Source organism: Paenibacillus sp. ISL-20 (genome assembly GCF_018613005.1).
In the GTDB taxonomy this organism is placed as follows: Bacteria; Bacillota; Bacilli; order Paenibacillales; family Paenibacillaceae; genus Paenibacillus_AQ.
Genome location: NZ_JAGGRD010000012.1, coordinates 1 through 57,671 on the forward strand (window position 1 = coordinate 1; position 57,671 = coordinate 57,671).

Genomic DNA, 57,671 nt, shown 5'->3' on the forward strand with positions numbered 1-57,671 from the left:
CACTACAGATATCAATGGAACATAAAGAAGATGACCCCCATTCAATACAGGGATCATCTTCTCAGGGCAGCGTAGCCTTTTTTACATTTGTCCTTTACAAAGGGTACAGTTTACTCTTTAATAGGCTTTCTTTAATATATAACGAATCCATAAATCATGCGCACGGTGCGCGGTCCGGGCATGCTTGGATGCTATCGACCATATGCCGATGATTCACCATGAGGCTACCAGCCCAGATCCAGGGTCTCCCCCGTCTCCGCATAAGACTTCAGAATGCTCATGACCATCCACCAGCTGTCCGCAGCCTTGGCGCGGGACGGATGATCCGGCGTGTACTGATCATTGACGAGCGTCAGCTTGGTACAATTCCCTACCGGCTCGAGGGTGAACGTAATCCGAGACTCCAGCTCCTCATGATTCGCGTAATACGACGGACCCGGATGTTCGGACAGACTCAGCCTCTTCTGCGGCTCATAAGCCAGAACCTTCCCATAGACATGAACCGTCTCCTCTCCGTCATTCCCCGGACCCACATAAGCGTAAGGCTCCCCGATTTCAAATGAAGATCTCAGCTCGCTCCCGAAAAAGGTGGCCCGAGTTCCCTCCGGCAAAGTTAAGACATCCCATACCTTCTCCGGCGAAGCACCGATATAAAACTCATAATGTAACGGCTCCATTGTAGTTTCCTCCTACCATCCATGAAATACGCAGTAAGACCGGCTTGTCCTCCTGTGATATGATGATGTTATCAAGCAGCTGCGATCCAAGTATTGTAAAAATGCGACAGGCTGCAACCTGTAGAATCACTTCAGGCTCTAGTCCTGTGTGAGGGCCAGTGGTCCATCGATCCAGGCCTGTAACGGATTATCGGAGGTGTTTATGTGTCCATGATTCAGCATCCTCATCAGTCCAGCCTCGGCATTTTGAACATGAAAAGAGCCGGAGAGAAGTTCCAGCTCCTGCGAGTTCCCCCATCCAGGGACCTTTCCTATTTCATCAAGCATTACTGGATCATTCATTGGGATTTAACCGATCAGGAGCCTCATCTGCAGGATGTTGTTCCTAATCCCTGCGCCAACTTGGTTGTTCAGCCCCATCGAACCGCTTTTTACGGCGTATCCAGTACCAGGCATTCCCACCATCTGGAGGGCAGGGGGCAAGTATTCGGGATCAAGTTCAGACCCGGCGGGTTCTATCCGTTCGTAAACACGTCCATGGACCGTCTGACGGATTCTTCCATAGGGATCATGGAGATTCTCCAAGTCGAGCCCCATACGCTGGAGCAGCAGCTATTGACCGCAGAGGAACCGGAGCAAAAGGTTAGGTACATGGAGGAGCTTATTCGCCGCGTTCTTCCCGAAGAAGACGAACAGATCGAACGGATTCATACCATCATTGATCGGATTCATCACAACCGGGACATCATTCGGGTCGAGCAGGTTTGCGAATGGTTCCAGATGAGCCCAAGATCACTTCAGCGCCTGTTCAAGCAATACGTCGGGGTAAGCCCTAAATGGGTGATTCGCCTGTACCGGCTGCAGAATGTCGCCGAGATGCTTGAAGGCCTTGATCATCAGGATGTGCTAGAGCTAGCCATGGACATGGGTTATTACGACCAGTCGCATTTTATCCGGGATTTTAAAGCGGTGATCGGTAAAACGCCGGAAGTTTATATGAAGGAACGATAAACCTGAGGGAGGTAAGTGCATGTATACGATACAGGCAATCGGAACGATCCATAACGAAAGAAAGGCCATTCAAGATGATTACTGGGGGGATATCATCTCGGAGATCAAGCTGGGCGAAGAATGGGATGAAAGCTCCCTGGATGGGATTGAAACATTCAGCCACCTTGAAATCATCTATGTATTCCATCTCGTCCAGGACGACAGCATCCAATACGCGGCGAGACATCCGCGAAATAATCCGAGCTTTCCCAAGGTCGGTATCTTCGCCCAGCGCGGTAAGAACCGCCCCAACAAGTTAGGAGCCACCATAGTGGAGTTGGTAAGCAGAGAGGGCAGGTCTGTTTTCGTTAAAGGGCTGGATGCCATTGACGGGACTCCCGTCGTTGATATCAAACCTGTCATGGAGGAATTTTTGCCGAAGACGAAGACCAAGCAGCCCGAATGGGCTACGGACATCATGTCCCGTTACTGGGAATAATGATTAAGTACTCCATCATACAACAAACAGCGCTGACGCACCCTGTCCTTGAGTTCTAAGGACTGGGGCGTACACAGCGCTGTTTCTGTTGATCCGCATAATTCTGCATAACCTTAATCGTTAATCAGCTTAACTGGACGGGCTCTGACTCGAGATCGGCAGACTTATTTCGACTGATGTTCCCCGCTCTTCCTCGCTCCGGATGACAATCCGGCCATTGTGGCTCTCCATGATCCGGTGGACGATCATAATACCAAGGCCATTGCCGTCCGGCTTGGTCGTATGAAAAGGCTCCCCAATCCGCTGAAGCACATCATCCGTCATGCCGGAACCGTTATCCGTAAAAATGACGCGTTGATATCCTTCCTGCACATCCAGATGAACGTGAATGTTCCCGCCATGCGGCAAGGCTTCCATCGCATTCTTCAGAATATTAAGAAATACCTGCTTAATCTGATTCCGGTCACATAGAATCGTTGCATGCTGCCCGATGCATTGGGTCATGTCGATCCCGCTAAGCTCCGCCTGAATGGCAAACAAGTGGAGCACCTCTGTCAGAATTTCACCGCAGTCCTCTAGCTTAAAAACCGCAGCCTGGGGCTTGCCCAGAATCATAAATTCCCCTACCATCAGATTAGCCCGCTCCAGCTCGGACATAATCAGGTCATAGTGCCGAAGGCAGGCGTCCTTATTCGCTAACTGGAGCATTCCCTTCACCGTGGTGAGAGGATTGCGCACTTCATGAGCGATGCTTACGGCAACCTGACCGGCAAACACCAGCTTTTCCGTATTCCGCAGCACTTCCTCCGTACGCTTCATCTCTGTAATATCCCGAAGAAAACCTACCACCCGCATGAGCTGTCCCTCACGGTCATAAGCAGGCTGAACATCAAGTATATAGTGATTCATGTTTCCGGAAATCTCAAGCGAAAGCTCTTCTCCGATGCAGATTTGCTGCCGGTGTATCACTCGCTCATAATACTCGCCAATCGGCTTAATTCCGAATACTGATCGACCCACATACTGGGTTCGGTTTCGGTCGCTGCCGTCCGGGCACAGCAGGCTTAAGCTGGTTTCGTTCATCTCCAGAATCTGACCCTTTGCATCGGTAATGATTACGCCATAATGATTCGTTCCGAGGAGCACCTGATTCAAGGTTTGCAGCTGCGTGTTCTGTTTGCGGGTAACCATCTCCCGTTCCAGGGAATCGGCCATCGTGCACAGCAAGGCATGCAAATGCGGGTGAACAAACTCTCTGTGCGTCATTAAAGAGATCGTTCCTATGATCACCTTCCCATCCTCGCCATGAAAGGGAGCTGAATAACATGCCATGCGGTGAAGAATGTGATGAAAATGGTCCTCTCCTATCAACGTAAACGGCCGCTCGTACCGGAGACACAGATCAATTGAGCTTGGACCGTCTTCTTGGGAATAGCCGTTGCCCTCGGTAATACCCAAATACCGGGCTGTTTCTATAATGGTCGGGTCCCCTTCCATATCAAGAATGAATCCCTCATTATCCGTAATTGTAATCACAACAGGGTTTCCTGATCCGGAGGAAAGGAACTTACTTACGAAAACTTGTATCACTTCAATGTACTCTTTATATTTTGCACGCCTTGCGGTCAATACCTCATCATTCAATCGATTCGTATGTGTTGGAACAAGCTCCGGGTCCATCCCCTTGTCTATACACTGCTGCTTAGTTTGCTGAATGATCTCCTGATCAGTTATTTCACCACATTGATTATCCAAAATCACATACCCCTTTTTATCATACTGCCACTTTAATGTAACCTAACGTTTATTCTATCACTTTTATCGGCAGATGGAGCCTGCCGGTAAACTTAATAGAATGTGAACATGGCAGCGTTCATCTTAACATTTATGAATATATACGGGATAAGCAGAACTTTGGAAACATATTCTTTTATTCTTCTCCTGTTTATGTAACTCTTTACAGGAAATATTCGTTTAGGATGTAAAGGAGATGAGAATCCATGTTCAAACCCAATATTGCTTACCTGTTCCTCATGGCCGTTCTATTTCTTGTAACAGCCTGCTCGAGCAATCAAGCTGAAGCGCCGACTTCATCATCCGAACCTGCGACAACTGCAGTGATTGACTACAACAGTACGGCGGAGAGCGTATTTTCATTATATAAAGGGGAGGACATGAGTACCGAGGATAAAGTCACGAACATGCTCGATCAATTGGAAGGCATAGACTGGACAGAATATAACCGCCTGAGTAATGGCCAAACATTGGCGACTCTTGAACTGCTGTATACCCACCGCTCCCTTATCAAACCCGAGCATTACAGAAGCCTGTTCCTGGCAACAACAAATCTCGACGGCGCCTCTGCCGAGCAATATGCCGCCATCGCAGGAGAATTGTTTACCCAAGACACGGAAGGCGTGGTTCATGCACTTGCTGATTTGAGTGACGATGCTAACAGGCAAAGCGTCATTTCCAGTATTGCTTACCATCTTGGTTACCAGGATGTTTCACAGGTGAAACAAGAGCTCGAACAATGGCAAACGAATAAGGGGCTGGGGGATCCCGAGAAGAACGTCATCACCTCCCTTATAGCCGCACTTAACAATCCATAATACCAATCATATCCTTGCCCCTGCTGGTATATCTTCACACCGGACTCAAACGGTTTCACAAGCCTTATCTATTGTCAACAACCGGAGATAACCGACAGCGAAAAAAAGCCGACCAAGATCTACATCTTAGTCGGCTCTTCGTATCGATATAACAAGGGTACACCTTATTGGTTCAGCAGGAACTCTTCTCCGGCAATGCCTGGGGATGTCATATGATAAGGGTCCAGGATGACCTGGATCTGTTCCTCTGTCAAAAGACCTTGCTCCAGAATAATCTCCCTGATGCTTTGTCCTGTCTTCTGCGCTTCCTTCACGAGTCTGGAGGCAACGTCATAACCCAGATGCGGGTTCAATGCCGTAATAATGCCGTAGCTGTTATCCACGAAGTACTTGCATCGTTCCTTATTCGCTGTAAGATCGACCATCAGATTCTTGTAGAACACATCCATGCCGTTCTTCAGGATTTTGAGGGAATGCATCAAGTTGTTCGCTGCGACCGGAACCATGACGTTAAGCTCGAATTGCCCGGCTTCGCATGCCAAACTGATCGTATGGTCATTGCCGATAACTTGAAACGACACCTGGTTCATGACCTCGGCCATCACCGGATTGACCTTACCCGGCATAATCGAAGAGCCCGGTTGTCTTGCCGGCACGTTTAATTCGTTCAAGCCTGCTCTCGGACCGGAAGCCATCAAGCGGATATCGTTGCACATTTTCGAGAAGTTTACGGCACACACTTTGAGCGCAGCCGACAATTCCATATACGCGTCGGTGTTCTGGGTCGCATCGACCAAATCTTCGGCTTGTTTCAAGGAGAAGCCTGTCTGCTCAATCAAATGCTGAACGACGCTGTGCATATAGTCCGGGGTTGCATTAAGCCCCGTACCTACCGCGGTCGCCCCCATATTAACGACTAACAAGCCTTGAGCTGCCCGCTCGATCCGGTTGATGTCACGCGTCAGAACATTAGCATAAGCCCCGAACTCTTGTCCGAGTCGAATCGGTACCGCATCCTGCAGATGCGTGCGCCCCATCTTGATGACATCATCAAACTCCTTGGCCTTCTCCTGAATGCCGGCAACCAAGGTCCGGAATACTCCAAGCAGGTCCTGCGTCAGACGGTAAGACGCGATGCGGATCGCCGTCGGGATAGCATCGTTCGTGGACTGCGACATATTGACATGATTATTAGGATTGCAGTAGAAATACTCGGCCTTCTGTTTTCCCAAAATTTCCAGCGCTCGGTTTGCCAATACCTCATTCATATTCATATTGATCGAAGTTCCTGCTCCGCCCTGGATGGAATCGACAATGAATTCGGAACGGAGATTGCCCGCGATGATCTCGTCTGCCGCCTCTATAATGGCACTGCCTATCTTTTTCGGAAGCAGGCCAAGCTCCATGTTCGCCAGGGCTGCGGCTTTCTTAACTTCGCCCAGTGCAGATATCAATTCTGCATGGATGGGTACTCCGCTGATCGGAAAGTTCTCTACCGCCCTAACCGTATTAATGCCGTAATAGGCTTCCACAGGAAGCTGTTTTTCCCCCAGAAAATCTTTTTCAATTCGATACTGCATATCCATGGACAACATCACCATCGCCTTTTGATTATTTTGTATCATGCCTGTCACCTGTTATCATCCAGCTTGCCCGGATATATACAGAATTCTGCCTTCCCACTTAAAATCCTCTATAGCTTACGCGTTTTGTTAGAGAATATTGAACGATATGTGCGAATACGCAAAAAAAGAGACTCTATTTAAGTATAAATACCCAAAAAAGTCCCTCTTACCCCATCGTGAGATTTCATTCGTGAATATTGATTGGGGCCCACACATGAACTAGACCGTGGTGGTCTTCCTATACGGAGGGAATCCTACCGATATGACGGCCCCTCCATCTGTACGATTCCCTGCCGTAATCAGACCTCCGCAGCGTTCCACAATGGCGCGGGCAATAGCCAGACCCAGGCCGGACTCCCCGTTCTTGCCCTTCACAAACCGGTGGAACAAATACGGAAGCAGTTCTTCGGATATGCCTTCGCCATCATCGGAAACGGTGAGCAATACCCGGCCCTTTTGGATACCGGCTTGAATGTATATATGCTTGCTCGCATGCCTTGCTCCGTTGGAAACGATGTTCAGGAGCGCCTGCAGCAGCTTATCCCGGTCGGCATACACCATTAACGATTCGTTATCGCCGTAGGAAGGATGCACGAACAATCCTTTTTTCACCAAGACCGGATTGACTCTTTCGATCGTTTCCTCCAAGAGCTCCTTCAAATTGACCGCCGTTGCCTTAAATATATCATCCTCGCTGTCCAGCTTCGCGAGCAGCGTCATCTCGGTTACGATATTCTTCATGCGGCTGCTCTCACTCATAATGATATCCAGCCCTTTGCGGATATCCTCCCCTTCGAATACGCCGTCCCGAATTCCCTCCGCATAGCCGGATATGGACATGAGCGGCGACTTTAGCTCGTGGGAGGCATTCTGGAAAAATTGCTTCTGCACATGGTTGTACCGCTCCAGCTCACCCGCCATTTCGTAGACGGACTCTGCAACTGCGCCGATCTCCCCGCTTGCGGACACACGCCGGACTTCGGAGAACTGGCGCTCCTTCACCTTCTTCAATTCTTCGCGCAGATGCATGAGCGGCTTAATCAGCCTCTTGGTAATGAACAGGCTTAAGATCACCATGATCACGGCCCCTACGCCAAATACGAGCATCAAGCGCCCCAGCAGCGCCTGCTCAATGGCCTTGATCTTGCTGACCGGCGTAATCAGCGTTACTGTTCCTTGGGGAACTGCCGTGATCTCTGTGAGATACGTATCATTCGTGATGGCGGATTGAAAGGTTGTCATCGGATAGTCTGGCAAGACCTGCGCAACCTCACTATACGGATAAGAAGGAACAGCTGACATCGGAGCTACCACATTTCCTTGTGCATCTTGAATAATGACTTCCACATCCGCAATCCGCGAAGAAGTATAACCACTGACGGCAATCGGCGTACTATCGATTGGAAGACTCTGTGCGGCGGCCGTCTCCAGCTTTGCCGATAGTTCGGCACCGATGGACTGCATGTCCTTGCGCTGCGTACCGATAAAGTGATCCAGCAGCACGTAATGAATGACGACGGCCGTAACGGAAAGCACGAGTATTAACGATAAGGCAAAAGCAAGATTGATCTGATGCACCAGCTTCATATCGATGATTCCTCCCCATCCGCTCTCATTCGGTATCCATGTCCCCAAATCGCCTCAATCGGCAGCTCCTCCACCTTCTTGCGGAGACGTTTAATCAGATGGTCCACCGCCCGGTCGCTACCGAAATAGTCGTCACCCCACACGGAGGTCAACAGCTCATCTCTTGTAAACGCACGGTTAGGATGCTCGGCAAACACTTTCAGCATCTCGAATTCTTTGTTGGTCATTTCCACTTCTTGCCCGTTCCAGAACACACGTCTCTCCTCCAGCATCAACTGAAGCCTGCCGTTGCTAAGCTCCGGGGACGCTGCCGTAAGCCTGGGAATGCTCTCTGCTTGATTGAATTTATACCACCGGTTTAGCTGTCGTTTGATTCGGGCTATCAGCTCACGGGGGCTGAACGGTTTGACCATATAGTCATCGCTGCCCAGCTCAAGCCCCAGTATTTTATCCACTTCACTATCCTTGGCAGAGATCATAATGATGGGTACCTCGGCTTCCGCGCGTATCCGCCTGCACAATTCGAAACCGTCCATGCCTGGCAGCATGATATCCAGCACCCACATATCCGGCGGGTCCCTTCTCCACATCTCCCAGCCTTCCTCTGCTGTTCCAAGCCCTACGGTCCGGTAACCTTCCTTGCGCAAATAAGCTTCCACCAAATTCCGTATATGCTGATCATCGTCGACCACGGCGATGAGATAATTTTGGTTCATGTATAGTACCTCCGAGCTTAATCTCCTCTCAGTATACCAAGCGGCGTGCAGCGAATGGGGAATGCCATTATTTTTCCACAAATACACCAATGTTCTGCCAATGCTGACTCGTACACTGGGTACTGTAAGACAAACCAACTCGATAAGGAGTGTTATACGATGAAACACAAACTGTTTGGTAAACTTGCCCTATCCGCTGCCCTGCTGGGATCAGCCGCCCTGCCCGTACATGCCTCTGGTGCTGATACCCCAAGTGACGTACCGAATCAAACAGGCAAAAGCGCGCCTCTTAAAACTACTGCAACCATCTCCATTCTGCCGAATCCGCTGGAATTGGCTGAGAAATACGCGCCGGAAACGGTACAGGATTGGAAGGAGACGCTTGAGAAGTACAGCAAGCTTGCCGGAGCTGAGGGAACATTCTTTTTCTCCGACGCTACAACTGCCGTTGCCGGAGAGATGAAGCCGGTTGTGGCTGAAGGCGAATTCGAGGTTTCCGTTGCTATGAAGACTTCTCCGGCAAAAGATATCCAGGAATTAATAGACAGCGGGGACATCAAGGAATTCAAAGCAACCCAGATTAAGGACGTTATCACGCCGCTTGAAGGCATAACGCTGGAAAGGGCCGAAATGGTTAATGCAGAGTCCGGTGAAGTGAAATACGACGTGATCCAAGGCGAGGCAGCAAGTTTCGCGGCAGTGAAGATCAGTGATGCAGCAAGTTTGGAAGTGAAGATCAACGATGAGGATCTGGCGTTCATCCATGCCAGAATCGATCTCTTCAAAGCGGTGGATTCCAAGGACTCCGACTCTATCAAAAAAGCGCTGACGAAATTGCTGGACCAATACAAGGAACAGATCGCCAAGCTGGAAGCTGAAGCGAAGTAAGGTTATACGGAGCAGCATATGTCGGCGCAAGCCGATCCTACTTAAAGCACAAACAACCCTTGCCGGTGCCGCGGCAGGGGTTGTTCTTCTGTATAGGCCTATATCACGATTTTTTCGTCATGACCTTCATCAGTTTAACGGCAGAGCGCACACGGGGACGCTTCAAGTGCTCCTCTACATAACGGTAATCCGTTAATATCACCTTCGCATCCCGAAGTCCGTAAGCAAAATCGTCATCGAACAGCAGCCGGTACTCCCATACCCGCTTCTCCCAATTCGGAATATTCGCCAGCATCCATTCATCCTCGGCTCCCGGGTGGACATAGGTTTCACTGACCCCTTCAGGCAGTCTATACAGCTTATCGATCAGCGATTGCTTGAAGCTCTCGTAGGTCTCTCCCTTGACAACAGGAAACGGATGCGAGAGCAGATAATCCGGAATCGGCACGCCAAACGTATCAGCAAGGCCTGAGGCGAGCGCAACCGGACGCTCGATATTCGGCAGCGAGCTGAGCAGCGGATCCTCCGGGTAGATATAGCGGAACAGTCGTGCGGGGAGGCGCCAACGCGAAGTCTTCCACAGCATCTGCGGAATGAGGCTTCGTCCCGTTTCCATCCCGTACAGGCTGCCCATATGATTATCCACATGGCTGATACGGATGCCGGCCTTACTCGCCAGCCGGTACTGCGCCTCCAGCTCTTTTAACACAGCACCTGTCTCTGCCCCCCGTTCAAACTCCGGAACGGTCCGATATTGATGACCGCTGGCGTCATGAAGGGAGGAATGCCCCGTCAAGCTGCGCCATCGCAGAGCCTCAAATTCGCTCGTCAAGGTCAGATGCAGCCCCACATTCGGTTGACGTCCGCGTGCCACCCAGGAGGCCGCTTCTTCAAAGCCTGGAGCCACGGTCATGATGGTTGCCGAGGAGACTTTATTCTCCTCCAGCAGATGGCGGATCGCCTCATTCATGGCCTTGCTTTGGCCGAAATCGTCACAGTTGATGATCAGTCTTCGCTCCATGTTCATGCCCGCCTCCTATGGTTTTTGAGAATTCGATTTTGGTTACAAACGATAACAGGAAGGAAATAGCCAGCAAGCACAAAGGCACGACACTGATCAAATACCTGAAGGTCGATTCCGGGTCGCTCCCTGGATTATCACCGCTTTCATACCCGAATATCATGCCTACCACAAAAAATGCCAGGGCAGAGATCAATCCGCTGGAACGCGTAATAAACCCGCTGACAGCCGTATAGATCCCCTCTCTGCGCAGCCCCGTCCGCTCCGCATCCTCGTCGATGATGTTGCCGCTAACCATGGCCGGCGTTACCAGAAATCCCGCCAGACCGAACCCAACCCCGATGCCTGCCAAAATCCCGCTGATCAGATCGTAACCAAACCAGAGCGGAATGACCGAAAGACCATACACGCCGAGCGACAACCGCCATGCTCTCACACCATCCATTCTTCGGATCATCCAATACCAGACGAATACCAGCGGAATGACCGATACAAACACGACTGCCAGCAGAATCGATACTTGATTGTCCGGGATGTTGAGCACGTACTTTGCATAAAAAGGGATCGTCGAGCTTATCAGTCCGTTCACCGTCTGGGCAAATGAGTTGGAGATGTTAAACACCCAAAACTTCTTATTGCGCAAGGTTTCGCGGAATGCTTGGACGAGCTTGAGCGGCTCGCTTGCGCTGTACGCCTCTTGCTCCCGGACGCTCATCATGCAGAGGAACATGAACACGCCGAACAGCAGTGCGTACAGAATCGCCATATTCGAAAATCCCATGGCGTCATAAATAATCGGGGTCAGCGCGGTACCGATCAATAGCGCCACGACCTGGTAGCCCTGCTGAATGGCTGAGGCTTTCGCCCGGATGCGGTCTCCGCGGAACAGCTCGGGGAACAGCGCTCCATAATTGACCCATAATACGGTTGCTACCGCTTCATACAGGATAAGGGCAACCAAGAACCACATGAACAGTCCGTTCTCAGACAATCCTTCCGGGGGCGAGAACACCAGCACGAAGGTCAGCATGAACAGCGGAATGGCGCCGAACACCCACGGCCTGCGCCGTCCCAGCCGGGTCTTGGTTCGATCGGACCAATACCCCATAAGCGGATTGTTAACCGCATCCCAGATCAGAAATACGGTTCGTGCCAGGGATGCGAGACCTATGCCTAGACCCAATGTATCCACGTAGAAAAAGATGTAAAAGGAGCTGAACGCCTGGCTCGGGACCATCATGGCAAACATGCCAAGCGAAAATGAATACGGCGAATTCACCCAACTGCGCTTCATCCGTTTCCCTCCATCCGTCATGGACGATTTTGTTGTACAGTATTCTGCGGATGGCACGAATATACCTGCTCATGCGGAGCTAAGGAGACCTCGCGCCTAGATTAGCGTAAAAGCCACCGCCTGTCTTTGTAATTGGATGAACATACATATTTTTCTTGGTAACTGCCAACCCTTCTAATTAAGACCGCAAAATCTTCAGAAAGGGTCTGTGCCATGGAGCTCCTCAAAGATCTTCTGTTAGTGCTTGGGAGAATTTATACCATCTACCCGCTGCTCTTGGGCGTTACCTTATTCATGGGCCGCCGCTCCATCGGCGAGCTTCCCGTTTTTGACTACATCATCATCCTTTCGCTCGGTTCCGTGATCGGAGCAGACATTGCAGATCCAAAAATCGAACATATCCATACCGCCTTCGCGATCATCGCCATCGGCGTGTTACAAAAGATAGCCTCTGTCCTTCATGTGAAGAGCCGGCGTATCGGCAAGTGGATTACGTTCGAACCGATGATTGTCGTTAAAGACGGGCAGTTCATTTATCCGAATTTGAAAAAAGCCCGATACTCCATCGATAACATTTTGCAAATGCTGCGCGAGGATCAGATATTTGACATAGCGGAAGTTGATATGGCGGTACTGGAGCCGAGTGGCGTCTTATCCATACTGAAAAAGATGGAGAAGACCGCCGTCACGCTGGAGGACCTGAAGTTAAAACGGCCGAATTCCGGGCTGTCTTACGCCGTCGTCAAAGAAGGACGCATTCAGACGATCACCCTCCAAAAATTAAACCTTACCGGGAAATGGCTGGAGACTCAGCTGGATGAGCGGGGAATCTCGCTCGATCAGGTGTTCTTCGCTTCACTCGATGAACAGAAGCGTTTAAACATCACCGTCTACGATAAGGAGATCCCGATCCCTCCCCTGTATCATTAATGATCCAAAAAAAGCCTGGCGCTGCCGCCAGGCTTGTTGTGTTCGTGACTTATTGAAGAACGATTTTAATGGCATTACCGATTGGAGGCAGGCTCTTGGTCAGCACGGGGCTGTAATAACCGATAATCTCCGCATCACCAGTCAATTCGCTGGATTTCAAGGTTTTACCGTCTTTATTCACGATAACCGTCTCAGGCGTCAGATTCAGGATCACTTCATTCGGCGATTGTTCCGTTAGTCCTTTTCCCTTGATCGTAACACGCAGGTTACCGCCATCGGCGTTGATATCCGTAATGGCACCAGCTGTAGCGAGCTGCTCCGTCTCTTCCTTGTCCGATTTCACGCTGATCTCATAAGCATAGGTCTGAGGAGGTAGGCTCATGGTCATCGCCATGCTGTGAACGGCTTCAATCTTCATGTCTTTTGCAAGATCCTTAAGCTCGATCTTATTGCCTTCCGCATCACGGATGACGGTGTTCTCATCCACGTTGAGTACGATCCCTTCGGTACCCGTGCCGTTAATGTGAACGGCTTTGCGATCCTCATGATTGATAACTTCCGTGATGGTTCCCACGACGGTTTCTTTCTTAACCTCTTCTTCGGACGTGATGTTTACTTTCGTTCCATCAACCGATACGTTAGCCTGGAGCACTTCGCTGAAGAAGTTAGCCGGAACATAAAGCGTGCCCTTCACATTCACCGGCGCAGCGCCGAGGGACTTGTACATTTTGTTAACCGTATACTGGTCCTTACCCGTTTGCAAGAGGGTCCAGATCGGGGATCCCGGTTTGGTCAGCTCCGCAGAGCGGTCCTGTTGATTCCAGTCCAGTTCAAATCCGAGCGTCTCGGATACGCTCCGCAGCGGGATCATGACCTGCTTCGCGTCGGCGTTCATACACTTCCTTACCGTTAACCAGAACTCCATAATCAATCACAGCCGATATTACGACCGGTTTCTGTTCCTGGCTACCTCCAGCCTGGGGTGCTGCATAAGCCGCTGCGCCACCAGAGACAGCAATGGCCGCAACCATCAATGTCGCTGCTTGCTTCTTCCATTGTTTGTTCATGCTCATCATCCTTTCTAGGTGCCTTAAATTATCATGTACAACTATACTGACGGAGTGATTTGCCAAATGTTGCACTGAAATTAAAAGTGAATGTACCGATAGCACGCAGAAAAGCCATTCCGGATAGACTTATCAAGTCTTCCGAAACGGCCTCTTTATCTGACTTAGCGATGGATAAATAGCGGGTCAACAAAGCTTCTGCAATATTCCTCCGCAATCTGCTCCGCGCTGTATCCCATATCACGCATGTACAGAATGATATCCGCGCGCGGCAGAGATGCGAGCATCACAGAGGTAAACTGAGGGTCAAGCGGCATCAGTACTCCCTGCTCCGCCGCACGCTCCAGCAGGCGCTTGATCTGAAACCGCAAAAACGTGAAGGGCGGGTTCTCGCACATAATGTTCTTGGTTTCCTCCAGACGGTCAGAGGTCAGCATCACCCTTAGCCACTCCAAATCTTCATTGAAATGCAGAATGACCTTTGTCATCACCGTCCGCAGCCGATGAGCCACCGGTTCACCTTCGCTGCTCTGAAGGTAAACGTCCAGCCCCTCCATAAACCGATCGATCTTGGCTTCCATCAACGTGAAGCAAATCTTGCTCTTGCTGGGGTAACGGCGGTACAAGGTGCCTTGCCCGATCCCGGCCGTTTTCGCCACTTGATGCATGGAGACGTCCTCGACTCCGTATTTATTAAATAAAGCCTGAGCCGTATCCAAAATCTTTTGACCCAACTCGTCATTCTCTTTCGGCAATGCACGCATCCCTTTCTAATTTGAACACACGGGAACCTTATGCAGCAGACTGTTCTTCTTCAACGGGTGAAGTTGTACGTTTAACAAATAAGCCCAGTACTAAAGCGATGATTGCAAGAACAAGTCCGATTACAAAAGCATTATGAAGACCGGCAACCATGCTCTCTACCGGATTGAGATCCCCGGTTGTTTCAACGTAATTTTTAGCACCTGCTGTCATGATGCTGATAAAGAGCGCCATACCTACGGCTCCTGCTACCTGCTGCAGTGTATTCATGATGGCTGTTCCATGCGGATACAGCAAGCGCGGCAGCTGATTCAAGGCTGTAGTCTGGGCCGGCATCATAACCATCGAAATCCCTATCATCATCATAACATGAAGGAAGATGACATAACCACCGGTCCATGAAGAGTCGATGCCCGAGAACAGGAAGATAGCGACGCTCAAGAGAGCAAGACCTGGGATAATCAGAACTCTCGGTCCGAATTTATCGAACAGCTTTCCTGTAATCGGCGCCATCAATCCGTTGATGATACCGCCCGGCATCATGACCAAGCCTGCTGCAAGCGCAGTTAAGCCCAGTGCGTTCTGCAGGAACAATGGCAGCATGATCATGGTGGAGAACATGCTCATCATCAGCACCAGCATCAGCACGGTCACGAGCGAGAACATCGGAAATTTGAAGGTCCGCAGATCCAGCATCGGTTCCTTCATTTTCAGTTGGCGCCATACGAAGAGCAGCAAGCTGATAGCCCCTGCCGTAATGCACCATACTACCTTCGGATCAGACCAAGTGCCTTCTCCGGCACTGCTGAATCCATATACGATGCCCCCAAAACCGATAGTAGACAGAATAATCGAGATATAATCGACCTTCGGCTTGGTCAGGATCGATACGTTCTTAAGGAAAACCGCTGCAAATGCAATGGAGAACGCAGCAAGCGGAATGACCAGATAGAACAACCAGCGCCAGTTCAGCGCGTCCACGATCAAGCCGGACAGCGTCGGTCCGATCGCCGGGGCAGTCATGATGACAAGACCGATCATCCCCATGGCGGCTCCGCGATTCTGAGGCGGATAAATACTAAGTATCGTGTTCATCAGTACCGGCAGCATAAGCCCCGTTCCGACCGCTTGCAGGATACGCCCTACCAGCAGCACCCCAAATACCGGTGAAAAGCCGCAAATAATCGTACCTATAAGAAATAGCGTCATGGCGCCTATAAACATCTGTCTTGTCGTGAACCACAGCTGCAGCAGCGCCGTGACGGGCACCAGAATACCGACAACCAGCATATAGGATGTTGAAAGCCACTGCACCGTAGACTCTCCAATACCAAACTGCACCATCAAGCTTGGGAAAGCGATGTTCAGCAGTGTCTCATTCAAGATGGAAACGAACGCGCCAATAATCAGTGCGGCAACAATCGGCCCTCTCTTTATTTTGCTTAAATCAATCTTGGCCGAACTTGGCCCCACTCCCATATCCAAGAGCTTATCCTCCCTTATCTCTGTATACACGGACAATTGTCCGGCAATGCGTTTTTTATTGTAACGGACAATTGTCCGCAGGTCAACTGAAAATTTTCATTGAATTTTCAATAATAGAAAAATGGATGCCGTCCATGGTACGAATCCGCTGGGTCATGCAGTGGACACACATAGAATTACGGGCTGTTATCTTCTTCACAAAAAAAGGATCCGCCCTGCGCCGCAACTTAGGACAGATCCTTCGATTTTAGTATTCACGCACGTCGGCTCCGTGAGCCGTTACGCGTTCAGCGCAATCTTCTCCTTGTATACTCTGGCCCAGCCCTCCAGATTGTTGGTAACGATCAAGAGCTCAGGGTATTGGGCAAGAGATGCCAGTACAGCCTCATCATCCGGCGTCCAGACAATGAGCTGAACCCCCCGCTTACGCGCTTCCTCCATAAATGAAGGGGTCACATACACATATTTAACGGACACATAACGAGCGCCGATCTCCTCCAGATAAGGGAATACCGATGGCGTAGCTCCATATATCACCAGGCCCAGCTCGATGTCAGGGTCCAGGGAACGTGCTCGTTCAATGGAATAATGATCGAAGGAGGTGAGGAATACCTGCTTCTCCATGCCCGTTTCCTTGATCACGTCAATGACCTTCTGTTCCAGGCCGGGGTAGGTATCCCCCATCTGCTTCAGCTCAATGTCAACGATCATCCGATCCTTGGCAAAGCGCAGAGCTTCCTCCAGCGTGGGAATGACTTCTCCTGAACCTGCATCCAGCTTCCGTATTTCCTCCAGCGTGAAGGCATTGATTGCCCCTGTTCCGTTGGTCGTCCGGTTTACCGTTGGATCATGGATCACAACGGGTACGCCGTCCTTCGTCAGCTGGACATCCAGTTCCAGGTGTGAGAAGCCAAGTTCCAACGCTTTCCGAAAGCCCAGCATCGTGTTCTCCGGGTATTTCAGCGGATATCCTCTATGAGCCAATCCCCGTACTTCCATGTGCCATTCCCTCCATATTTAAGTTGATTGATGGCCTCGATCACGGCCAGTACCGTACGTTAACGGACTGAGTTACGTAATCGGGATACCATTTGAAGCTCTATAGGACTGTTCGCCATGAGCTTTCCGATCCCTGCTGTCTGCAGCAGATCATAACCTTCGGGAGAAAACAGAGAGACGGCATGCGGTGTATGCTTACCCACCATATCCATACCGTCTAGAATACCTACAACATCCGGTTATGCGATTATTTAAACGTCGAATTCGCCATCGCTGCCACGATATGCTTCTGCATGACCGTAAAGACCAGCACGATCGGGATAATCGCCATAACGCTGGACGCCATAATGACATTGAAGAACATGGCTTCATTTCCAGCGATGGAGTCCCTCAGCATCGCAATACCTACCGTTAGCACGCGCATGTCGTTGTTATTAGTCATGATTAGCGGCCAGAAATACGAGTTCCAGGACGAGATGAAGATCAACACGCCCATGGTAACGATCGTCGGCATCGCCATCGGGAATAAAAGCTTGTACAGTATGGAGAAACGACCGGCTCCATCCACGCGCGCCGCTTCCAGCACGTCGTTGTTAATCGATTTGAACGCCTGCCTGAGCAGGAATATCGCGTAGGCGGAAGCCCCGTGGGGCACGATGAGCGCCCAGAACGTATTCAGCCAATCCAGCTTGGACATCATGACGTATACCGGAACGAAAATAACCTGCTCCGGCACGATCAATGCGGCGAGAACGAGCAAGAATAGAACGTCCCGTCCCCAGAACTTCCCCTTCGCAAATGCATATGCCGCCATAAGCGCCACGTTCAGCTGCAGAATAATCGTTCCGACCGCCATAAGCAGCGTATTGCCGAAAAATCGCGCATATGGGATAACCCGGAAGGCTTCGGCAAAGTTCTGCCAGGCAAAGGTTCCCGGCCAGAATGTAGGTACGGCCATCCGCATCTCAGACTGCGTCTTGAGCGCACTGATCAGGAGCCAATATACCGGAAAAAACATGACGAGTGTCACGATCACAGCTCCGATGATACGGAGCGCCATCATGGTCTTTCGGTACTTGGCGGACCCAGCCATATAATTATCCTTCATAGTGCACCTTCTTCCTGCTGACCACCCATTGTACCAATGTTAACAGCAATATGATTACGAACAGAATCATGACAAGGGCCGAGGCTCTTCCTGTTTTGAATTCATCAAAGGCCATCGTATAGATCCAGTACACAATCGCGTTTGTTGCCTTGAGCGGGCCGCCGTCCGTCATGACGTCGATCGACTGGAACACCTGCATGGAGGAGATAAAGCTCGTAATGACAAGAAACAGTGTCATAGGCGACAAGAGCGGCAGCGTAATGTTGCGGAACTGCCGGAACTTGCTGGCTCCATCAATCGAAGCCGCCTCATAATACTCGGCCGGAATCCCGCGCATGCCCGCAATAAAGAGAATCATCGCAAAGCCGACGCCCTTCCAGACCGAAACGGCAACCAGCGCCGGCAATGCCGTCGAAGGGTTGGTCAGCCATTCGACCGGTTCCATGCCGAACCAGGAGACAATGGAATTCAGCAGCCCATATTGCCCGTTGTAAATCCAGGTAAATACCATGGCGGCGACAACCATCGAAACATAATACGGCATGAAGATAACGCCGCGCATGAAACCGAACAATCGTGAGGATGACACGTTGAGCAGAAGCGCCAACAGCAGCCCGATGACAAGCGTGAACACAACGTCCATGACGGTGTACAAGAACGTAACCTTCAAGGAATGATAGAAATCCGGGTTCGACAGCAAGCGCGTATAGTTATCGACGCCCACGAACTTCTTCATGGGCCGCGTCATATTCCAGTTCGTAAAGCTGATGTACACGGAATAACCCAGAGGATAATACAGGAACACGCCCATGAATAACAACGCGGGGACCGCGAACGAAAAGTCCTTCCACTTCTCAATCAACGTATGGGAGATCCGTTTAGAGACCGAAGCGGTCGCCCGATTGGACGCCGCCTTTGTCATTGGTTTATTGGTCTCCATAGGCATCACTCATAGTCAGCCAGAATATCGTTGATCTTCTTGGCTGCATCCTGCATAAGTGGTGTCGGATCTTTTTTGTTCAGCACCATTTCCCCTACAACTTCTTTGTAAACTTCGCTGAATTCAGGGTAAGCCGGGTGCTGCATGCGCGGTGTCACTTCGTCAAAGTGCTCGTATACCGCTCTGTATTGCGGCCATCTTTCGAAATATTGATCGCCTTCCTCAGACTCAATGGCGGATTTTCTTGTCGGCAGGTATCCAACGGATTCAGCCCACTTAATATTTTGCTCCGCCGAAGTCATGAACTCGATGAATTTCCAAGCCGCTTCCTTCTCCAGATCCTCAGCACCGTCCATCATGACGATCCCCGCGCCGCCGATGTTGGAGGTCCGTACTTTATCACCAGGGATGAAGGATACGCCAACCTCGAAGTTCGCATTCTCGCGGTACATTTTCAGCATCGCGGAAGTATGCTGTACCATCGCGATTTCACCGTTCAGGAACATTTGACGCATATTATCGGAGGCCCCTTTACCGAAGCCCATATGCATGCTGCCGTCATTTTGCCACTTGTAGAAATTCTGAAGGTAACGGAGAGAATCCTCATTCTCGACAGCCGAGGCACTCAGGTCCTCCGTCAGAATTTGTCCACCGCCGTTAATGTTCCACGGGTCATAGTACCATGTGTCCCAGCCTGGAACAGAGAAAGCATAACGCGTCGTTTTGTCACCTTCCTTTTTCGTTACCTTCGCATTGAAATCCTCGATCTCATCCCATTTCGCAGGAGGCTCTACGCCCAGCTCATCCAGCATTGTTTTGTTGTAGACGAATACGCTGGTGCTGACGATCAGAGGGAATCCGAATTGTTTCCCGTTGTATGCATAAGCGTTCAGCATACCTTGAGCGAAATCGTCCATCTTCACTTCGTCGCGCTTAATCCACGGACCCAGATCGGCAAAAACGCCGCTGTCCGCAAAGTTAGCGAGTGAAGATACCTCAACATTAGTAACGGCCGGAACATCGTTCGCTGCTACTGCAGCCGATAATTTTTTGTGAAGATCAGGATAGCCGCCTTGGAACACCGGCTCTACCGTAATATGTGGGTACTTCTTCTGGAACTCTGCGATCATGTAGTTCAAACCTTCCAGTTGAGCATCCGCATGGGCATGCCAGTACTGGATTGTGACAGGCGTTGTATCATTCTTCATATCCATCGAAGCAGCTTCCACATCGTCGAGCGAAACCTCTCCTCCGGCACTTTCACTTCCACCGCCGCCTCCGCAAGCCGTGGTAATAACCATAAATATGGTCAGTAACATTAACAACCATGATTTCTTTTTCATAGATGATCTGTTGTCCCCTCTCGAATCTATTCATCATTCATCTTCGTCACTGCTGTCTACCCAATTCATCAAATGGCCGGTTCAACGGCACGCGGATCCTAAAATGAGGGAATTTTCCCATCCAATCAACCCGTCTACCCCTTAAAAAGCGCACAAAAATAGAGACGTCAAAAGAGCGCAACCTAAGAGCCACCACCTCCTATAAAAGCTAAAGTAGCTGCTACTCGGGTTATCTCATCGTCTCCACCCCTAGCAAATATGTAATTATAGTTAATCCATCAACCATACAGGGAACCTTACGTCCAAAAACGCGTATCTCCTGTAGATACGAGGTCTGCACCATTTGCCAGCGCCTCATCGATTTCTTCCTCGCTTCGTAAAAAACCTCCCACAATAAGCGGACAGTGAATCTCCTTCTTCAGGTCGCGGATCACGCGGGGTATGAGTCCCGGCATTAATTCCACCTCATCCGGACGGGCTTGTCCGATCATTTTCACTGCGGTTCTTAAAGCTGTCGTATCAATGGCAAACACTCGCTGTATCGAGCTAATGCCCGCTTGGCGCGAAGCCAATACCGTATTCGTCTTCGTCGTAATAATCCCGTCGATCTTGTACGAATCCGCCAAATACTGCACAGCCGAATTATCTCGGCCAATGCCGCTTACCATCTCCAGATGAACAAACACTTTTTTGCCTGAGGAGTGAAGTCGATTAACGATATCCCTGAGTTTTATGATATCGCCTGTCATCAGGTTCACACGCTCCACCGTGCTGTTCACAGCTGCATCGATCTGTTCCAGCTTGGTAATCGAAGCGATTACGGGAAGACGCCGTGTCCTTTGATCTGCCATAAGTGAGTGTCCCCCTTTTACCGAACACTCTTATGATAAAGCGATAAGATCATGACAGTATTAACAATATGTAAAGTCTTTGTTAACGGCACTCACCAAGGCTTCGAGATATCATGTATACGCTTACTATTCAGTTAACAACAGATTCTGCTATATCCCTGGTTTGGTGGATTCCCCCTAGACTTAGGATCATTCGGTTCAGCGAAGAGGTTAGGATAGCGCTTTCAGAATAGCTCGCCAAACTATTTAATATCTATCATAGAGGAATGATTTAGCCATAGTCTATAGCGAAATTTGTATTATTTTGTCGAATTCAAAAGAATATCAACTCAATGTAACAAATATCATGGCGCGAACGCCGATACTATGACACCGCTACACCCCATAGAGCATGCTCTTGTTGGGGATTTACGAGAGGAAAAAGGTGTGGTAATGTTTCACCCCGTCCGCAGTTACGGTGCATCTAGAAAAAGGTCTCCTGCAGCACAAGCTAAGATAGAACATGGAACAGGCCGCCCGAAAAGTTCGGACGGCCTGCGGTTCCATGCTTCAAATGCACGATTCGGGTCTGCTCTGCACTTAGCTTAGCTGCTTGTTCTGCAAGCCGCGCTGATCTTGCTTCACAGCTGGAGTATTAAGGATTCACATTAATCGTAAACGTCGATGTGTTATTCTTGATCGGCGTTACGGTATCGGTGATCTTCAGGTTATTAAAGGTCACGCTGCCCACGGCCGGACCTTGGTTCGGTTCCGGCATTTCGTTAGCCCAGATCCCTACGCCTGATTTCGCGTCAAATGCGTCGCCTCTCTTTTTGGCCCCGGAGATCGTAATGTTCGTAAAGATCGTATCCTTGACCGGATTCTGCGGCTGCCCGCCAACATAATTGGTCTGGAACATGATGCCGTGGTAAGTCGGATCGATAATGTCCACGTCCGTTACCCGAATGCCTTGAAACACCTTCGAGGCTGAGAACAGCCACATCGCCGGGAAGGTCTGCTGCCCCCAGAAATGGCCGCCCGCACGGACAATCGAGATATTCTCGAATTGGGTCGGCGGCGATGCTCCGAAGCCGTTCATCGGGTATCCGAAATCCAGCGAGCTGATCGTGACGCCGGAATAACAGAGCGTATCCGCAATGTAGATATTACGGAACGTATTGCCGTAACCTCCATATACCGCAAGGCCCGCCGCACGCCAGGTCAGCAGCGAAGTCAGATTCTCGTAGACGTTATCCTTCTCGTCTGCCCCTCCCGCATCAATCGCGGAGAACAGAGCAAAGCTGTCATCACCCGTTGCCCGTGCCTCAATGTTGCTTACGAGATTGTTTGTGCTGCCATTGGTCATGTTGATCCCGTCAGCAAACACGTTGCGGATCCGGGAGTTGGTAATTTTCATGTAATCCGTGTTGGCTCCCCAATACATGCACACTTGGTGCTCCACCCAGATGTTATCGATCGTAATGTTCGCGACATTCGAGAAATCGAACACTTTACCCGGTCCGTCGATCCGCGAGGTGTAATTGCCAAAGTATGCAAAGTTCGCGAAGGTAGAGCCGTTCGCCGTTGAATTGATGGAAAATCCGATATCGGTATTGTTCTGTGACGATGGGGCGGTAAAACGCGTAAACCATGGGCCCGCACCGACGATCTTCACGGGCTTGCCGTAAACCTGGAACTTATTCGAAGTCTGATAGGTTCCAGCCGGGAGATAGACGCCGACCAAATTCCCCGTTGTATCCATGCGGAATTTATCCAAAGCGTTTTGCACGTCCTGATGCGTAAAACCTGCCGGAACGACATATTTAGTCGTGTCCGGATTCGGCATTAACGTCACCTGTTCCAGGTTGATAAAATCAATGGCGTACTGGCTTGTGTTGGCTGCATCCTTCTGCAGGCGGATTTTGCTTCCCTTCGGGATGGTGGTGTCAAACATGATGTTGGCTTCGTCATATATATGACGAGGTGCTCCCTCAGATGGGCTATTTCTTGGATCGGCCTCATCGCCATACAGCCATGCATATTTGGATGTGAGATTGATTGCCTTCGTAAAGACGCCATTCACATAGATGTTCAGCGTGGCATCGATCCCTCCGCCGCCAGGCGCATCCGGAATCGAGAAGCGCGTAACCAGACTATTCGTGCTGGCTTTCGTCGTGAACTCTACGAAGCTGCCTGTTGAATTGAGTGTGACCGCCTTCCGGCCAGATGCTTCTCCGGCAATATCCCCGATGTTGCGGTTTGGCCCGACAACAGCCGCTCCGCCGCCAACGACGGCATCCTCAGCCTCATACATGTCGTACGGCATGTTCGCGCCCCGTCCGATAAAGAGCGGGCTTGTTGAGATGTTGTTACCTTGCTTCACCGGCAGCTCATTGGCATCCACGGCCACCTCAGTCTTCACGTTATACTTGCCGTTGGCAGCCGTCCAGCTGCCGATGTTCACCGGCTGAGCCGAAGCCCCGCTGGCGATGGCGCCATTCACCGTGCCTGTAAAGGTCTGAATGATATTGTTCGTATTCGCATCGCTCAAGGTCATCTTAATGTTGTGGGCTCCTCCAGCGGATGCGGCCGTACCCTGGTTCTTCACCATAACGGTGAAATTCACGCTGTTTCCGGCGGCTGGATTGCCCGGTGACCAGCTTGTCGTTGCCACCAGGTCGGAGCTTTGAACAGGGCTGATGACCATGGATGTCGGATGCATGTAGCTGTTGTTGGCTTCGTTCTGCTCAATGACGGCATTGTTCTCATCCACCTTGGTTGTGAGCTGATACGTACCAGCCTCCTTGGCACCGAGATTCAATGTCACATTAGCCGAAGCACCAGCTGCCAATCCTGCCACATTCGAAGTACCGAGCTTGGTATTGCCGTGGTAGAAATTGACGGTTGTCGCCCCGGAAGACAAGGTCCCGACATTCTTCACTACTGCCGTTAATACAATGCTGTCGGTTTCCACCGGGTTCACCGGTGACCAAGACATTCCCGTAATCGTCAAATCCGGATTGGAAGCAGGCATGCCGATGACCTGAAATTCGGCAATTTGCCCTCCGGACGAACCGGTATTTGCGGTGATTCTCAGCTGTACGGCGTTAACCTTCGCAGCAACCGGAATGGTCACGGTATTTCCCGAAGCCGGGTTAAAGGTATACTGCGCAGCGGATACCAGATTCGTGAAGGTGGTACTGTTCTGATCATGACCCAGCACCTGAATAGTCTGTGTCCGCGTTCCCCACTGGCTATCCGGATTCAGTTTCAGTACGACCGAGGAGATGTCCGAATTTGAGCCTAAATCGACGGTCAGCGTATGCGGATAGCTGTTTGCCCCGCCTTCCCAATACGTGCTCAAGCTGCCATCATTGGCATTGGAAGCGGCATAAATGTACTCGTTCGATGAAACTGTGATCGGTTTGTTCAGTGCGAGATTGGTTCCGGTGCCTCCGCTGCCACCGCCCGTGCGGGTCACCGTGTTGCTAGCGGCAGATACATTACCGGCAGCATCTTTGGCCTTCACATAGTAACTGACAGTGGCAGCAGCAGGCTGATTATCCGTATACGTCAGCACATTGCCGGCTACACTTGCCCTCACCGCATGATCGGCATAAACTTCGTACCCCGATACACCGACATTGTCGGCTGATGCCGACCAAGTCAGCTTAATCTGACCAGAAGCAGGCTCAGTATAAGCGAGGTTACCCGGGGCAGTCGGAGCCTCTGTATCCCCGGTTGGAGCCTGGCCGTATACTTCGAACTCGGAAATCTGACCGGCAGGCCATGCCGTATTGGCCGTGAAGAGCAGCCGCACATATCGCGCCGATTGTGCCGTCAGATTGATCGTAACCTTATTACCGTCTGCCGGATTAAATGCATAGGCAGCGGATGAAGCCAGGTTGGTGAACGTCGAGCCGTTGCTGCTGCCCTGTACGGTCAAGGTCTGGGATCTCGTCTCCCACTCGCTCGCGGGCAGCTTCAATATCACTTTGTTGACATTGTAGGAGCCACCCAGATCAACCTGAAGCCACTGTGGAAAGGCATTGTTGTTGCTTTCCCAGTAGGTGGCCTGGTTAGAGTCATTGGCATTCCCGGCAACATAAGTCTGGTTATAGGAGCTGGCTGTCATATTCTTGCCCGCCGCCAGATTGCCAGGCTCCACCGCGATTACGGCATCCCCGGATGCAGGAGCTTTACCTTCTCTGGATCCACTGCCGGGAGTGCCTTCATTACCTGAGCCATCTCCAGGCACCTCCTCATGACCTGAACCAGGCTGGCCTGTGTCCGGATTATCACCAACGGGTTCCCCCGTCGCCGGATCGCCATCCATTTGCTGCCAATCTCCAATCTGAGTGGCTGGGTGCGAATCGGTATGGGATTGTTCCGCAAAGCCCGGGTCAGGCATGATAATCAGCTGTGTCCATATCAGCATCCATGCGAGTAAGCTCATTACAGCAGGCTTGATTCTATTCATCAACCTTCTGGATTTCATTATCCAACCTCCTGATATCAAATGCTTTCCTTCTGTACATTGCATACATAATCTCGCCTTCTTGGCCGCATGTTGAAAGAAAAAAGTATGCGCTTACATATATGTTCCGTTCGTGCCGATCACCTCCCTCGAACTCCTATGTGCCCTGTGTCGGTCAACCGTCGCCGCAGCACTCCATGTCACGCCGCAAACACGAATAACCCTGTTGGTTAGCCCTAACATAGGTGAAATCTTGCGTACTGGCATTGTTTGTAGTGAATCATGCGGAAAATATAATGAATGGGTATGCTGGTTCAGGCGCTGCTGCAAAGATGAGAAACACGATATTGCCGTGAGTAAATCTGCGGGGGCTTAACGGTGGATGACAAGCACATTCCATGCTGTGTCATTACTATAAAGGACTACCAGAAGAATTGACGATGCGCGATTGTATGTTTTTTATGTGAATTTCTATGCGAGGAAAGGAAAGAGCTTTCAAATGCTGAAAAAAAGCCGGCCAAGAATGAATCCTTGTCCGGCCAGGGCTGATATCCTCCACGCAATTGCTATTCGAATAACGGTACCTTCGGATCCTTCCCGTTACAGTGAACCAGCATCGCATGCAGTTGTCCTCTGTGGTGATACACATGCGCCACGATTTCGAGCAGCCATTCGTACCTCGAATAGGTGACACTCCAGTAGGACGTCATCTCCTGATGGAGCTCTTTTTCCGTCATCTCTCTAAACGCCTGCTCCAGATAAGAATAGTTGCTTAATAATTCAGCCTGTAAATCCTTCAGGTTATTTAACGATACACCTGCATAATAGGTGCTCATCTCCTCTTGCGTGGCTCCTCCGGATATGTGGAAATCGGCCCGGCAGATGACGGCGATATGCTTAAGCAGTTCCCCGACAGAATATTTACCCTCTGTCGGTTTAACGAGCAAATCCGCTTCATCGAGCTTGTCGATAATCGCAACAATGGAAACGACAGCAACCTCAATCTGATGTAATGCATATGTACAATAGGAATTCATATGTTCTCTCCAATCAGGTATGTATACAATAATCTGTTCGAACTCACACACTATTATAGAACATACGTTCCTGAAATTTCAACAAAAAACAACCTGCCCCTTAAACACGCTAAGAGTCAGGTTGTTCCGCCATACATCTTATGACCGATCAGCCAACGAGATTAAATTCGGTTGTATTCTCAAGCACTTCCACGCGGAACGTGCTGCCGTCAGCTTCACGCACGACGCTGACGGACAGATGACCGCTTCCGATCATAATCCGTTCGGCCTTCAGTTCATTCATCCCTTCCGGAAGGAACGGGGATAACGCGATTTCCTTCTTCGCCGCGTTCGGATACAATCCGAGCATCGCCTGCAGGAAGACAATCGAGGTTCCTGCCGCCCAAGCCTGCGGTGAACAGGTTGTCGGGTACGGAACCGGATAGCCCAGCTTCGCATCATGTCCGCAGAACAGCTCCGGCAGACGCTGGTACTCAAAATGCGTTGATGCCTGCAGCAGGCCGGAAATAACCTTGCCTGCCTCCTCCTTGAACCCCTGCTTGCCGAGTCCCAGCAGGATCATCGCATTGTCATGCGGCCATACGCTGCCGTTATGATAACTCATCGGATAATATCCGGTGGAGTCTGTGCTCATCGTACGGATACCGTATCCGTTAAACATATCGTTTCGGAGCATCCGCTCGGACTGGGCTTTCGCCCGGCTCTCTTCCGGCAGTCCGCTCATGAGCAGATGCCCCGGGTTCGAGGTGACGCTTCGGACCTGACGCAGGTCCTTATCCAAAGCGATGGCATAACACTGCTCATCCTCCATCCAGAAGGCCGCTTCGAAACGGGCGCGAAGCTCCTCGGCTTCCGTCTCCAGCTTGCGGGCCAGATCCGGCTCGCCCAGCTCTGCGAAGACGGGTGCCAGCGATTTCTTCGCTTGATACACGTAACCCTGAACCTCCGACAGCGCGATCGGAGATTCCGCGTACTCGCCGTTCTCATGAATGATCGAGTTGGCGGAATCCTTCCAGCCCTGGTTCGGAAAGCCTTTCTCCGCTTCCTGTTTGTAGGCCATGAAGCCGGAGCCCGCTTCAAGCGCGGCATCGATGTAATCCAATGCCCGCAGCATGTTTGGCTTAAGCTCCTCCGCCAAGGAAAGATCGCCTGTCCAGCGGTAATATTCGCCGATCAGCGCCAGAAACAGCGGCGTGGAGTCGATGGTGCCGTAGTACGGCGAGAACGGGGATTGGTTCGTCGTGACCAGCTCACCATAGCGAATCTCATGCATGATTTTGCCCGGCTGCTCATCCCGCCAAGGATCGGTCTTCTCACCTTGATAAGCTGCGAGCGTTCTCAGGGTCCCCTTGGCATGGAGCGGATTCACCGGAAGCATGAACAGGGCCGTGATCAAGCTGTCTCTGCCGAATGGAACCGCGAACCACGGCAGTCCCGCGACCGTTGTATCACCGGAGCCTACATCGGTCGTCAGCATGCGCAGATCCTGCAGTCCTCTCTGGTACAAGCCGCTGAACAGCGCGGAATCCGACTGGACCTGCGAACTGTTCGCGTACCAAGCTTCATAGGAGGCTTCGAGCTTCTTCAGCCCCTCTTCGTAGGTCAACGGCTCCGCTGCGGAATGCTGCTCCGTCATCGGCGAAACAAAGAACGTAATAACCTTCTGCTCTTTGGCTTTCAGGGACAAAGGGAACGAAACATTCCCGGATTCATCCGCTTGGCCGCCATCCACATCCCAAGTAATGCGTGTCTGCCTTCTCAGGTTGTCGGCGCCGACATAGGTCAGCGTCATATCTTGATCGCCTGTCCGTATACCCTCCATCTTGCCAACTTCCCCGGTACGATATTTACGCACCAGGAACATATCCTGAAAATCGGCATCAAAGGAAACCGTGAACTCGATATTCGAATCCGTCACAAAATAATTGGTCAAGGTGCAGCGCTCGTACAGGATGCCATTATAGATAAAACGCTCCCGAAGCACTTCAATCGCCCCTACATCCTTTGTATCCTTCATTAGGCGGAAAGATGCCACATAACTCTTGTCGCCCATAGAGGACAAGAGCGAAGGCTTCTCGCCGTCGATGAACAGCTCCATGCGGCTCAGGAAACGCGTATCCTTCGTATATAACCCATGGCCTTGATCATCCCCGAGGACGATATCTCCATTAAGCCCGGTCAGAAAAAATACGTCTCCTTCTTTAATTACGCGGTAGTCCATGCATAAATCCCCCTTTGATTCCGGTTTATTCAACAACCACAAGCTCAGCCTGCAATCCTTCTTCCGAATGCGGGCCGACCCAGACATGGAACTTCCCGGGCTCGACCGTAAACGCAAACCTCTCATCCAAGAGCCCCAGCTCTTCACGCCCCAGCGTAAAATGCACCGTCCGCTTCTCGCCCGGCTGCAGCTGTACCTTGCGGAATCCCTTCAACTCTTTGATCGGCCGGGTAGAGCTTGCCACCAAGTCGCGGATATACAGCTGCGCGGTTTCCTCGCCGGCTCTGGATCCGGTATTCGTTATGCTCACGGATACAAGTACGGTCTCGTCCCGGCCGATTTGATGCCGATCCAGCTGCAAATCCGTATATTCGAACGTTGTATAACTGAGGCCATACCCGAACGGATACAGCGGAGAATCATCGCAATCGATATAATCTTCGTACAAATGAGGGCGTCCGGTATTCTTCCGGTTGTAATACATCGGAATTTGGCCCGTCGCACGCGGAACGGTAACCGGCAGGCGACCACTCGGATTGTAAGCGCCGGTCAGCACGTCCACAAGCGCATGACCTGTGGTGGTTCCCAAATGCCACGCTTCAACCACAGCATCCGCATGTTCATGCAGCCATGGAGTGGCAAGCGGACGTCCGTTCATCAGGACGACGACGATCGGCGTGTCAGTCTGACGTTTCAGCTCCTGAATCAGGCGCTCCTGGCAGGATGGAAGCGTAATGGAGGTTACGTTGTAATGCTCGCCCGTCATCGCTTCGGATTCGCCCACAACGACCACGGCGGCATCACACTGTCTGGCGAGCTCCACAGCCCGTTCTACTCCCCCATCCAGTTCCTCCAGAATGCCGCTGCCCTGCTCATAGAATACCTCGGCTTTAGGTGCGATTTCCGATTGAAAAGCATCCCATACCGTGACGACGTCCTCATCGCGGCCTTTCCAAGCCCAGCAGCCCATCGAATTGTGGCGGTCATCCGCCAGCGGCCCAATCAGTGCCAGCCTCTTGTGCTTACCGGTATCCAACGGCAAAATCCCGCCGTTATTCTGCAGCAGCACGATCGATCTCCGGGCGCTGTCCCTGGCCTGAGCCAGATGATCCGCTGGAATGGCTTGCCCTTTCAGCGGATCTCCGGCGCCTTCAGCGTCTTCGCTCACATACGGATTCTCGAACAATCCAAGGCGAATTTTTACCTGTAATATGCGGAGAACCGCATCGTCCAATAGCTTAAGCAGCTCAGGGTATTCCTGGACCAGCGTTTCCAGATGATCGAGATAGACTCCGGCGTGCATGTCCATGTCGACGCCGGCGTTCAATCCCTTCAACGCGGAATCCTTCCGGTCTTCCGCATAGCCATGGTGGATCAGCTCTTCAATCGACTCCCAATCGCTGACCACCATGCCGTCAAAGCCCCATTCCTGCTTCAATATATCCCGCAGCAGATACCGACTGCCGGAAGCCGGAACGCCGTTCAGTTCGCTGAAGGCACTCATCACGGACAGAGTCCCGGCCTGAATCCCGTGATAGAACGGGGGAAGCACGGTTTCCCGCAAGGTCCGCTCCGACATGTCTGTCGTATCATAGTCCCGGCCGCCTTCAATCCAGCCATAACCGGCAAAATGCTTCACGCATGCCGCTACCGTTGGGTAGCCATCCTCATTCGGACTTTGAAATCCTCGGACCTTCGCGGCAGCGGCCAGGGAGGACAGATAGGCGTCCTCCCCCGTGCTTTCCGCGATGCGGCCCCAACGAGGATCCCGCGTGATGTCGACCATCGGGGCAAAGGTCCAGCGGATGCCTTCCGCGGCCGCCTCTACTGCCGCAATGCGGGCGTTCTTCTCCATCCCTTCGGGATCCCAGCTGGCGGCTTCGCCAAGCGGAATCGGAAAGATGGTACGAAAACCGTGAATGACATCATCCCCGATGAGAAGGGGAATCCCCAGCCGCGTTTCCTCCACGGCCAGCCGCTGGAGCTCGTTGATTTTTTTCGAACCATGCACATTCAGCAAGGACCCAATCTTGCCTTCGGCAACCAGCTTCAGCTCCTGCTCCTCGCACCGGCCGTACTGCACCGTCTGACCAACCTTCTCGGTCAAGGTCATCTGCGCGAGAAGATCCTTCGCACGCTGTTCCACGTTATCCATATCTAATCCCTCCCAAGGCTTTATATCAACCTTTCACGCCGGCGTTCGAAATCCCCTCAATATATTGGCGCTGGAACAGGAAGAAGAACAGGATGATCGGCAGCGTGGACAGCACAACCCCTGCCATAATCATCGGCGTATTCTCAAAGAACATATCCTTCACGCTGTTCAGACCCACAACCAGCACATACATTTCCGGTGTATTCGCAAGCGTACTCGGAACAAGGTAACTGTTCCAGGTTCCGGCAAAAGCAAGAATCGACATCGTAATCAGCGATGAACGGGCCAGCGGGTACACGATCCGCCAGAAAGCGCCCATCTTCGTCAGGCCATCCATCCGGGCAGCTTCCAGAAACTCATTCGGAACCGAGATGAAGAACTGGCGGAGCATGAAGATGTACAGACCTTGATATAGGAACGGTACCGTTAACCCCCAGAATGTGTTCAGCCAACCGAGCTGTGCCACATTCACATATACCGGGATCAGGATCATATGGTACGGCACCATCATGGTAGCCACGACAATCCAGTAAATCAGCCCTTTCCCCTTAAAATTCAGCTTGGCCAGCGCAAAGCCGGCCATCGGGTTAATGATCAGGTTCCCGATGACAACGACGCCGGTCATGATCACGGTGTTCAAAAACCATCTCGGCACGTTGTAGGCATCATTCGTGAAGAAGATTTTGAAGTTCTCGAACGTCCAGTTGGCCGGCGACGTCAGCGTATTGACATGGCGCATCGGGATGATGGACGTATAGAGGGTATAGAGAAAAGGAAGGGCAAATAAGAGCCCAAGGATGATCGTGCCGATATACAGAAACAGCCGACCGTTATTCGTACGGGTCAACATTACCCTCACTCCTTCTCATCCAAGAATTTTTTTTGCAGGTACGTAATCAACATGATGATCATGAAGAACAGCACCACCGCCGCACTTCCGTATCCAATGTTCATGTAACGGATCCCGTGCTGGTAGAAATACGTAACCACCGTACTGGTAGCGCCTGCTGGCGAACCGAGTGCGCCATAACGGGAAATCGCCGCAATCTGGTCGTAGATCTGGAAGCCGGCGATCGTCGATACCGACACGATGAAAAACGTGATCGGCTTCAGGAACGGCACCGTGATGTAGCGGAATTTGTTCCATTTGGATGCTCCGTCAATCTCGCCCGCTTCATACAGATCCTTCGGAATTTCCTGCAGGCCTGACAAGTACACAATCATGGTGAAGCCGGCTTGCTGGAAGATAAACAGAATACATACGAATAAGAGCGCATAGTTGGTATCTGCAAACCATGTTACATTCCCGAAGCCTAAAGCTCCGAAAAATTCCGTTAGGAAGGTGCCCTGCTTAAACAGCATCATGAACACGGTTGTGATCGCGATTTGCGAGGTGATATACGGAATGAAGAATACCGTCCGGAATATCCCCTTGCCTTTCAGCTTCTGATTGACCAGGATGGCCAAGAGCAAACCGAGGACAGTCTGAATCGGAATCGAGATGACCACGATTTCCAGGGAATGAAGCAGCGCCCGGAAGAATTCTTTATCTTGAAGAATGGTGACATAGTTTTCGAGGCCGATGAATTTCGCCTGGTCCAAGGCAGCGAAATTCGCATCTTGAAAACTTCTTACGAAAGACTGGATAAATGGATAGAGAAACCACCACGCCCACAATATCAAAAAGGGCAGTGAAAACAACCAGCCCAGTGTCTTGTCGGAGTCTGCCAGCGAACGGAACCAGGATTGCCTAATCTTGTTCCCTTTCATATCAGCGTGTTTGCTGCTGTAATCGGACATAATTTATCCCCCGCTTCCATGGCTTAAATTGGTTGGATCATGAAAATACCCCCACAAAGTGGAGCCTATGCTACGATGCTTATTCCAAATACTTTGCGGGGACCCCAAAAAACTTATACATTCTAATATGTGAAAGGCTCCCGCTCCCCTGAGAACAAGGAGCGGGAGCGGGTGTTGCCTTTTTCTTATTTGAATTGGCCCTGAATATCGTCGAGAATTTGCTGAGCCGTTTTACCGGAGCCGCCAAGAATCAAACCTTCCAATTCTTTAACGAGTTCATCCGTGAAACGCTTGGTATCCGTCGGATAACCATAGTCCGTGCTGTACTCCAGCGCAGGCTGCAGCGCCTTGAATTCAGGGTTTTTCTCGAAATACTGCTCGGACAATGAGGCTACCGCCGGATTAAACCCAAGCTCCATGAATGCGGTTTGCGTATCGTCATTGGTCATGTAATAAGCAGCTTTGAGCGCAGCTTCTTTGTTCTTCGCGTCTTTCAGTACCATGTAAGCGTCAGAGCTCATGGTGCTTCCGTTGGTTGTTCCTTTTGGTACCGGAATAGCTACCATTTTGAGGTCCGGATTTGCATCCTTCAGGTAACCTTTGTACCAGTAACCACCTGTACTCATAGCGCCCTGCTCGTTGCTGAATACTTCGCCGTCCCAGCCAAAGCCGAGTGATTTAGGAGTTACAGCAAGTCCTTGGTCATACATATCGATGATCATTTCCAGCGCTTTGACGTTCTCTGGAGAGTTGATGGTCTCACCGTTACCCCAGCCGCCGCCAAAGCTCTTCACGTAGTTCGTGATATGGAAGGCATCCAGATTCACAATAATGCCTTTCACATTGCCTTTGTTCAGCACTTTCGCTGCTTCGATCACTTCATCCCAAGTGGTTGGGTACTCGCCGAGGCCAGCATCTTTCCACATCTGCTCGTTGATGAAGAACATCGCCGGCATATCACTGTTCGGCACGCCGTATTGTTTTCCATCCACGTTCCAGATGTTCTTCGATGTATCCGGGAAACGGTTCATGTCAACGCCCGTTGCTTGAACCAGGTCATCAATCGGCGAGAATAATCCTTTGTTGATGTACTCGTAAGCACCTTCGTTGGACATCTTAATGAAATCAGGTGCAACGCCGGCAGCGATTTCACCCGGAAGCGTGTTCCAGAATTGCTCACTGCTTGGATATTGTTTGATTTTTAGTTCAAGCTCCGGATATTGCTCGGAGATGGTATCCGCTGCTTTCTGATAGATCTCCAAATCCTGTGCCGTACCCCAGAATCCGAAATTCACGGTCACTTTTTCCGCATCTGCGGCTCCATTATCTTTATTGTCAGCGCTTTTATTGCCGCCGCAAGCGGTTAAACCAACAACAAGAGCCAGGCACAACACCAGCATGGCCGAAAACTTCTTGTTCACTTTACCCATGATGCTACCCCCTACATTTCTTTTCGTTTTACCTTGCACCTTAATGATAAAGAGCGGAAGCAATAAAAAAAATTAATCAAATGATGATTAATTTTTTAAAATTGACTATTTTTTTATAAATATATTGCACTGCAAGATCGTTTTTATGAAAAATCACACTTTCTTTTCGAATATCACACTTCTTCTTTCCTATATTGTTTAGGAGAAAAGCCCGTGTATTTCTGAAATACAATCGCAAAATGGGCCTGATTATTAAACCCTACCATCTCGGCAACGTCATAAATTTTGTAGCGGTAGTCCTTAAGGAGTATCTTCGCCTTTTCGATCCGGAGCTCATTAATATAATCGAACAGGCCTTGACCGACCTCTTGCTTAAACAGACGACTGACATAATTCGGGCTGACATGAAATAGGTCCCCGAACAATTTTAACGAGAGGCTCTCCGGGTAGTGCTCTTCTGTATACTCCATAATATTGCGCGTGAGCTGGCTGTATCCCTTCATCTCCAGATGGTTGCGGTTCTTAAACCGCTCCTCGAATCTGGCCCGGTACGCAGCCGACAGCTGCTGGAAATTATGGATCTCTTCAAAAGCCGTTACATCCTCTTGAACGGTCCCGCCGGGCGTTCCCCTGCTCTCCCCGATCATAAACAGCAGACCTTCGTATACCTTGCGGACATCCTTCTCTTCCATGCATTCCTCTTGCGCCAGAAACTTCTCCCACTGGGACAGCAACTCCATAAATCGGTCGTTCGCTTCTTCCTTGAGCGCAGACTTCATCTGGCTTAAATAAGCATCCGCCTGTTTATAGACACTCTCACTCTTCTGCTTCAGATGCTGATAATAGAATATCGACGTATCCGGGTGGTAAAATTGATGGGCTAACGCGGTTCCTGCTTGCTCATAGCCCTTCTTAATGCCATCGAAATCAGCAAACCAGTCGCTGATACCCAGCACGATGTCGATGTTCACAAAGCGCTTGAGCGCGGAGCTGATCATCTGCACCATTTTATTTACACGCGTCAACGAAGCCAGCAGGCTTTTCAGCTCGCTGTTGCTGATGAATACGACGCTGCACTGCTCGTCCAGTTGAAGATATTCAACTTCCTTCTCCGTGGACAGAATCTCGCTGACTACGTTCTGAACCGTATTCGGCAGGATCGACTCGGTTTCTTTGGTATACCTTTGGATGACGGTGTGATAATTTTTGATTTTGAAAAGGACGACGTACATATTGCCCTCTTTGAGTCCAGTTTCGTTCAGGTCATGAACGCGGCCATGGAGAGCGTCATATAACATCTGCTCCTTCCGGTTGCCCGCTGCACTCGGCCCTACTTGAGCGGGAACCCCCCGGCTTCCAAACTGCTCCCGGACGCTCTTCAGCATCGCGGTCAGCTCGCGTTCATTCATGTCGGGTTTGTGAAAATAATCGAACGCCCCCAGCTTCAAAGCTTCCTTCACATACGTAATATCATCGAAACTGCTCAGCACAATGGCCTGCACAGGAAGCTGCCGGTCCTTAACCGCCCGGAGTACCTCGATCCCGTCCATCTTCGGCATTTTGATATCCAGCAGCACCACGTCAGGCGCGGTTTCCGTTATCATGCGCAGCGCTTCTTCGCCGTCGCCAGCCTCACCCACAATGTCCACGCCCTGGGCCTCCCAGTCAATCGCTGATTTGATCCCGATCCGAACGAGGGGCTCGTCATCTACTATAAGTATTCGCACTTGCTTATCACCCTGTTTCTTCTGTGATGATCGGAAGCCGAAGCCATGCCACGGTTCCGCCATGCTCTCCCCTCTTGATCCACAAGCCGTATTCCGGCCCAAAATGAAGGGATATCCGGTTCCGTATATTGTTAAGTCCAATCGAGTTGAAGGTATCCTGCGGACCGCCCTGCTCCACCTTCGCTTGTCCACCCTCGGGAAAACCGCGTCCGTTATCACTTACTTTCATGATGAGCGCATCCAGTTCCTCATAAATCGATATCACAAGGTTTCCCTTGTAATCGATACCTTCGAAGCCATGGAAAACTGCGTTCTCCACAAGGGGCTGAAGCAGAAACTTCAAGGTCCTATGATTCATTACGGCCGGATCCACCTCATATGTGACATCAAATTTATTAAAATAGCGGAAATCGAGAATTTTCGTATAATTCTCCATGAATTGGACTTCCTCCGCAATGGTCACGTAGTCGCCTTCCTTTTTCACCGTAAACTTGATGACCGAAGAGAAAGCCTGCAGCGCTTCTTCAATGCCGGTTGCCCCCTGAATCTTGGCCATCCACTTGATGACGTTCAGCGTGTTATATATAAAATGCGGACGAATCTGCGACTGCAGCGCATTCATCTCCAGATTCCGCTTCTCCTCTTCCTCCACATAGATCCGCTCGATTAAATCGCGAATTTCCTGCAGCATCTGGTCTACGGTATGGCTGATCACACCGATTTCACCGTGCTGTCTCGTATCAAAGCTTACGTCAAGCTGACCTTGGGAGACAAGCTTCATTTTGCTGTTCAGCACCGCCAGCGGTTTCATGATCGTGGTCGCAATGCGTGCCGAGATCAGGATGGACAGCACGAGCAGCAGAATCAATGCGGCGATTAAGATGGCAACCATAAGATAGACAATCGAGAACAAATCCTTCTTCGGAATGACCGTAACCGCCTTCCAATTAGCCAAAGAAGAGGAAGAAGAAATCATGTAGGTATCCCGATTGATCTTCGTGTTCACTTCGCCGTCTGCGTTATATTGAAAATCATTCCCCAATACTTCGGATGCCGACAGCCCGATTTCCTCGGGGTGGACGCTATGCACGATATGATCGGCTTCATCGATCAGATAGAAATTCGTATTCTCGGAAAATGCCGTATCGCTCCACAGCGTCTTGAGTTTATCCACCGAAATGTTAAAGAGGATAAACCCAAGATCCTCCTTCGTGTACGGATCCATGATGGCCCGGCCAACCGACACGACCGGAATTCCCTTGGTTGACAGCAGCCGCTCCTGACGAATCCCTACAGGGACAAGGCGACCATGGGCTCCTCTGATCTTCTGGACAAAAGGCTCACGAGTAAACTGCTCCTTGAAATAGGCGAAGTTCATATATTCCCTGTTGCTTCGGCCAATAATCGACTGACTGTTCTCGTGATAGATGACAACGGAGTCAATCAAATCCGAATACAGCATGATCCCGCTCTGGATCAAGCCGTTCACTTTATCGAAATCCTGCCCCCGTTCAAGCAATGGATACGTCACCTTGCCGTAATCCTTGCGCATAATGGCATACACCGTGGAATCCTGAATCGGAAACATGGACAGTCGCAGCAGCGGCTGCAGGGAGGTGTCGATATTTTTAATAATTTGTTTGTTGTTCTCCACGGCGGCATCAATCATCGTACTCCGATTATTCTCCACGTATACCCAAGATACGATGCCGCCGATCAACAGGAGGGGAACGATGATAAAGGCGGAGAACGCCGCGATCAGTTTCTTCTCCAGACTTAAGTGAAGCATCTTCTGCTTTAGTTTCTTCATGAGCCGTGTCTCTCTCTTCTCGTTGGGATCGTCCTTTATCGCGCCGTACCGCTTATCCGGAATTTTCTCGGCGTCATCCCCGTAAAATTCTTGAACAATTGCGTATAATAACTCTGGCTGCAGAACTTGAACGTAAACGCGATTTCGGATATCGACTGGTTCGTATTGGCCAGCAAATGCTTGGATTCCTCAATCTTCCGCCGATTAATAAAGGTTGTGATGGATACGCCCGTCTCCCGCTTAAAGCGATCGGACAAGTAGCTTGGGTGGACTTTCAAATATTCCGCAACCCTCTGCAAGGTCAGCTCCTCAAAAATATGCTCCCGAATGTAATAGATCGCCAGATTCACAATGTGAGAGTAGGACACATCTTCCTTCTCGGAGCGAATCATCGACACAAACTGCACCAGCATCTCATATTCAAAGTGAACCAGCCGTTCCACATCCGTCATTTTCTCGATCTCAAGGATCAGCGTATCGCTTAAATGAAAGGCAATCTCAGGATCCACGCCGCCCCGGATGATCGCGCGGGTAAATAAGGTACAAGAAGCAATCAGGGCATTCTTCTTCGACCGAAGCGGATACGTCGCCAGCACAGCTGCTTCCAGCTCGTTAATCTTACGAAGCATATCCATGGCTCTATTCTCATCGCCGAAGCGGATCGCTTCCAGCAGCTCGTGCTCATAATCAAATGGGGGATGGATAAAATTCTCGCGCAAATAATGCATACGGGAAGACAGATAAAATGGACGGTTTCCCGTGCGTGAAGGCTCTTTCATTATTTCCACACCACCTAAAAATATTGATAAAAACCTTGATATTTTAGTATAACATAACCCCGATTAGCTCTAAAATTCAAGCATAACCATGCTAGGAAGGAAGTGTAGACCATGACCTGGAATATATCAAATCCTGATTTATCACAGCAAGCGTTGCTGAACATGGAAAGTATTTTTGCACTCGGAAACGGTTACTTGGGTGTGCGTGGCAACTTCGAAGAAGGCTACGGAGAGAGTTTGTCCACCATTCGCGGTACCTATCTGAACGCTTTCCACGACGTGATTGACATCCCTTACGGCGAGAAGCTCTTCGCCTTTCCCGATACACAGCAAAAACTCGTTAACAATATTGATGCCCAAACGGTCCTGATCTATTTAGGTGAAGAAAAAGAACCTTTCCGCCTTGATCACGGCACGATCACTTCACATGAGCGCCAATTGCATATGGACAAGGGGTATTCGGAGCGAATCGTACAGTGGAAATCGCCTGAAGGCAAAGAGATCAAGCTGACCTTCCGCCGCCTGGTGTCCTTCACCCACCGGGAATTGTTTGCCATCCATGTACGGATCGAACCGGTTAATTTCAACGGCCAGGTTCGCATCGTCTCCACTGTGAACGGCAAAGTGAAGAACTACACCAATGCCAATGATCCCCGGGTCGGAGCAGGGCATGCGGAACGGATGACCGTCATCGATGCCGGTGTAAAGGGCAGCGATGCCTATGTTGTTGATGAGACGATGGCCTCCAAGCTGCGCGCGGCTTGTGTGACCCGTCACCAGTTGGATGCCGATGCCGACATTCAGCTCGAAGCCGGATCCGGAGAGGTTACATTCACGGCTACCCTTCCATTGACCGGGCCAATCCACTTTACGAAATACAATCTGTATACCGACAGTCTTCGTCACGGGCAGGAGATGATCGAACACGGAATCCAGCTGCAGGAGACGCTTAAGGAGCTTTCCTTCGAGGATTTGCTGGCTGAGCAGACCGAGTATTTGAATACCTACTGGAAGTCGGCCGATGTCCTGATTCAGAACGATGACCAACTGCAGGAAGGCATCCGCTTCAACCTGTTCCAGCTGCTGCAATCCGCTGGTCGGGACAAGCACAGCAACATCTCCGCCAAAGGACTGAGCGGCGAAGGCTATGAAGGCCATTATTTCTGGGACACGGAAATTTACATGTTCCCGGTATTTCTGATGACGCAGCCGGACATTGCGCGCCAGCTGCTGCTGTATCGCTATTCCACGCTGGAGCAAGCGAGAGACAGAGCTCGGGAAATGGGGCACCGGCAAGGCGCCCTGTTCCCGTGGCGCACGATCTCTGGAACGGAATGTTCCTCCTTCTTCCCATCGGGAACGGCGCAATACCATATCAGCGCAGACATTGCCTACAGCTATATTCAGTATTATCTCGCCGAACAGGATCGGGATTTCCTCATGTCCTACGGAGCTGAGGTGTTAATCGAAACCGCCCGCCTGTGGGCCGACATCGGCCACTATTATAACGGCGCCTTCCATATCGATGAGGTTACGGGGCCGGATGAATATACCTGCTGCGTGAATAACAACTATTACACCAATGTCATGGCGAAGCATAACCTGAAATGGGCTGCCAAGAGCTGCTCCATCCTGAAATCCTACGATGCTCAGGGCTTCAAGTCCCTCTGTGACCGGCTTGGCGTTACGGAAGACGAGATCATGGCATGGGCCAAAGCGGCTGATGCGATGCTGCTGCCGTACGACGAGGCACTCGGCATTAACCCGCAGGATGATACATTCCTCCGCAAGGCGGTATGGGACTTCGACAACACGCCGGAGGACAAATATCCGCTGCTGCTGAACTACCATCCGCTGACCATTTACCGTTACCAAGTGTGTAAACAGGCGGATACGGTGCTCGCTCACTTCCTGCTGGAAGACGAGCAAAGCTTTGAAACGATCCAGCGTTCGTATGACTACTATGAAAGCATCACGACGCATGATTCATCCCTGTCCTCCTGCATCTTCAGCATCATGGCTTCGAAGATCGGCAGCATGGACAAGGCGTATGAGTATTTCATCGAGACGGCGCGCCTGGATCTGGACAATACGCACGGCAACACGAAGGACGGCCTGCACATGGCTAACATGGGCGGTACCTGGATGTCCATCGTCTACGGCTTTGCCGGCATGCGCCTGAAGGAAAGCGGACTTTCCCTCTCCCCAGCCATTCCGCAGGACTGGGAGAAGTATGCCTTCCGCCTGAACTTCAGCGGCCGCCTCATCGGCGTATCCATCGAGAAGGACGGCGTGACCCTGGAGATCGTGGAAGGGGATTCCATCGAGATCAAGCTGTACGACAAGTCCGTAACGCTTGAAGCCGGGAAATCTGTGAAACATTCGCTTCAGAGCAAGTAATTAGGTTTAGGCCGTGGGGTGATTGCCCTACCTATACGTATGGCATCACTCCCGGTTTACGAAGAAAACGATGATCGACATATATAAGACAGACTGCGATAAGACGTCATTTTTCTTGCGTTATCAGAGAGGAGCCATAAGAATATGAACGAAACACGTAAGCTGAAAGCTGTCATCTTTGACTTGGACGGCGTCATTACCGATACGGCGGAGTATCATTATCAGGCATGGAAAGCCACGGCAACCGAGCTGGGCATTCCCTTCACGCGAGAGTTCAACGAGAATCTAAAAGGGGTATCCCGCATGGACTCCTTGAAGCTGCTGTTAAGCCAAGCGGAGACGTCTGTAAGCTATTCGGATGAAGAGCTGGTACAGCTGGCCGACCGCAAAAATAAGCTGTATGTCGAGCTGATCGAAACGATTACGCCAGCCGACCTGCTGCCCGGCATTACGGAGTTTGTGGCAGACATCCGGTCGGCCGGCCTGAAGACCGGCATCGCGTCCGCCAGCAAAAACGCCATTGCCGTATTGACCCGGCTTGGCGTCATGGACGAGTTCAACGTCATCGTCGACGTGACCAAGCTGAAGAACAACAAGCCGGACCCTGAGATCTTCCTCACCGCTGCCGCGCAGCTTGGCGTAGAGCCTGCCGACTGCATCGGGGTGGAGGATGCCGTATCCGGCGTTGATGCCATCAAGGGCGCCGGCATGTTCGCCGTGGCAATCGGCAATGCCGCGCATTTCCCGCACGCGGATGTCGTGCTGTCCAGCACGGCGGAGCTGGACTTCCGTAAACTGGCGCAGACGTTTGAAGGCTGATCATAGATTGAAGGGGTGCTCCTTAGGGAGAGCACTGAAAAAGTCGTTGTTTTGTTGCTGCGAGCAACAGAACAACGACTTTTTTTCCATAAAGAAACGGGCTTAGGCCCACCACTAGATCATTTTTGGAGTTGCCAGCTTGACCATCCGTTTTGCATTTACAACAATGGCCGTCAGGATGGCTTGTATTCGCATGCCAAGAAGGCCTCGGCTATACTGTGAAAACGCCAGGCCATGGTGGTTTTTTAGTTCGTGGTTCTTCTGTTCAATTTTGTACCGCATCCGGTAACGTTGCTTGAATGTTTCGGATTCGTGGTATTCCACTGCTTTTTGTTTGAACTCAGGCACAATGGGAACCGAGTACGTTTTGGATTTAGTTCCTGGCTTGTAGCAACCCTCTTGGAGTGGGCATTGCTTGCATTTCTCCACGTCAAAGAAGAAGGTCAACCTCTGACACTCATTCCCGTTTTTCCGACCCATCTTCGCTTTTCGAATACTGTGATGCCCTGCTGGGCATTCCACAGTCTCGCTGTCTTTGTGGTAAACAAACTTTTCTCGTTGCTCATCTTGATGCCCGTAGAGCATCATTTCGTTCAGCTTTATCGTCGGGGTTATTCCGTCCTCCTTAAGGTTTGTAAAGCTGCCGTAGGCTTTATCTGCTAACACTTCTTGGACAACAAGTCCTGTTCCGGTCGTTCTCTCCATTAGTTCAGGGAATGCCTTCGGATCGCTCGCATTGCCTGGTTCGACTTTCATGGCTGTTATGATGCCGTCCTCGGTCATCGCAATGCTCTCTTTGTAGCCGAAGAATGAGGTTGTTGCGCTTTTCCAGCCGAATCGGGCATCTGGATCAATCGCCGACTGCACCCCTTTCCAAGCTAATAATCGCTCATCGCTTACAATCTTCTTGGTCTCCTCTAGCCGAGACTTTAAGGAGCCTTCGGCGTCGGGAAGTAGTTGTTCTACGGTCTCGCCAAGATTGGCCAGATAAGCGAGCGCCTGTTTTTCTTGTTCCCTTGTCTCCCCTTCGAACTCAGGCATTTTGGGTAATTGCTTCAGTAGTTTGTTATTATGTTTTTTTACCGCTCGCTGCAAGCGATTAGCAGCTTGTTTGAGTACTTGGAGCGGTTTTGAAGCTTCGTATTTGGAATGCGTATGGGTCGCATCAACAAGGACCGCCGAGGATTTTATGAGTCCCTTTGATACACATTGTTTAACGACCTCTGTTAACAAGTTTTCAACCTCTCCAGCTCCAATTTTGTGGACGCGGAAAAGAGAAAGCAGTGAGGGATCGGGTAAGGGATCTTCCGGATTTAGACCAATGAACCACTTGTACGCCAAATTCACTTTGGTTTCTTCAATCACTCTCTCGTCAGAGAGATTATATAGCTTCTGAATAAAGATCAACCGAAACAACATCTCGGGATCTTTCGCACGCCGGCCATAAAACAGGTTGTAATGCTCTTGAACAAATTCAAGAATAAACGAAAAGTCGATAAGCTGATGTATGTGAATGAGTAGATGATCTTGGGGGATCAGTTTATATAGCTCACTGTGGAAAGAAAGCGATTGTTGTTTGTTGAGTTCTAACATGAAATTCACCTCAGAAATATTATATCAAATTACCGCGGTGAATTATTGAATTTTTTGGGTAAAAAAGAGGCTGATGAGCGATCATCAGCCTCTTTTACATATTCTGTAACCGTTTTTCAGTGCTCTCCCTTAGGGGCACCCTTTTTTCATGCACCCACCCATTTTTGCAACCGCTCACCATCTTCGGTAGACTTGTAGTTGGTAGTGAATACCTGTAACTTATCCGGTATGTCAGTCGGACGGGCATATCGAGAATACGATAAAGGGGACTTTCCATGGAACAGGCTGTTTTGGATCAAGGTGCCGAGCGATTCGGACAAGGTTCTTATTCACTGAAGTTACTTGGGGGATTCGATCAGAATGTATTTGAATACAACGGTGAAGCCGGACGTCACTTCATTATTAAATTCTTGGACGCATCCAAATACCGCAAGGCCTCGATCATTCGCGAGCTCACGTGGATGGCCTATCTCGCCGAGCATGGGCTGAACATAGTGGAGTCGGTTCGATCCGCTCAGGATCTTCTTATTGAAGAGATAACTCATGAGTCGAAGCGATATTATGTCATTGCTTTTACAAAGGCTCCGGGCAGCCCGTTAACGGATTTGGCATCGGATTTCGCCATGATCAAGCAGTGGGGGCGCGGGATGAGCCGTATGCATAAACTCGGCAAAAAAGACTCCACCACAGCTTCGCTCGTTCACCAAATGGCCTTTCCCCAGTGGAATGATCATGTAATATTTACCAATGCGTTCCCGGAGGCTGCAGGTGAAAGAGTCCATGCACAGTGGAAGCAGTATCTTAAGGAACTTGAGGCCCTCCCGCAAGACCAGGAAGGCTACGGCATCGTTCACAATGACCTCCACCATAACAATTTTCACGTACATAACGGGGAGATTATTTTTTTCGACTTCGGGGATGTCTCCTGTCATTGGTTTGCCTACGATATCGCCATAGCCATCTATCATGCGGTTCAGACCGTGCCTGAAAGCGGAAAAGCCGAATTTGTCGCCAGATTCTTCGACTCGTTCTTATCCGGCTACCTTCAAGAGAATACGCTGAGTGAGGATTGGATCGAGCGAATTCCATTTTTCATCGACTTCCGCAATATCTACTCCTATGTCTACTTCTCCAAATTCGTTAACTGGAATGAGATGAACGAGCGCACACGGAATTATCTCTTAGGGATGAAAGCTGATATTGAGGCTGGCAAATCGGTTGTGAAGCTGTCCATTTAATATAGAGAAGGAAGATTGCTCTACCATGAAACCAAAATCCAAACCTCTCCGCCGGCTCGGCTATTTGGGCCTGGGGTTACTCCTCCCGGCCTTCATTCTATACCTGCTGTACGGCCCACGCCAATCAAGGTGGGTGGATTTACATCCTTTACGGATGAAAATACCATGATCTTCGAGGTGATCAATGAAGGATTCGCCGATGTGGAGCTGCTGGACGTGTGGGTAAACGATGGCCGGAAGCCGGCCAAAGCCGAGCTGGGCGTCAGTTATTCCCTTCATCTGGTGGGCGGCAGCGACCTTGATGAAGATCCTAATATCGAATTCGTGGATATTCGGGAGTTGCCGCTAAAGCCCGATCTCATGCCCGAAAAGAAGAGAGCTGCGCTCGATCAAGGTTCGCGCATTCCGCTTAATTACGGCATCCGTCTTTATCACGATGAGCCCATCACCCGGATTGAAGTGAAATATAAGTATTGGGGCATCACTTTTACGAGGGAGATGCCGATGGGGCGATTTTTCAATAACGGCTAATTCGCTCAAGGCAAAATTAAATCGATGAAGAGAGCCAAGCTCTTTGATGTCGATAATTATACTGTGTTCCCAGGTCTCTCTTTTGAAAATAAATAAGTAAACCAAAGCCTCTATCCGTGTTGGATAGAGGCTTTGGTGATAAAGATCCACATCTACAGTTCTCTGTTGCTGATAGCTTTCCTACGATACAATCTCCGCCCAGCGGGATAACGTCTCCTCAACGCCTGCTTCTCCCTTGATCATCCGCTCAATATCCTGATTCATTTGCTGCCTGGACAGGTTCCAGACCTGATTGGAGAGATAAGCATTCTTCTCGATTCGCTCCATGGCATACAAGGCCGGACCCCACCAAGGGTTATCGATACGTCCGAGCTCCTTAGCCAATGTGTTTGTGATGGGCACGCCCCAATAAGCACGCCTCGCTTCCTCCGAAGAAGGCAGTGCTAATTCTTTCAGCAATTCCCATGCCAGCTCCGATTGTTTGGACGTGACAGGTATGCCGTAGCCTGTCGAGTACATCGTATAAATATCCCTGCCACCCTGTGCATGAGGCAATCCCACCACGCCATAGGTTTCACTTAACTCGGGATCGTAGGCAATCCCGTTATGCCAGCTAAAGTCATAGATCATGGCAAACCGATTCGAACGGAATATGTTGTCCACTTGGATGCCCGGCATAGGAGCCACTCGATGCTTGCGGTAAAGATCCACAATCCATTGATACGTCGCATGCGCAATCTCGCTATCCGCATAACCCTTACCTACAGTTCCATCCTCCGACAAGTGCCGCCCTCCCCTGCGCATCAGAAACGGTTCCAAAAATTCCACATCCGGATAAATGTAAAAACCATACCGTGATTCATCCTGGTTCTCTTCGTGCCGCGTCAAGCGGATCGCTGCATCAAGAAATTGATCCTCTGTCCATTCATTCGTAGGGAAGGGCACTTTTGCCTCGGCAAACCATTTTTTGTTATAAAAAATTTGGGGTACTGCCACATCCACAACGGGCAGCGCGGCTAACTGCCCCTCCCACATCGGATGCATCAATGCTCCCTGATAAAAATCATCCATCTTCAGCACCGGATCATTCTTCAGATAAGGCAGCAAATCTTGAACAACACCTTTACGTAACTGAGTGGAATAACCACCCTCGCGGATATGCAGCAGATCAGCCCCCTCTTGATGGAATTGCTCCATCACGCCATAGCTGTCCTCCGCCTGGACCAGCACCACTTTGACGTCCGGCCTGGAAACCTCGAATGATTGAATCACCGTTTGCACATATTTCAGATCACGTCCGTTCGATTCTGTGATGATGCGAAGTTCAGTCGGTGTTGTCACTTATGATCCCTCCTTATATTATCAATCACGAATTGCAAACTTCGCATGGCTTCCCTTTCCTGTTCATGAGCCCGTTTCAAAAGATCGCTTGCCGCCACGATCGCTTCCGGGTCAGAACTTCCGGTGCCGCAAGGAAACGGGAAGAGCGTCTCCAGTTCCGTCCACATCTTTGCCGACTCTTCATAACATGTTATGACATGATCATAGGCTTCATTTATCTGATACTCAGACGATATCGTTGAATCATGGACTATTCCGCTATCAGCCGTTTCATGGCAGCCCCTTTGCGCACTCCATCGGTCCTTGAGATCGCGAAGATACGTCACGGCATGCCTCCGGGCATCCCCATACACGCGAATCAAATAGCTCATCCCATGCAGATTAATATGCGATTCACCCCGCTCCAGGTGATCCCTCCAGGCATCATAAGCCGCCAAACCCTGCACATAATAAGGAAATGGGGTACGCGGCGAATAACCGTCACCCTCTACAGCGACTCTGGCGATACGGCATAGCTGCTCCGCCATAGAAGACGATGCAGTCTGCTCTGTGTCATTTACCTGTTCGGGTCTCTTTTTAATTCCGCACAAAAAACGCAAGCTGCTCGTTGTCAGCTCTTCGTACGTTATGATTTTCGTGTAAGGAGCCGACGGGTCCGTCACATAAAGCTCCTGCCGACCGTCATCGTAACCGTAAATCAAGCTCCATTCAAACGTGAAGGGCTTCTGAACATAGGTATCAAAGAACATCACAGGCGTTCCCGCAATCAAATATTCCCTGACAAAGTTCATGACCTCAGGACTCCTTGATTTGGCAAAAGGAAAGGAGGAGGCTACGGGTACCAGTGGAACAATACCTTCATCCGGAAGCTGACCGATCACAAATGCTGTTTCATATCTCATCCCATCAAACAGCTGCCTTAATACCTTCTGCCAATCGAATACAAACGCACCGTCAGCATAGGTGGACAATCTGGAGATTCGCAAGCGGAACGCATAACCCGAGACTCCCATCAGGTCGCTCACGCTATATGTATGGTCCGTCATGTCCAGCATCATGGAAATGGTATCAATGAGTGAAGATGCGGTCTTCCTCGTTCTTGATTTAGGCAATGGCAATTTTATCATCCGGCCGTTTCCTCCATTCTCCTCCTGATCCAATTTCGCTGGAGAAGCAGGGACTAGCATGCGGGAATATGCCTCGAGCACCTTGCGTTTGGCCCTATAGATGTAGGTATAGACCGACTGGGTTGTCGTCTGGAACATCGCGGCGATCTCATCAGGAGACCATTGTTTAAAAAAATAAGCTTCAAATATCCCGCGTTCCTTGCGGTTTAAACAGTGCAGAAAGGATTGGATCATATCAATCGTTTCCTTGCGTAGGTACAATGTCTCCGGATTCAACTCATTTTGTTTGTGCGTTAGCTGCATAGACAGAAATTGCAAAATATGATCCACATCGCCCCAATCGATGTTGGCGGAATCCTTCGCTTGGGATGGCTTCAGGTTGGTGAATGGCTGTTCGATTCGATAAGGACCGCCGCGCCGCAGCTTCATCTGGGCCTGCCTGCGAACAATGGCCTGCAGCCAGCCCATGAATCTGGATGAATCGATCAGTTGTCCGACGTGCAGGAACGCCTTGATTAACGAATCCTGCACGATATCCTCTGCCATATGGGTATCCCGGGTCATGGAACGCGCCCAGGTACGCGCCGAGGTACGATGGCGGCGAACAAGCTCCCCGAAGGCTTCTGTATCTCCTGCCTTCGCCCGCTCTGTTAAGATACGATCTTCCATCGTCTCGATGTTGGTCCCATCTGCCGTGGTTTCCAGCATAAGTGTGTCCCTCTCCTCCTCTCTTTGAACGGTTAGTTATAGGATCTATAGAAGAAGATGCCTGCGGCACTCATGATTTGAACAAAACTTCGGATTTTTTTAAAAGAGTTTGATTTAATTGAGAAATCAGCACTCGTAAAAAACAGGGATTACATCAATTCTCTAACGCGAGTGTAATAATATAAATTCATTTTGGCAATAGATGGAAGGCAATCTATTTCACGTCGGAATCGGTCTATGACTTTGGCGATTTATTCCGATGCGATCGACTGCGGCAGTTCTTGAATGCGATGATGCCGTGCTTGCAAATCCTCGTCTGGAATTCACAGATAAACGAGACACAAAAAGACGTCCCTTGATCATTCATCATTCGGGAACGTCTTTTTGAAATGAGATCCAACTCGTCTTGAGTTTATAAGGTTGGAAATTTTTTGGTAACAAAAAAATCGAGCTGTAGCAACCCGGTTCATGATCATTAAGATGACACAACATAATTATTCAAAAAATCCCGCAGTGCAGCCTCCATATCAGGCTCCCCACCGTCTACGATCCATGAATCCTGAATAACAAGATAGCTGCAGGCGCTGCTCTGCAAATAGCTGTAGATGATTTGTGCAGCATCGATATCTTCCCGGGTAAACTCGGTAGCATCGCATTCCATATCCCTCGTGAAATAGCTGATAATCAAGGCTTTGACCCTCTGCCTTAGCGATTCAATGTCCACTGTGGTAGCCACAGAGCATCGCTCGCTGTGCAGCACAACATTCCTCTTAATCAGAAATAACTTTATCGTATCTTCGTCTAGATACTCGTAGACAACAATGCTGTGATTCTCTTCGGCGAACTCGATCACATGCCGTTTATTTAAGAGCAAGTTCACCGCCTCCATGCCGTCCCTGTATTTTGCAGCCTGCTCAAAATCGAAACGCTCTGCGGCGTCGAGCATGTTGCGCTCCATTTCATCATATAAACTTCGGTCGTCCCCTTGAAGCAGAGCAATGAATCGATCCAAGATTTCATCAAATTGCCGAGCGGTTTCGCCACCAAGACACTTCCCAAGACAAAGGCCAATCGAATAATTCAAGCAGGGAGTATTTGCCGAAGAAGCGGCAGGTGTATGATTGCAGGCGATTTTACAACATTCCTTAACCTTTTGCACTGCGTGTTCAAGACTATGTCTGCTGGCTGTATAGGGGCCGAAAAAACAAGACCGGTCGGGACCGCCTTCATCCAGTGTATCTGTAATTTCCAGCCATCGCCAATCTCGCTTTTGCCGCAATTCGATATAACTATAACCTAGCGGATTTTTCATCTTACGGTTATACATCGGCTTTATGTCCTGAATGAGCCTGCATTCCAGCATGAACGCCTCAAACTCCGTGTCGGTGACGATGTGCTCCAGGTCTTTGACATGCTGAACCAGCTTCTTCACTTTTGGGGAGTGCGATTTATTGTTGTAAAAATACGATTGTACTCTCTTCTTGAGACTTTTGGATTTGCCAACGTAAATGACCGTTCCCTGCGAATCTCTCATGAGATATACGCCCGGCGACAGCGGCAACTCTTGTATTTTTGTTTTCATTCGACTGTCGATCCTTTCAACGAATCTATCAAACATGGCGTTTTCCGTTCAATTCAAAGATACCATATGCCCACCAAAAAGCACCACAGTCACCGGCTGATCCAACTCGATGAACGTGATGCCTATTTTGGGCTACAGCCTCTATTAACCCTTCCCGCACAGGGTTGATTGGTTGTCGTGCTCCCGTACCCGACCGGCGGCCCCAAATAACAGACTCTCGAATAGGCGCGACGGCTCGCGCATAATCTTCTTCATCGATGCAATACGCACGCTGCGCGACCTCTTTCAGGCGGTTCGATATGTACGTAGATGTTGAATCTCCCATCATATTTTCCCTTAGATGCATACGCTCGATAGAGAATTTCTATAGTTAAGGAATCTTGGCTCAAACCAAATTGCCCGTTCCTCCTCTACCTAAGCTCCCTCATTGATCCTTGCTCCTTATACTGCTGCCGATATTGCCTCGGCGACATCTGAACCGCCCGCTTGAACATCTTACCAAAGTGGGAGAAGTTGCTGAATCCCGAGCGCATGGCGATATCCGTGATGGGATCATCACTCTCCCGCAACAGCCGCTGCGCTTCCTGGACCCGAAGCAGATTAAGATAATCGCTAAAGGTAAACCCCGTTGTCTGTTTGAACAGCCGGCTGAGATAATGCGGGCTGATTCGGAATGTCGCTGCAACTTCGGGCAGCGTTAAGGCCTTCTGGTAGTTGTCGTTAAGATACCGGACGACCGCCTGGGTCTTCGGATGAAGAATGGGCTCGGTATCGGCGGAACGAACCGTTCCCAGATGCCGGTTACGGTAGGCGAAGAGCAGCAATTCAACCGTCCGGTGCCGCAGCAGCCAGCTGCTCCCCGCTTGGGGACGGACCATCTCCTCCACCATTTCACCGACCATTCGCTCCATGACTTCACATGCCGGTGAAGGAAACCTTAGAATCGGAACATCCCAGCCGAACGGCTCCTTCAGTCCTTCGGCCAGGTCGGATGATACGGTCAATTCCGCAAACAACTCCGGACTTATATAAAGGACAACCCGGTCATGATCGGGCCGGCCGCTGTCTAGCGTCTTATGAACGGCATTTCGGTCCACGAAAACGAGATCCCCGGCTCTGATCCGGTAGGAACGGTCCTTAATGAAGTATATGCGCTCACCCGATAACAGGTAGTACAACTCGTAATGATCATGAAGATGGTCAACCGTCATGGAGAAATATCCAATGCGGCGGTCATATTCAATGTCCAAATATCCGCTGGCATCGTGGTAATCCGCTCGAAACGGCTTCGTCATGTCGCTGCCCCCTTTGCTTGGATTATAGCAAAATAAGCGGTGTTTGAAAGCGATTACGCATAAAATGCGGCGAAAGAAGTACTTCCTTGTTATAGGCTATAGCTATATTCAAGGAGGCGATAGAGATGAGTGACAAGAAACGCTATGTATTGGTCGGAACCGGCGGCCGAGCCGAATTTTTTTATGGCGCACTGGCCCAGAATTTCCGTGACAGATCCGAGCTTGCTGCCTTTTGCGATATCAACCAGACTCGCATGAATTACGCGAATCAGCTGCTGCGGGAAAAATATAAATACACCGAGGTGCCTACATACACCGCGGACCAATTCGACCAGATGATCGAGAACGAGAAGCCCGACTTCGTCATTGTCACGAGCATCGACCGGACCCATCACAAGTACATTATCCGCGCGATGGAGCTTGGATGCGATGTCGTGACCGAGAAGCCAATAACGATCGACGAGGAGAAATGCCAAGCCATCCTGGATGCCGCCAAGCGGACCGGACAAAATATCAGGGTCACCTTCAACTACCGTTACGCTCCCCATCATACCAAGGTACGGGAGTTAATCATGAATGATACCATCGGCCAGGTGACCTCAGTTCACTTCGAATGGCTGCTGAATACCCGCCACGGAGCGGATTACTTCCGGCGTTGGCACCGGGACAAGCGGAACAGCGGCGGACTGCTCGTCCATAAATCCACCCATCACTTCGACTTAGTCAATTTCTGGATCGGCTCGCATCCTGAAACCGTTTTCGCATTTGGAGATCTCATGTACTATGGTAGAGAGAATGCGGAAGCACGGGGCGTAACGCAATTTTACAATCGTGCCACCGGCAACAAGGTTGCGAAGGAGGATCCTTTCGCGCTCCATCTGGATTCCGACGCGCATCTCAAAGCCATGTATCTGGATGCTGAGCCGGAAGATGGCTATCAGCGGGATCAAAGCGTTTTCGGCGACGGAATTAATATTGAGGATACGATGGGCGTTCTCGTACGATATGAGAACAAAGCCATTTTAACGTATTCGCTGGTGGCCTATCAGCCGTGGGAAGGCTATCGCATCGCAATTAACGGCACCAAAGGCCGGATCGAGATGAACATTGTTGAGCAATCCTACGTGAATTCGCTGGGCGACAAGAATCAGGAAGGCGCGTTAATCGGAAAAACGCTGCGGGTGCTTCCAATGTTCGATGCCCCTTATGAGGTTCATGTCGAAGAGCAAAAAGGCGGGCATGGTGGAGGCGACCCCGTTCTTCTGAATGATCTGTTTGGTGAGCCCGCGGAAGATCCGTACGCCCGTGCGGCCAACCATATCGATGGAGCGAGGTCCATACTGACAGGAATTGCTGCTAACCGCGCCATCGCAACCGGCATGCCTGTACGAATCAACAATCTGGTTCGTTTCTAAGCCGTACAAGGCGGCTCCACACCCCACAACGGAAAAAAGAGCCGTCCGCAGACGGCTCTCCTCTGTATATCTTATTACAGCTTCACAATTTTACCGGTCTCTTGGGATTCGAATGCACCCAGGATCACGTTCAAGGAACGCAGTCCTTCCTCACCGGAAATGCTAGGAGGCGTGTTCGTAAGAATGGATTCGACAAAAGTGTCGATGACGCCGCTCGGAACCTGCTTCTCATTGGTTGCCATGGCGCCAACCTTGTAGGTTTCCACCGTACCGTCGGTCAGCTCAACAACCACCTCATCCCCGTTAACGGTACCGATCATCATGGCGCCCTTCTCGCACCACAATACCGTTCCGTTATCGCCGGCTCTGTAATGCGTCCAACTCGCCATCAGTGTGCCTACGGCCCCGCTCTTCATGCGAACGATGCAAGTCGCGTTGTCGTCCACATCGGTTCCATCTTTATGAACCGTTCCGATGAAACCCGCCACTTCCACGATTTCATCGTTCAGCAAATAACGGATAAAGTCGGATTTATGCACGCCGAGGTCACCCATAGCGCCCATAATCGCTTCTTCTTTGCGGAAGAACCAGCTGTCGCGACCATCGAGGCTCCAGCTCTCCGGACCGCCGTGGCCGAAGGAAGTACGGAAGGTAAGCACCTTGCCGAGCTTGCCGGAATCCAGGATTTCCTTTGCTTTCACGTGCGGAGGCATGAGACGCTGGTTGTGGCCTACCATCAGGTAAACCCCATTTTTGCGGGCTGCCTCGATCATTTGCTCTCCTTCTTCAGCCGTTGTTGCCATCGGCTTCTCCACCAGCACATGAAGACCGGCATTCGCAGCCGCGATGCTCATTGGAGCATGCAGATAGTTCGGCGTACATACGCTAACGGCATCGAGCTTCTCGTTCTTCAGCAGTTCTTGATAGTCTGTATAAGCTTTACCGCCATACTGGGCTGCCATCTCTTCGGCGCGTTCCTTTACCGGATCGGCAAAAGCAACCAGCTCCACGTTAGCATTGTTCGCGTATTCAGGAATATGTCTGCGCTGGGCGATTGCGCCGCAGCCAAACACAGCCACTTTAATTTTACTCATTGAAAGTCTCCTTTGTGCAAATAGATTAAAATTGGTTCAGGTAGTTCTGCTTCAGCCAGTTCATGCTGTTCTCCACGCTTTGCAGCGGCGGATTCTGACATACGTCCTGCTCGACGATCAGCCATTCCGTGCCTGCATCGGATGCAGCTTGAATGACGCCCGGCAGGTTAACCGAGCCTTGGCTCAGCTCCAGTGTTTTCATGTTGCCTTCTGTATCCTTGCTGAAATCTTTCAGGTGAAGCAGCGGAAGACGGCCTGCATATTTCGGAATGTAAGCAAGCGGATCTTGTCCGGCAAATTGTACCCAGCATACGTCCATTTCCACTTGCACGGCTTCCGGCGTCGTTGCGGAATACATCGCATCAAATACGAACTGGCCATCGACCTCGGCTTCGAATTCGAATGCATGGTTATGGTAACCAAAGATCAGGCCCTGCTTGCGCGCTTCAGCCCCTACTTCCTCCAGGAAGGAGAAGAGGTTCTTCCAATCCTCGGCATCTTTACGATCTTCTTCGGCCACATATGGACACATCATATATTTAGCGCCAATGGTTTTCAGGTAATCAATTTCCTTCTGCAGATCTGCACGAAGAAGGTGCAGGCCTACATGACTGCCGATCGCTTTCAGGCCAAGTTCTTGAAGAAGCGTTTTCATTTCCTCGGCTGGAATGTCTCCATACCCTGCGAATTCCACGCCTTCATAACCTAATTCAGCCACTTTACGAAGCGTACCGCGGAAATCCTGTGCCGTCTCATCGCGCAGCGTATACATTTGCAAACCAATGTTCATTCTTCTCATTATAGCGCACCTCGATTCCAAAAATGAGTTACTGCTCTATCTGCTACTATCATACATGCAAATAGGCTAAAATGAACATAAACAATATTGCTGCAACATGAACTATCTGCTTACATTTTTACTGGGGGTTGTTACCATGATGGAGGCAAGGCTGCTGATCTGCGACTATTCCTATCACTTTCAGCAATTTAGCAACAGCCATCGGGGCGGCTTGACGACCTATCTGTTCCGTCTTCAAACCGAGGGCTCCTGCGAAATCTACTGCAACGGTATCGAGCACCACGTGCAGGCAGGCGACCTGCTGCTGCTGAAGCCCGGCGATGAATACGAGCTACGGGTGAAGGAAGACGGGGAGGATGGCCGCGTGTCCAGCGGGGATTATTTTATATTTTGCGATGGCTCATGGATTGATGATTGGTGGAACCGAACCCACCGCCCTGTCGTCAGTCATGTCGGGCTCGACGATCATTTGCTGGGCCTGTGGAGACAGATGCTGCTGGAGAAGCGGCGCGGACTTGAGGGGGAAATTGGGGAGCTGACCGACTACCTGCTGCGCAGTCTCTGCCTGTGCCTGGATCGGGCTATTACCGAGATCAAGCCGACCGATCGTCTTGCCTTCACTGCCCTGCGGCTGAAGCGATTTGTAGAGGAACATGCCACCATCACCTTCAAGCTGGAGGAGGCTGCTTCCCATGTGGGACTTAGTTTATCCCGTGCGGTTAAACTGTTCAAGGAGTATTACGGGAAAACCATGATTCAGTACGCCCTGGAGATCAGGTTGAATGCAGCCGTCGAGCGCATGAAATACAGCACGATGACGCTGGAGGAAATTGCGGAAACCTGCGGCTTTGCAAGCTATTCCTATTTTCACCGGGTATTCCGGGCCAACTACGGCGTGTCCCCGGTCAAGTTCCGGGCTACGGCAACGGTGCCGGCAAGGCCGGAACAAGCGAAAGGCCCCCGCTGATTTTTTTCTACTATATAATGAAGTAATAAAAAGCAGACCATGCTCATCCATAAAGGCAGGAGCTTGGCTGCTTTGCGCATTCATAACTCGATATATTCTCCAGAACGCTTTTTCCGGCCACACCCATTCATATCATAGCGGCCCCGGCGGCAGCAAAGACAAGCGCGAAATAGATGCCTACCCATATCAGATGATTGCGATTCCACTCCCGCGGCTTGATCTCGACCACTCTTCCCTCACTTTCATACCTGCTGAAGCATTCGGTCTTTACATCGATTTTTCATGATGCAGCAGCCACTGCTTGCGCGACAATCCTCCGCCGTATCCGCCCAATTCGCCGCTCGTATTAATCACGCGGTGGCATGGGATGACAATCGCGAGCTGGTTGGCGCCATTCGCTTGGGCAACGGCACGATATGCGGTCGGTCTTCCCATCGTTGCTGCGATCTCGCCATACGAAGACGTTTGTCCAGGTGGAATCTGTAGTAACTGGTCCCATACTTCTTTTTGAAACGGCGATCCTAATAGAAACAGAGGCGTCTTGAATTCCGTTAATTCCCCGTCAAAATACGCGCCGAGTTCAAGTTCGATCGAGCGGATCGGAGCTGTGTAACCCGGAATGATGGCCGACTTGGTTCTCTGCCGAAGACGCTCAACCTCACGCTCCAAGCCCCGACGGTCTACAAATTCGAGTAAATACAGCGCCTCATCATCTGCGATGGCCATCATCGGTCCAAGGCGCGTGTCGAGCCACGATGCTTTTAAGATCTTGTTATTCCCCGATCGAGTAGGCGCTGCGCCCATAATGCGCGAAAAAGCATCCCTAAAGCCACTGCTGGACTCGTAGCCGGTCGACAACTGCGCATCGATGACGGCATGCCCCTCCCGGATTTGCTTCAGGGCAAGTCCCATCCGCCGTGCCCGTGCATATTCGACGAAGGTCATCCCGAACCGCTTCTTGAATTGGCGTCTCGCCGTCGAAGCATCCACGGACAGCTTCTGAAAATCCTGGTTTGTCCACCTTTTCTCCGGATTTTCTTCCACCGCCTCGACGAGCAGCCGGACCAGGTCGGACACCTGATTGGGGTGTGATAGCGGACGGCATCGTTTACAGGGCCTGAAGGAAGCAAGCAGCGCTTCTTGAGCCGTCTCGTAAAATTCACAATTTTCCATCTTCGGTTTTCGGGCCGGACATGTCGGGCGGCAGAACACCCCCGTGGTCTTCACGCCCACATAAAAAACGCCCTCGTACTCCGATTTCTTTTCCACTAATGCCTGATAATACTCCTGTTGATTCGCAGCCGATATCACTTGGGGTTCCTCCCTCGATCTCATATACGTACTCTGTGGCTATCGCTTGCAAGCCATCATCTCATGCTCTCTTTGTCCTGGTGTTCCTATTATATTGGATATGCCGGCGTGGCGTAGCCGAAAATCGTGCATGAATATTTTCGAGGGAGACACACCAACCCGATGATCCTGGTTGACCTAATCATACGAAAAGCCCCTTCCGCGGACCGGAAGAGGCCTTTCTTTTAAGAATATTGAAATTCCTTAAGACTAAAGATTTAACCTTTGATGGACCCTGCCACCATACCCTTCATGATCTGCTCCTGCAAGATCAGGTAGGCCACGATCGTTGGAATGACTGCGATCGCCATCGCTCCCATCGTCAAGCTGTAATCCGTGCCGAAGCCGTCCGAGAATAAGGACAAGCTGAGCGGCAGCGTCTTCAGCGCCTGCGTATTGATAAATACGAGTGCGAAGGAGAAGTCATTCCAGAATCGGAGAAATGCCAGAATCGATATCGTTGCCACGATGGGCGTACAGAGCGGAAGAATCATTCTGCCGAAGATTCCCCACCAGCCGCTGCCGTCAATCATGGCTGCTTCTTCAATCTCCCTTGGAATGGATGACATGTAAGCCATCGCCAAGAAGATCGCGATTGGCAGC

General features: G+C 50.6%; 47 protein-coding genes (1 of these 47 running past the window's edge). 11 read left to right on the top strand and 36 right to left on the bottom strand.

What is annotated here, in order from left to right; all coding sequences use genetic code 11:
• Positions 1 to 224 precede the first annotated feature (224 nt).
• Entirely contained in the window at positions 225 to 677 is a 453-nt protein-coding gene (locus J7E85_RS08135) for an SRPBCC family protein (RefSeq protein WP_215156725.1), read from the bottom strand.
• A 210-nt stretch (positions 678 to 887) separates the two neighbouring features.
• Here J7E85_RS08135 and J7E85_RS08140 point away from each other — a divergent pair, with 210 nt between their 5' ends.
• Both J7E85_RS08140 and J7E85_RS08145 read left to right on the top strand, forming a co-directional pair.
• Positions 888 to 1,688 (top strand): AraC family transcriptional regulator, encoded by an 801-nt coding sequence (locus J7E85_RS08140; protein WP_215156814.1) that lies wholly within the window; start codon positions 888 to 890, stop codon positions 1,686 to 1,688.
• Between the two features lie 19 nt (positions 1,689 to 1,707).
• Complete coding sequence (locus tag J7E85_RS08145; RefSeq protein WP_215156728.1) at positions 1,708 to 2,166, top strand: SAM-dependent methyltransferase; 459 nt, start codon at positions 1,708 to 1,710, stop codon at positions 2,164 to 2,166.
• Positions 2,167 to 2,295: 129 nt separating this feature from the next.
• Here the strand turns inward: J7E85_RS08145 and J7E85_RS08150 are convergent, their stop codons facing one another.
• Entirely contained in the window at positions 2,296 to 3,927 is a 1,632-nt protein-coding gene (locus J7E85_RS08150) for an ATP-binding protein (RefSeq protein WP_215156730.1), read from the bottom strand.
• Positions 3,928 to 4,166: 239 nt separating this feature from the next.
• Between J7E85_RS08150 and J7E85_RS08155 the strand changes: the two genes are divergently transcribed.
• Entirely contained in the window at positions 4,167 to 4,778 is a 612-nt protein-coding gene (locus J7E85_RS08155) for a hypothetical protein (protein ID WP_215156732.1), read from the top strand.
• 164 nt (positions 4,779 to 4,942) lie between these two features.
• Here the strand turns inward: J7E85_RS08155 and aspA are convergent, their stop codons facing one another.
• The 3 genes from aspA to J7E85_RS08170 form a co-directional block, all read right to left on the bottom strand.
• Positions 4,943 to 6,403, bottom strand: coding sequence for an aspartate ammonia-lyase (gene aspA / locus J7E85_RS08160; protein ID WP_483311307.1), 1,461 nt, complete (start codon positions 6,401 to 6,403; stop codon positions 4,943 to 4,945).
• Positions 6,404 to 6,622: 219 nt separating this feature from the next.
• Positions 6,623 to 7,990 (bottom strand): sensor histidine kinase, encoded by a 1,368-nt coding sequence (locus J7E85_RS08165; protein WP_215156734.1) that lies wholly within the window; start codon positions 7,988 to 7,990, stop codon positions 6,623 to 6,625.
• Positions 7,987 to 8,706 carry a response regulator transcription factor gene (locus J7E85_RS08170; protein ID WP_215156736.1) on the bottom strand — a complete coding sequence of 240 codons (720 nt, stop codon included), beginning with the start codon at positions 8,704 to 8,706 and terminating at the stop codon, positions 7,987 to 7,989. The genes J7E85_RS08165 and J7E85_RS08170 overlap by 4 nt, the downstream gene beginning before the upstream one ends.
• A 159-nt stretch (positions 8,707 to 8,865) precedes the next feature.
• On the opposite strand from J7E85_RS08170, the gene J7E85_RS08175 reads away from it, so the two are divergent.
• The gene (locus tag J7E85_RS08175; protein ID WP_215156738.1) at positions 8,866 to 9,594 is read left to right on the top strand and encodes a hypothetical protein; all 729 of its coding nucleotides are present in this window, start codon (positions 8,866 to 8,868) and stop codon (positions 9,592 to 9,594) included.
• A gap of 103 nt (positions 9,595 to 9,697) precedes the next feature.
• Here J7E85_RS08175 and J7E85_RS08180 read toward each other — a convergent pair whose 3' ends face one another.
• Positions 9,698 to 10,615, bottom strand: coding sequence for a polysaccharide deacetylase family protein (locus tag J7E85_RS08180; RefSeq protein WP_215156740.1), 918 nt, complete (start codon positions 10,613 to 10,615; stop codon positions 9,698 to 9,700).
• A complete protein-coding gene (locus J7E85_RS08185) occupies positions 10,587 to 11,909 on the bottom strand; it encodes an MFS transporter (protein WP_215156742.1) in 1,323 nt (440 codons plus the stop codon). Before J7E85_RS08185 ends, J7E85_RS08180 begins: the two co-directional genes overlap by 29 nt.
• A gap of 213 nt (positions 11,910 to 12,122) precedes the next feature.
• On the opposite strand from J7E85_RS08185, the gene J7E85_RS08190 reads away from it, so the two are divergent.
• Complete coding sequence (locus J7E85_RS08190; RefSeq protein ID WP_215156744.1) at positions 12,123 to 12,839, top strand: DUF421 domain-containing protein; 717 nt, start codon at positions 12,123 to 12,125, stop codon at positions 12,837 to 12,839.
• Positions 12,840 to 12,888: 49 nt separating this feature from the next.
• Here J7E85_RS08190 and J7E85_RS08195 read toward each other — a convergent pair whose 3' ends face one another.
• The 20 genes from J7E85_RS08195 to J7E85_RS08285 all read right to left on the bottom strand — a co-directional run bounded on the left by J7E85_RS08195 (position 12,889) and on the right by J7E85_RS08285 (position 38,809).
• Positions 12,889 to 13,734: a copper amine oxidase N-terminal domain-containing protein gene (locus tag J7E85_RS08195; protein WP_251035559.1), complete on the bottom strand. Its 846-nt coding sequence runs from the start codon at positions 13,732 to 13,734 to the stop codon at positions 12,889 to 12,891.
• The gene (locus J7E85_RS33895) at positions 13,670 to 13,906 is read right to left on the bottom strand and encodes a hypothetical protein (protein ID WP_251035560.1); all 237 of its coding nucleotides are present in this window, start codon (positions 13,904 to 13,906) and stop codon (positions 13,670 to 13,672) included. Before J7E85_RS33895 ends, J7E85_RS08195 begins: the two co-directional genes overlap by 65 nt.
• A gap of 164 nt (positions 13,907 to 14,070) precedes the next feature.
• Positions 14,071 to 14,670: a TetR/AcrR family transcriptional regulator gene (locus J7E85_RS08200; protein WP_339269848.1), complete on the bottom strand. Its 600-nt coding sequence runs from the start codon at positions 14,668 to 14,670 to the stop codon at positions 14,071 to 14,073.
• A gap of 28 nt (positions 14,671 to 14,698) precedes the next feature.
• On the bottom strand, positions 14,699 to 16,147 hold the full coding sequence (locus tag J7E85_RS08205; RefSeq protein WP_445260221.1) for an MDR family MFS transporter: 1,449 nt from the start codon (positions 16,145 to 16,147) through the stop codon (positions 14,699 to 14,701).
• Positions 16,148 to 16,432: 285 nt separating this feature from the next.
• Entirely contained in the window at positions 16,433 to 17,152 is a 720-nt protein-coding gene (locus J7E85_RS08210) for a glycerophosphodiester phosphodiesterase (RefSeq protein WP_215156748.1), read from the bottom strand.
• Positions 17,153 to 17,211: 59 nt separating this feature from the next.
• Positions 17,212 to 17,364, bottom strand: coding sequence for a hypothetical protein (locus J7E85_RS08215; RefSeq protein WP_215156749.1), 153 nt, complete (start codon positions 17,362 to 17,364; stop codon positions 17,212 to 17,214).
• A gap of 35 nt (positions 17,365 to 17,399) precedes the next feature.
• Complete coding sequence (locus J7E85_RS08220; RefSeq protein ID WP_215156751.1) at positions 17,400 to 18,260, bottom strand: carbohydrate ABC transporter permease; 861 nt, start codon at positions 18,258 to 18,260, stop codon at positions 17,400 to 17,402.
• Positions 18,250 to 19,206, bottom strand: a complete 957-nt coding sequence (locus J7E85_RS08225; protein ID WP_483311308.1) for a carbohydrate ABC transporter permease — start codon at positions 19,204 to 19,206, stop codon at positions 18,250 to 18,252. The genes J7E85_RS08220 and J7E85_RS08225 overlap by 11 nt, the downstream gene beginning before the upstream one ends.
• Complete coding sequence (locus tag J7E85_RS08230; protein WP_215156755.1) at positions 19,206 to 20,543, bottom strand: ABC transporter substrate-binding protein; 1,338 nt, start codon at positions 20,541 to 20,543, stop codon at positions 19,206 to 19,208. The genes J7E85_RS08225 and J7E85_RS08230 overlap by 1 nt, the downstream gene beginning before the upstream one ends.
• A 296-nt stretch (positions 20,544 to 20,839) precedes the next feature.
• The gene (locus J7E85_RS08235; protein ID WP_076322389.1) at positions 20,840 to 21,394 is read right to left on the bottom strand and encodes a glycerol-3-phosphate responsive antiterminator; all 555 of its coding nucleotides are present in this window, start codon (positions 21,392 to 21,394) and stop codon (positions 20,840 to 20,842) included.
• Between the two features lie 634 nt (positions 21,395 to 22,028).
• Positions 22,029 to 25,871 (bottom strand): discoidin domain-containing protein, encoded by a 3,843-nt coding sequence (locus J7E85_RS08240; RefSeq protein ID WP_215156757.1) that lies wholly within the window; start codon positions 25,869 to 25,871, stop codon positions 22,029 to 22,031.
• A gap of 545 nt (positions 25,872 to 26,416) precedes the next feature.
• Positions 26,417 to 26,887, bottom strand: coding sequence for a DinB family protein (locus tag J7E85_RS08245; RefSeq protein ID WP_215156759.1), 471 nt, complete (start codon positions 26,885 to 26,887; stop codon positions 26,417 to 26,419).
• A gap of 148 nt (positions 26,888 to 27,035) precedes the next feature.
• Positions 27,036 to 29,108: an amylo-alpha-1,6-glucosidase gene (locus J7E85_RS08250; protein WP_215156761.1), complete on the bottom strand. Its 2,073-nt coding sequence runs from the start codon at positions 29,106 to 29,108 to the stop codon at positions 27,036 to 27,038.
• Between the two features lie 25 nt (positions 29,109 to 29,133).
• Positions 29,134 to 31,263, bottom strand: coding sequence for a beta-glucosidase BglX (gene bglX / locus J7E85_RS08255; RefSeq protein ID WP_215156762.1), 2,130 nt, complete (start codon positions 31,261 to 31,263; stop codon positions 29,134 to 29,136).
• A 25-nt stretch (positions 31,264 to 31,288) separates the two neighbouring features.
• Positions 31,289 to 32,113, bottom strand: coding sequence for a carbohydrate ABC transporter permease (locus tag J7E85_RS08260; protein ID WP_006207848.1), 825 nt, complete (start codon positions 32,111 to 32,113; stop codon positions 31,289 to 31,291).
• A 5-nt stretch (positions 32,114 to 32,118) separates the two neighbouring features.
• Positions 32,119 to 33,063, bottom strand: coding sequence for a carbohydrate ABC transporter permease (locus tag J7E85_RS08265; RefSeq protein WP_215156764.1), 945 nt, complete (start codon positions 33,061 to 33,063; stop codon positions 32,119 to 32,121).
• 185 nt (positions 33,064 to 33,248) lie between these two features.
• Positions 33,249 to 34,493 carry an ABC transporter substrate-binding protein gene (locus J7E85_RS08270; protein WP_215156766.1) on the bottom strand — a complete coding sequence of 415 codons (1,245 nt, stop codon included), beginning with the start codon at positions 34,491 to 34,493 and terminating at the stop codon, positions 33,249 to 33,251.
• A gap of 173 nt (positions 34,494 to 34,666) precedes the next feature.
• Positions 34,667 to 36,220: a response regulator transcription factor gene (locus J7E85_RS08275; protein WP_215156818.1), complete on the bottom strand. Its 1,554-nt coding sequence runs from the start codon at positions 36,218 to 36,220 to the stop codon at positions 34,667 to 34,669.
• A gap of 7 nt (positions 36,221 to 36,227) precedes the next feature.
• On the bottom strand, positions 36,228 to 38,030 hold the full coding sequence (locus J7E85_RS08280; protein WP_215156767.1) for a sensor histidine kinase: 1,803 nt from the start codon (positions 38,028 to 38,030) through the stop codon (positions 36,228 to 36,230).
• Positions 38,031 to 38,065: 35 nt separating this feature from the next.
• Entirely contained in the window at positions 38,066 to 38,809 is a 744-nt protein-coding gene (locus J7E85_RS08285; protein WP_215156769.1) for a helix-turn-helix domain-containing protein, read from the bottom strand.
• 111 nt (positions 38,810 to 38,920) lie between these two features.
• On the opposite strand from J7E85_RS08285, the gene J7E85_RS08290 reads away from it, so the two are divergent.
• Complete coding sequence (locus J7E85_RS08290; protein ID WP_215156771.1) at positions 38,921 to 41,209, top strand: glycoside hydrolase family 65 protein; 2,289 nt, start codon at positions 38,921 to 38,923, stop codon at positions 41,207 to 41,209.
• A gap of 144 nt (positions 41,210 to 41,353) precedes the next feature.
• The gene (gene pgmB / locus J7E85_RS08295) at positions 41,354 to 42,028 is read left to right on the top strand and encodes a beta-phosphoglucomutase (protein ID WP_215156773.1); all 675 of its coding nucleotides are present in this window, start codon (positions 41,354 to 41,356) and stop codon (positions 42,026 to 42,028) included.
• A gap of 114 nt (positions 42,029 to 42,142) precedes the next feature.
• Here the strand turns inward: pgmB and J7E85_RS08300 are convergent, their stop codons facing one another.
• Positions 42,143 to 43,621 (bottom strand): IS1182 family transposase, encoded by a 1,479-nt coding sequence (locus tag J7E85_RS08300; protein ID WP_251035563.1) that lies wholly within the window; start codon positions 43,619 to 43,621, stop codon positions 42,143 to 42,145.
• A 275-nt stretch (positions 43,622 to 43,896) separates the two neighbouring features.
• Between J7E85_RS08300 and J7E85_RS08305 the strand changes: the two genes are divergently transcribed.
• Together J7E85_RS08305 and J7E85_RS08310 are read left to right on the top strand one after the other, a co-directional pair.
• A complete protein-coding gene (locus J7E85_RS08305; RefSeq protein WP_215156775.1) occupies positions 43,897 to 44,859 on the top strand; it encodes a phosphotransferase enzyme family protein in 963 nt (320 codons plus the stop codon).
• Between the two features lie 15 nt (positions 44,860 to 44,874).
• A complete protein-coding gene (locus J7E85_RS08310) occupies positions 44,875 to 45,390 on the top strand; it encodes a hypothetical protein (protein WP_251035564.1) in 516 nt (171 codons plus the stop codon).
• 180 nt (positions 45,391 to 45,570) lie between these two features.
• Here the strand turns inward: J7E85_RS08310 and J7E85_RS08315 are convergent, their stop codons facing one another.
• The 4 genes from J7E85_RS08315 to J7E85_RS08330 form a co-directional block, all read right to left on the bottom strand.
• Positions 45,571 to 46,731 (bottom strand): extracellular solute-binding protein, encoded by a 1,161-nt coding sequence (locus J7E85_RS08315; protein ID WP_215156777.1) that lies wholly within the window; start codon positions 46,729 to 46,731, stop codon positions 45,571 to 45,573.
• Positions 46,728 to 48,566 carry a sigma-70 family RNA polymerase sigma factor gene (locus J7E85_RS08320; protein ID WP_215156779.1) on the bottom strand — a complete coding sequence of 613 codons (1,839 nt, stop codon included), beginning with the start codon at positions 48,564 to 48,566 and terminating at the stop codon, positions 46,728 to 46,730. Before J7E85_RS08320 ends, J7E85_RS08315 begins: the two co-directional genes overlap by 4 nt.
• A gap of 475 nt (positions 48,567 to 49,041) precedes the next feature.
• Entirely contained in the window at positions 49,042 to 50,148 is a 1,107-nt protein-coding gene (locus J7E85_RS08325; protein ID WP_215156781.1) for a GIY-YIG nuclease family protein, read from the bottom strand.
• Between the two features lie 410 nt (positions 50,149 to 50,558).
• Positions 50,559 to 51,443, bottom strand: coding sequence for an AraC family transcriptional regulator (locus tag J7E85_RS08330; protein WP_215156783.1), 885 nt, complete (start codon positions 51,441 to 51,443; stop codon positions 50,559 to 50,561).
• A 125-nt stretch (positions 51,444 to 51,568) separates the two neighbouring features.
• On the opposite strand from J7E85_RS08330, the gene J7E85_RS08335 reads away from it, so the two are divergent.
• Positions 51,569 to 52,858 carry a Gfo/Idh/MocA family oxidoreductase gene (locus J7E85_RS08335; RefSeq protein ID WP_215156786.1) on the top strand — a complete coding sequence of 430 codons (1,290 nt, stop codon included), beginning with the start codon at positions 51,569 to 51,571 and terminating at the stop codon, positions 52,856 to 52,858.
• 74 nt (positions 52,859 to 52,932) lie between these two features.
• On the opposite strand, the gene J7E85_RS08340 is transcribed toward J7E85_RS08335, so the two are convergent.
• Together J7E85_RS08340 and J7E85_RS08345 are read right to left on the bottom strand one after the other, a co-directional pair.
• Positions 52,933 to 53,952 carry a Gfo/Idh/MocA family protein gene (locus J7E85_RS08340; protein WP_215156788.1) on the bottom strand — a complete coding sequence of 340 codons (1,020 nt, stop codon included), beginning with the start codon at positions 53,950 to 53,952 and terminating at the stop codon, positions 52,933 to 52,935.
• A 25-nt stretch (positions 53,953 to 53,977) separates the two neighbouring features.
• Positions 53,978 to 54,751 (bottom strand): sugar phosphate isomerase/epimerase family protein, encoded by a 774-nt coding sequence (locus tag J7E85_RS08345; protein WP_215156790.1) that lies wholly within the window; start codon positions 54,749 to 54,751, stop codon positions 53,978 to 53,980.
• A gap of 139 nt (positions 54,752 to 54,890) precedes the next feature.
• Here J7E85_RS08345 and J7E85_RS08350 point away from each other — a divergent pair, with 139 nt between their 5' ends.
• Complete coding sequence (locus J7E85_RS08350) at positions 54,891 to 55,718, top strand: helix-turn-helix domain-containing protein (protein ID WP_215156822.1); 828 nt, start codon at positions 54,891 to 54,893, stop codon at positions 55,716 to 55,718.
• A gap of 267 nt (positions 55,719 to 55,985) precedes the next feature.
• Here the strand turns inward: J7E85_RS08350 and J7E85_RS08355 are convergent, their stop codons facing one another.
• Both J7E85_RS08355 and J7E85_RS08360 read right to left on the bottom strand, forming a co-directional pair.
• Positions 55,986 to 57,029 carry a bifunctional transcriptional activator/DNA repair enzyme AdaA gene (locus J7E85_RS08355; RefSeq protein WP_215156824.1) on the bottom strand — a complete coding sequence of 348 codons (1,044 nt, stop codon included), beginning with the start codon at positions 57,027 to 57,029 and terminating at the stop codon, positions 55,986 to 55,988.
• Positions 57,030 to 57,286: 257 nt separating this feature from the next.
• Positions 57,287 to 57,671: the end of a carbohydrate ABC transporter permease gene (locus tag J7E85_RS08360; protein ID WP_071219105.1), read on the bottom strand. It continues 485 nt past the right edge of the window; 385 of the gene's 870 nt are visible here — the last part of the coding sequence; its start codon lies off the right edge, out of view — the gene reads right to left on this strand; the stop codon is at positions 57,287 to 57,289.

Coding starts and splice junctions, on each gene's coding strand:
- J7E85_RS08285 (WP_215156769.1), bottom strand. CDS start 38,809: ATGAAAGAGCCTTCACGCACGGGAAACCGTCCATTTTATCTGTCTTCC.
- J7E85_RS08235 (WP_076322389.1), bottom strand. CDS start 21,394: ATGGCAGATCAAAGGACACGGCGTCTTCCCGTAATCGCTTCGATTACC.
- J7E85_RS08300 (WP_251035563.1), bottom strand. CDS start 43,621: ATGTTAGAACTCAACAAACAACAATCGCTTTCTTTCCACAGTGAGCTA.
- J7E85_RS08350 (WP_215156822.1), top strand. CDS start 54,891: ATGGAGGCAAGGCTGCTGATCTGCGACTATTCCTATCACTTTCAGCAA.
- J7E85_RS08200 (WP_339269848.1), bottom strand. CDS start 14,670: ATGCGTGCATTGCCGAAAGAGAATGACGAGTTGGGTCAAAAGATTTTG.
- J7E85_RS08165 (WP_215156734.1), bottom strand. CDS start 7,990: ATGAAGCTGGTGCATCAGATCAATCTTGCTTTTGCCTTATCGTTAATA.
- J7E85_RS08225 (WP_483311308.1), bottom strand. CDS start 19,206: ATGCCTATGGAGACCAATAAACCAATGACAAAGGCGGCGTCCAATCGG.
- J7E85_RS08270 (WP_215156766.1), bottom strand. CDS start 34,493: ATGGGTAAAGTGAACAAGAAGTTTTCGGCCATGCTGGTGTTGTGCCTG.
- J7E85_RS08280 (WP_215156767.1), bottom strand. CDS start 38,030: ATGAAGAAACTAAAGCAGAAGATGCTTCACTTAAGTCTGGAGAAGAAA.
- J7E85_RS08185 (WP_215156742.1), bottom strand. CDS start 11,909: ATGAAGCGCAGTTGGGTGAATTCGCCGTATTCATTTTCGCTTGGCATG.
- J7E85_RS08250 (WP_215156761.1), bottom strand. CDS start 29,108: ATGGACTACCGCGTAATTAAAGAAGGAGACGTATTTTTTCTGACCGGG.
- J7E85_RS08170 (WP_215156736.1), bottom strand. CDS start 8,706: ATGAACCAAAATTATCTCATCGCCGTGGTCGACGATGATCAGCATATA.
- J7E85_RS08260 (WP_006207848.1), bottom strand. CDS start 32,113: ATGTTGACCCGTACGAATAACGGTCGGCTGTTTCTGTATATCGGCACG.
- J7E85_RS08325 (WP_215156781.1), bottom strand. CDS start 50,148: ATGAAAACAAAAATACAAGAGTTGCCGCTGTCGCCGGGCGTATATCTC.
- bglX (WP_215156762.1), bottom strand. CDS start 31,263: ATGGATAACGTGGAACAGCGTGCGAAGGATCTTCTCGCGCAGATGACC.
- J7E85_RS08340 (WP_215156788.1), bottom strand. CDS start 53,952: ATGAGTAAAATTAAAGTGGCTGTGTTTGGCTGCGGCGCAATCGCCCAG.
- J7E85_RS08290 (WP_215156771.1), top strand. CDS start 38,921: ATGACCTGGAATATATCAAATCCTGATTTATCACAGCAAGCGTTGCTG.
- J7E85_RS08190 (WP_215156744.1), top strand. CDS start 12,123: ATGGAGCTCCTCAAAGATCTTCTGTTAGTGCTTGGGAGAATTTATACC.
- J7E85_RS08215 (WP_215156749.1), bottom strand. CDS start 17,364: ATGGATATGGTGGGTAAGCATACACCGCATGCCGTCTCTCTGTTTTCT.
- J7E85_RS08145 (WP_215156728.1), top strand. CDS start 1,708: ATGTATACGATACAGGCAATCGGAACGATCCATAACGAAAGAAAGGCC.
- J7E85_RS08240 (WP_215156757.1), bottom strand. CDS start 25,871: ATGAAATCCAGAAGGTTGATGAATAGAATCAAGCCTGCTGTAATGAGC.
- J7E85_RS08335 (WP_215156786.1), top strand. CDS start 51,569: ATGAGTGACAAGAAACGCTATGTATTGGTCGGAACCGGCGGCCGAGCC.
- pgmB (WP_215156773.1), top strand. CDS start 41,354: ATGAACGAAACACGTAAGCTGAAAGCTGTCATCTTTGACTTGGACGGC.
- J7E85_RS08175 (WP_215156738.1), top strand. CDS start 8,866: ATGAAACACAAACTGTTTGGTAAACTTGCCCTATCCGCTGCCCTGCTG.
- J7E85_RS08140 (WP_215156814.1), top strand. CDS start 888: ATGATTCAGCATCCTCATCAGTCCAGCCTCGGCATTTTGAACATGAAA.
- J7E85_RS08265 (WP_215156764.1), bottom strand. CDS start 33,063: ATGTCCGATTACAGCAGCAAACACGCTGATATGAAAGGGAACAAGATT.
- J7E85_RS08135 (WP_215156725.1), bottom strand. CDS start 677: ATGGAGCCGTTACATTATGAGTTTTATATCGGTGCTTCGCCGGAGAAG.
- J7E85_RS08180 (WP_215156740.1), bottom strand. CDS start 10,615: ATGGAGCGAAGACTGATCATCAACTGTGACGATTTCGGCCAAAGCAAG.
- J7E85_RS08230 (WP_215156755.1), bottom strand. CDS start 20,543: ATGAAAAAGAAATCATGGTTGTTAATGTTACTGACCATATTTATGGTT.
- J7E85_RS08345 (WP_215156790.1), bottom strand. CDS start 54,751: ATGAGAAGAATGAACATTGGTTTGCAAATGTATACGCTGCGCGATGAG.
- J7E85_RS08220 (WP_215156751.1), bottom strand. CDS start 18,260: ATGAAGGATAATTATATGGCTGGGTCCGCCAAGTACCGAAAGACCATG.
- J7E85_RS08305 (WP_215156775.1), top strand. CDS start 43,897: ATGGAACAGGCTGTTTTGGATCAAGGTGCCGAGCGATTCGGACAAGGT.
- J7E85_RS08245 (WP_215156759.1), bottom strand. CDS start 26,887: ATGAATTCCTATTGTACATATGCATTACATCAGATTGAGGTTGCTGTC.
- J7E85_RS08320 (WP_215156779.1), bottom strand. CDS start 48,566: ATGCTGGAAACCACGGCAGATGGGACCAACATCGAGACGATGGAAGAT.
- J7E85_RS08195 (WP_251035559.1), bottom strand. CDS start 13,734: ATGAACGCCGACGCGAAGCAGGTCATGATCCCGCTGCGGAGCGTATCC.
- aspA (WP_483311307.1), bottom strand. CDS start 6,403: ATGATACAAAATAATCAAAAGGCGATGGTGATGTTGTCCATGGATATG.
- J7E85_RS33895 (WP_251035560.1), bottom strand. CDS start 13,906: ATGAACAAACAATGGAAGAAGCAAGCAGCGACATTGATGGTTGCGGCC.
- J7E85_RS08210 (WP_215156748.1), bottom strand. CDS start 17,152: ATGGAAGTACGGGGATTGGCTCATAGAGGATATCCGCTGAAATACCCG.
- J7E85_RS08155 (WP_215156732.1), top strand. CDS start 4,167: ATGTTCAAACCCAATATTGCTTACCTGTTCCTCATGGCCGTTCTATTT.
- J7E85_RS08330 (WP_215156783.1), bottom strand. CDS start 51,443: ATGACGAAGCCGTTTCGAGCGGATTACCACGATGCCAGCGGATATTTG.
- J7E85_RS08205 (WP_445260221.1), bottom strand. CDS start 16,147: ATGGGAGTGGGGCCAAGTTCGGCCAAGATTGATTTAAGCAAAATAAAG.